Below are 56,443 nucleotides of genomic sequence, written 5' to 3'. Positions count from 1 at the left end.
CGCTGTTCTACGAGCCGACGATCCTGGCCGATGTGACCCCGGAGATGACGTTGTTCGACCACGAGACGTTCGGCCCAGTCGTGTCGATCTACCGCTGTCGGACGGTCGACGAGGCGGTGGCGATGGCCAACGCCACGCGACTGCTCCGCCTCGCCTGCGAGAGGAGCCGACCGTGATTGATGCTCCGACCGAGCGGCAGGTGCAGATCCTTCGGTGCATGCGGGAGGTGATCGCCGAGAGGAGCGAGGCCCCGACTCTGACGGAGATCGCGGCGCGAGTTGGCCTCTCCGGCAAGTCGGCCGTGCACTACCAGCTGGGCCGCCTCCAAAAGCTCGGCATGGTGGCCCGAGACGACCACCGACGCAGGGCATACCGGGGGCCTGAGCGGGTTAACCACAGGCTCGGGCTCGATCTCCCCAGCCTCGACACCGTGACGCCCCCATTGATCACAAGGAGGCGATATGCACTGGGTGACCCTCGCTCGACGAGCTGACGGCGTCCTCGCCGGTTTACCCGTTTAGGCGGACGAGCACGTCCTGGTGCTCACCGATACCGTCGCTGAAGACCCGGAACAGTGTTCGGCGGCAACACCGCACTGATACCGGGCCGCCCCGCCCGCCGACCCCCTAGGCGACGACGCAGAGAGTCACCAGCAATCAAGCAGGCGACAGGGGGAGCGACCTCCTCCGATTGTGGAGATTTCCGGAATGGCAGACGGCTCCGCCTCCTCGTTGCGCGCCATACGCGCGTTGTAGCGCGCTGAGCGCGCAATGCAAAGTCACTTATGCCGTTACGTGGGGCAAGCGGTGACCTTAGGGCGATTTCGGGAAGTGGGCTCTCCGTCTCGACCGCAGGGCATATCGTCGGTTCTGCGATGTCGGACTGTCTGACGCGTGCAACTTCAAGCGCTGGCGCATGAGTTAGTGGCTATGCCACTCAAGCAGCGCATTGGAGGTACACATGGATGACGAGAAGTCTCGCGACAGAAGGAAGGGACCAGCAAAGGTCTTGATCGCCTTCCTGTCAGCGTTGGCCACCCGGGCTGTTGCCGACTGGTTCAACGACTGGAGGAGGCGCCATGGCCTGTAGCCGGTCCCTCTTTACCCTTCACTGACCGCAAAAGCGGTCAATTGGGTGGGTCTCGAGAACCCACCCGCATGGGGCCGGCCTGCCAGGGCGCGGCCCCACTCTCTTGTCGGCAACCGCAAACTATGTTTCTGCGATTTCCCACTCGATGGGAGTGCGTCAAGTTATTAGGATCACCGTCTCCAGCACTGTACTGGCTCCTCCCCGCGCACGCGGGGGTGTTCTCAACTTCTGTGCCAGACGATCTGACAGATGGAGGCTCCTCCCCGCACCCGCGGGGAGGTTCTGTAGGCCACTGCACCACGTGGTGCACTGCTACCCGCTGACGGGGGGGGCGCCGACGAGTGTCCCAATTTTGGGACACTCGCGGCGGTCCATGCCTATGTGGGTGTCGCCAGCTCCACGCAGACACGCCAATCAGTGTCCGAGCGCTCGGACACTTCCTGGAGCTTGACCGATAGATCGGTAGCGCGCGTCGAGCTACTGCCCATCCAGGTGCTGCTCAGTCAACACGTACGTGGGTGACCCGGGCGAGCTCTACCTGAACAATCGCTCCACCGCCCGGCTGGAAGACCGGCAGCTGAAAGCCTGCTTCATGAGACTGGCGATCAGGCATCAGCTCGCACCCCGTCGAGGTACGGATTCTGCGAACGAACCTTCAGGGCCTTCGCGCAGGCCTGCTCGTACGCCCTCCTCACAGCAGCTCTGTTGATGCCGCGAACGTGGGCCTCGGTGTTGCCGTTAGGACGGAACTCAATCCGGTATTCGGCAGCCTTCGTGGTGAAGCTGTCGGGTTCGAATTCCCATGCCCAGCGGCTGCTGACGGGGAGCGGCCCGTACGAAAGGGCGCCGTCTGGCGTGTACGAGGCCAGAGCGGCGTGAGCGAGCTGCCGGTCTGGCATCCGGGTCACACTGGCCCACCTCCGGTCCATCGCTCGCGTTCCTCCGGACCTACGGCTCCATGGGCCGCGACTTTGCTCTCAGGCCATCCTTCGACGCGTATGGCGTCCATCTCGTCTTCGTAGTCGTCGTTCCACTGATCGGCGACGTCTTGAGCGTGCTGACTGTCGTCGAACGGGACTTCGCGGCCTCCAAGTGTGACAACAAAGACCGGTCCCCCTGCCGTACCTTGCTCCGCTATCTCGCTCGCGTCCTTCCACGAGACCTCGTCGAGGGCGGATGCTGGTGCTGGTGCGGCACCGTAGGCAAGTCTTTCGCTGCGTCCGCCAGTCCGGAGTGCGCGAGGAAGCCCGGGAGCGGGGCATTCGGGTTCATGGCCCATTCGATGGCTGTGATGACCTCGTCGTCCAGGGCATCGAGGAGGTGGCCGTAGCGGTCCACGGTCGTGGTGATGCTCTCGTGCCCCAAGCACCTCTGGATGGCGGGCAAAGGCACCTTCGCCGCGATCAGCCAGGATGCGTGGGAGTGACGGACGTCGTGCAGGCGCGGCCGCTTGGCCAGGCCGAACTTCTCGATGGCCAGCTCGATCGCGGGCATCCAGCGCAGTCGACGGAACGTTCCTGGGTCCCATCGATTGCCCTCCGGGCCGGTGAAGAGCAGGTCGTCCTGAGCTTTACCCCTAGCTCTGCGCTTGAGCTTCTGCCAGAACGCCTCGGTGACGACGACCGTGCGCCGGCTCCTCTTCGTCTTTGGGGCGCCCATGTACGCCTTGCCGTTCTCGTCGCACTGGCACGCGCGCTGAATGCTGACAGCAGGGCGGTTGTTCCGGCGGCGGAGGTCTCGCGGCTAGAGAGCGGTGACCTCACCCCAGCGGCCGCCTGTCTCTTCGAAGGCCTCGGTCAGGTCCTTGGCGTCCTCCGCTATGCACTCGAAGATCCACCCGAACTCCTGGCGTTCGAGGAAGGTCATCTCCTCTTCGAGCTCGTGGCCGTCCAGACGGGGAAGCCGGGTGTAGGCGCACGGGTTCGTGGCTCGAGGTGACGGCTCGGCATCGACTGCGGCCTGGAGGATCGCGTGGAGCAGGCCATGCGTGTTCGCGACGGTCTTGGGCTTGAACTTCGTGCGTGGCTTGCGGCCTGCCGGATCGTGCGGGGCCGCCGCTCCCGCCTGCAGGTCATTGATCCACGTCTGGACCATCTCGCGGTTGATCCCGCCTTCTCCGTCCCGGACGGAGAAGCTCTTGAACCACGGAGACATGCTCTGCTCGACCATCCGCCGATACCTGGCCTTGGTGTCGCCCTGGACACCGGTCAGCAGGCGAATCTGCTTCATGGCGAAGGGTTCGAACATCTCGTCCAAGCTCCTGAGGTGCTCGACGAAGCCCCGGCCGCGTCTCCAACCCGGGGCCAGTGCTGGCCGTGCCCGTCCACCAGGTTCTTGAAGCGCTCAGCCGCAGCCTTGTCATCGGCGGAGATCTCCGACTCGTTCTTACCCCTGCGGCTCCCTCCAGCTATCCACCGGACGTCATACGAGACGCCACCGTCCTTGCGCTCTCGCGCCACCACTCGTGCCATGACATGCACGTTGATCGAACTCCGGCGCACATACGGTGTGCACACGAGGCATCAAAAGAGCCCATCTGACCTGCGTTTCCGCAGGTCAGATGGGCTCTCAGAATGTGGCGCTTCGCCGGCCTAGTACCAGTGGTACCAGGCGTACGCCTTGAGGCTCTTCTCTCCGGTGATCCTCTTCTTGAGCGAGCGAACGATCTTCATGTGCATGCCTCCGGTCAATTCCTTTGGTACATGACTGAACGTGGACCCGCGGAGCCTGTCCGTATCCGATCAACACCTGATAAACGGGCAGGTGACACGCGATGGGGGGCATTTCCGTAGTAGTTCTCCTCCCCCCACATCGGACCACCCTGGAAGAGGGAGCCGAGCGGCTTTCCGTTGCGTCCGGGGAGGCGCGAGAGGACGGCGGTCGGGGCACGCGTGCCGATCACTGTGGCGGCGGGCGCGCGTCACAGGTCGGCGAGTGCCCCGTCCACCGTGGCGAGCAGGACGTCGCGGTCGTCCTGCACCCGGCTGAGGACGCGCAGTCCGTAGTACGTGCTCTGCACCCGGCGGGCCACCGTCCGCGCGTCACCGGTGGAGCGGATCTCGCCGGCGCGCCGCCCCGCCTCTACCACCTCGCACAGCTCGTTCTCGACCCGGTCGAAGGTGCGCCGCACCGCGGCCCTGACCTCCGGGTCGGTCCCGGCGACCTCGATGGCCGCGTTGATCGCGAAGCAGCCGCGTTCGTCGCGGACTTCATGCTCGGGCTCCCCCTCGACGGCGAGCAGCATCATGGCGCGCAGTCGTTCCTTGGCGGGGCCCGGGGCGCGCAGGACGGCGACCTGCTCGGCGGTGCTGGTGTCGTAGTAGTGCTGGAGGGCGCGCAGGTACAGCTGGCGCTTGCCGCCGAAGGTGTTGTAGAGGCTGGAGGGGCCGAGGCCCGTGCTGTCGCACAGGTCCCGCGTCGACGTGCCCTCGTACCCGTGGCGCCAGAACGTCTCCATGGCGGCACTGACGACACGGTCCTCGTTGAACTCTCGTGGCCTGGCCATGGCTCCACCGTAAACGTTTTGGAACACGCTTACAAAACGTCACCTCACTCCACGGCGCCGACCGCCTCGATCTCGATCAGCCACGCGGGGTCCGCGAGAGCGGCGACCTGCACGAAGGACTCGGCGGGGAAGGGTGCGACGTAGAACTCGGCGCGCAGCCGGGCGAAGACGTCCTGGTGGGCCATGTCGGTGACGAACACCGTGAGCTTCACGGCCCGGTCGATGCTGGACCCGGCGCGGCCGAGGACCGTGGAGACGTTGGCGAGTGCCTGCCGGGCCTGGGCCTCGAAGTCCCCCGCGCCGACGGTGGCGCCCTGCACGTCGACCGGCGCCTGCCCCGAGGTGAAGACCAGGTCACCGACGCGGATGCCGAGCGAGATGCCCGCCGACTCGTACCAGTCGGGGTCGGCGGTGACACGGGTGCGGCCGGGCCGCTCCTCGGCGCTCACGCCTCCGCCCGCACGGACTCACGGGCGACCCGCGCCACGGGCGTCGGCGCCGACGGACCTCCGCGTTCCGCCCGCTGGAGCCGCGCGGCCCAGAGCACGCCGAGCACCCCCGCCCCGGCCAGCGCGGCGCCGACCCAGGCCACCGACGCGTAACCGAACCCGGCGTCGATGGTCAGGCCGCCGAGCAGCGGGGCCACCGTGTTGCCGACGTTGAACGCGGCCGTGTTCGTGGCGCCGACCAGTGTCGGAGCGCCCGGCGCGAGGGTGAACACCCGTGACTGCAGGGCGGGGTTGGTGACGTAGCCGACGAATCCGAGCAGGAGGACGAGGGCGATCACCACGGCCGTCACCTCGGCCGTCAGGGCGAGGAGTACGGAGAAGAGCACGAGGCCGCCGAGCCCCAGACCGAGCGTGCCGAGCGGACTGGCCTCGGCGGTACGCCCACCGACCACGATTCCCGCCAGTCCACCGACCCCGAACAGCGCGAGGATCGCGGGCACCCAGCCCTCGGAGACTCCGCCGACCTCGGTCAGCAGGGCCGCCAGATAGCTGAAGGTGACGATGACCGCCCCGAAGGCGAAGGCCGTGATGGCGTACGAGAGCCAGAGCTGCGGCCGCGCCATGCCGCGCAACTCGGCCCTGACGGAGGGGCGTTCACCAGCGCCGCGTTCGCCGTTTCCGCCGCGTCCACCGTTTCCGCTACGTACGCCGCGTCCGCCGTTTCCGCCGGGAACGAGGATCAGGGTGCAGACGAGGCTGACCACGGTCGCCGCGGCCACCGCCCAGAACGCGGCGCGCCAGCTGGAGACCTGGCCGAGCAGCGTACCCGCGGGGACGCCGACGATGGTGGCGAGCGTCAGGCCACCGGCGACGACGGCGACCGCCCGCGCCTTGGCCGACGCGGGGACGAGCGCGACCGCGGTGGCCACGGCGACGCCCCAGTACCCGGCGTACGCGAGGGCGCTGATCACGCGCGTCACGAACAGGACGGCGTAGCCGGGCGCGAGGGCGCCGACCACATGGGCCACAACGAAGGCGGCCTGCAAGGAGACGAGCGCCGTACGCCGCGGCCAGCCGAGCGTGGCGACGGCGAGCAGCGGGGCGCCGACGACCATGCCGATCGCGAAGGCCGAGATGAGCAGTCCGGCGTCGGGGATCGAGACCCCGAGGTCGTCGGCCATGCCGGGAAGGAGGCCCGAGAGCATGAACTCCGAGGTCCCTTGGGTGAAGATGCCGAGCCCGACTATGTACACCGCTGGCGGCATTGAGGCGGTCCTCCCTCTCGCGGCGCCCGCCCCGCCCTCTTTTGGAGCGGACGCTTCAGAACTGACGGAGAGGGACGCTAGCACATTTTGGATCGTTCGCTTCAGAATGAGTCGGGCGCGAGTCGCCAGAGCGAGGTGACCTCGGCCGCGCGGGCGGCATGCAGCGGGTCGGCGGCGTCCGCCGCGCGCGGGTGACGCGGCACGGTGTCGAGCCGGTCGACCACCCGCAGCCCCGCCGCCGCGATCTCCCCCAACAACGCCTCGCGCGAGCGGAGTTGCAGGCGCTCGGCCAGATCCGAAAGAACGAGCCAGCCCTCACCGCCCGGCACGAGACGGGCCGCGAGTCCGCCCAGGAAGCCGGACAGCATCGCGCCGCCGGGGTCGTACACACCCTGCTCGACGGCGGAGGTCGGACGCGCGGGCAGCCACGGCGGATTGCACACGACGAGCGCGGCGCACCCCTCGGTGGGGAAGAGCCCTGGCGCCGCCACCTCCACCAGCCCTTGCAGGCCCAGGAGTTGAGCATTCTCCCGGGTGCAGGCGAGGGCGCGCGGGTTGATGTCGGTGGCCACGACGCGGTCGAGTCCGCGGCGGGCAAGTACCGCGGCGAGCACGCCCGTTCCGGTCCCGATGTCGAACGCGGTACGCGGGCGGGGCGCGTCCCGCCCGGCGGCGACCGGCAGCAGGGCCCGCGCCACCAGGTCGACGTACTCCCCTCTGACCGGCGAGAACACTCCGTAATGCGGATGGATCCGCGCCCCGCCGAGGGCGGGCACCGGCACCCCCTTCACGCGCCACTCGTGCGCGCCGACCACGCCCAGCAGTTCGCGCAGGGAGACAGCCGTCGGCCCGCCGGGCGGACCGTACGCCGCGCGACAGGCGGCCCGCACGTCGGGCGCCCTGCGCAGCGCCAGGCCCCGTCCTCCCACCGGGTCGCACTCCCCCACCAGGTCGTACTCCCCGTCGAGGAGCACGAGCAGCATGCCGAGCACCCGGGCGCGGTGGCCCCTGGCGCGGCGATGCTGGTGGAAGGCGTCCGCGGGCGTGCGCCCCGGCGGCGGGGGCTTCCTGTCGACGCGGCGCGCCATGGCGGCGAGCAGGTGCCGGGCGCCGTGGAAGTCCCCGCGCCAGAGCAGGGCGGTGCCCTCGCAGGCGAGGCGGTGGGCGGTGGCGGCCTTGGTCGTGTCATCGGCCACGACGACGCGCCGAGGCGCGGCCGCGCCGCTCTCGGAGTGCCAACGGGCGGAGAAAACAGGGTGGTTGGTGTCGCTGTCGGTCCACTCGATGCGGGCAGGCATCGGCATGGGGACTCCTCGTGATCGCAGGGCTCAGGGGCACGAAGAGCGCTTCGACGAGAGGGGTCTCAGGATTGCCGGAACGACGGCCGGCGCGAAAGCGGGACGACCGTCATCGGAGAAATCGGAGAGGGACGTGCCGGGTGTCCGGCACGTCAGGAGGGCATACGGAACCCCCGCGTCGCGGCGCGCGAGCGGGAGTCAGCCGACGACCATGCCCAGAGTCATGATCGGGACGCTGTCACATCCCCGGCCCACCCTGCAACGACTTTTCCGCCCGGTCGTGGGTGTCCGCCTCGTCGCGGGGGTCCTTCTCGTGGACCTCCCCCGCGACCCATTCCGCCTCGCTGCGCAGCACGCAGAACTCGTTGCCCTCGGGGTCCTGGAAAACGACCCACCCCTTGCCGTCCGGCGTACGCCGATCCGCGAGCACGGTCGCGCCCACGGACTTGAGCCGCTCGACCTCCGCGTCGCGGGGGCCATCGGGCTGGAGGCACAGGTGGAGAGGGTTCTTGGCGGTGTGGGCGCCGTCGGCGGTGTGGGCGCCGTCGGCGCTGTCGGCGGCCCGGCCCGCCTTCACCCTCTCCTTCGCCTCCGGAGTCTCGGCGAAGTACAACCGCACGCCCGTCGGGAGCCGCACGACGGCCGTGGACTCGCCGGGAAAGTCGTCGTCGTTCAAGGGGTGGCCGACCACCTTGCTCCAGAACCGCGCCAGTTCGTACGCGTTCGCGCAGTCGACGGCGACGTTGAAGAGATTCGATCGCATGTGCGGAAGCTATCCCACCTGGGGGCCGTCGGCCGGGCGCGGAACGGATCGGCCAAGATCGACGTGTGCCGCCCGGCCACCCACGTACGAGAAGGGCACCACGATGAAGTTGCACACCCACGAATGGGGCACCGGAAACCGGATCGCCCTCCTGGTCCACGGGATCATGTCGGACCACCGCACCTGGCGGCGGGTGGGACCGGCCATCGCCGAGCGGGGCTACCGGGTGATAGGCGTCGACCTGCGCGGGCACGGGGAGAGCGGGCGCGGCGCGTACGGTGCGGAGATCTTCGCGGACGACCTGGTCGAGACGTTGCCGGTCGGCGCGGACCTCGCGATCGGGCACTCGCTCGGCGGGATGGCGCTGGCCCTCGCGGTCGAGCGCCTCGCGCCCGCGCGGGCCGTCTACTCCGACCCCGCGTGGACGCTCGGGGCCGAAGGGGCCGTGGACCCCGCGGTGTTCGTGGAGTTCCAGCGGGCGACGCGCGGCATCATCACGAACTTCAACCCGCGCTGGGAGGAGGCCGACGTGGACGTCGAACTCGCCACGCTGGCCGCCTGGGACACGGACACCGCACTCGCCCTCTCGGGCGCGAACGCCGTGGACCGCACCCCGGCGGCACCCGCCGTCCCCTCCCTCGTCCAGGTCGCGGACCCCAGCCTCCTCATCGACGAGCCGCTCAAGGCCGAGCTGACGAGGCGCGGTTTCGAGGTGCGTACGGTCAAGGGGGCCGGTCACACGATCCACCGCGATGACTTCGACGGGTTCATGGCGTCGCTCGAGGGATGGCTGTGAGCGCCACGCCCCGGCCTGCGCGCCCCTCAGCGTAGTTAACCGGTTTATCCCATTTATGCATATATCGTCGCCGTGTGATCACTCTCGTACGGAGATGCGCCGCGCTCTGCGCCCTCGGCGTCCTGACCACCGTCCTCGCCGGATGCTCCGGTGACACCGCCGCGCCGGGGCGCCCGGCCCTTCCGGCCAAGCCCCCGGCGACCGCGGCCGCGACCGCGTCCGCCCCGCCCACTCTCACCCCCGGCCCTTCGGGCCTCACCCCCGTGTTCATGAACGGGTCCCGCGCGCACGGCCGCACCGTCGCGCTCACCTTCGACGCCGACATGACCGCCGACCAGGGGCCCCGCGCGGCGGCCGGGGAGCGGTTCGACAACCCCGCGCTCGTCGCCACCCTGCGACGGCTCGACGTGCCGGCGACCTTCTTCATGACGGGACGCTGGGCCGAGGAGTACCCGGCACAGGCCAAGGACATCGGCAAGGACCCGCTCTTCGAGGTCGCCAACCACTCGTACAGCCATCACGCCTTCACCGGCAGCTGCTACGGCCTGCCGACCGTCCCCGCGCCCCGCATGCGCACGGACATGGAGCGCGCCTTCGACGCCTTCCGCAAGGCGGGCGTCGAGCGCGCGGTGCCGTACTTCCGTTTTCCCGGCGGCTGCTACGACCGTCAAGCCCTGCGCGCGCTCGCGCCCGGCGTCACCGCCGTGCAGTGGGACGTGGTGAGCGGCGACGCCTTCGCCACGGACTCGGGCGCGGTCGCCCGGCAGGTGCTCGACGGGGTGCGGCCCGGTTCGGTGGTCGTCATGCACTGCACGCGCAGCGCCGCCCCCGCGACCGAGCGCGCCCTGCGGACGATCGTCCCGAAGCTGCGCGAGCGCGGATTCCGCTTCGTGCGGGTGTCGGAGCAGATCGGCGCGGCGGGCGGCGCGGCGGGGGCGACCGGCGCCGCCGCGACCGCCGGGCCCGTGGAGGCCCGGAGCTAGGCTGGGCCGCATGGGCGATGAGCACTTCATGAGCATGGGTACGGGTACAGGTACGGGTGCGGGTACAGGTGCAGGTACGGGTACCGGCGAAGTCGTGGGTACGGGAAGCGGCGAGCCCCTCGCCGAGTGCGTCCTGTGCCGCGCGCCCACCGAGTACCCGGAGTCCCACAAGGGCATCACCCTCTGCCCCGTCTGCGAGTGGCAGGAAGCCCAGCGCACTGCCTGCTCGGGCTGAGGAGCCCGGGCAGGCCGTCAAGGAACCCGCGCCCCTACCCGCCCCGCCGCGAACTGAGCGCGCACGCCGCCCACAGCGCCGCCACCGCGACGGCACCCGCCCCCGCGAGCGCGCCCACCGGTACCGGTACCACCCCCTCCCGCGAACCCGCCGTCAGATCCGTCAGGACGGACTTCGCGGGCGAACCCGTGGTGACCAGGGCGAGGAGCGCCAGAAGCAGCAGCGCGGGGACGGCGCGCCCCGCCGAGCGCAGCAGCGGCCAGTTGGTGAGCGCGCCGACCGCCGTGCCGATGAGCGCGCTGACCAGCATCGCGAGGAGACCCGCCGCGGCCGAGGGCAGCCGGGGGACCACGTGCCGCGCGTCCGTGCTCGACGCGTCGCTGATGGCCGTCACCACCAGGACCGCGAACGCGCCGAGCGCCACCGTCGCGAGCAGCGCGGCCAGCAGCGAGGCGAGGTGCGCGCGGCCGGGACCCGCCGCGGCGGCGGAGCAAGCGCGCGCCGCGGGCGGCTCGTTGGTGGCACAGATCCGTACCAGCCAGGCGGCCACCGGCAGCAGGGCGGCGGCCGCGTACGCGAGCGAGTCCAGGACGGGCTGGCCGCCCTGCACGCCGACGGCGAGGAAGACCGCGTAGAGGATCACGGGCGGCAGCCACCGCTGGGACCGCGCGAGCAGCGCGAGCTGGTAGTGGAGCAGCGCGTTCATCGAGGCTCACCCCCGTCCACCGACAGGGACGACGACACCGAAGCCGACGCCGATGCCGATGCCGAATCCGACGCCGACGCCGACGCCGACGCCGACGACACCGTCGGCCCCGCGCCGCCCACCGTCACCACGTGCCAGGGCGGCCGCGCCATGAGCAGTTCCTTCAGTACGACGTCGGAACGGCTCTCCGGCACCGAGAGCCGCGTCACTCCCTCCGGAGTCGGCTCGCCGATACCCGTCACCGCCGACGCGACGGACGGCGGCAGCTCCGCGCCCAGCGGCCCCTGCGCCTCGATGACGACGGTGGGTCCTGCGGGCGGCGCCGCGCTGCCGCCGCCTTCCCCCTCACCCCAAGTACCGCTCTCCGTACGGCGGTTGAGCGCCGCGCCCACCACCGCGTACGTCTCGTCCGTCGCCCCGAGGAGCCGCCGCGGATCGTGGTCGACGAAGACCACCGCACCCCCGGCCGCCCGCCGTTCGGCCACGGCGCGGTCGAGTTCGGCGCGGGCCGCCGCGTCCAGGCCCGTCCACGCCTCGTCGAGCACGAGCAGTTCGGGGTCGGCGAGCAGGGCCTGCGCCACGGCGACCTTCTGGCTGCTGCCCTTGGACAGCTCCGCCAGCGGCGTACGCGCGTAACCGCCCGCGCCGAAACGCTCCAGCCACTGTTCGGCGCTCCGCTCAGCGGCGCCCCGCGCGAGGCCGTGCACGCGGCCCAGGTGCGTCAGGTAGCCCACCGCGCTGAACGGCAGCGACGCGGGGAAGCGTTCGGGGACGAACGCCGTGCGCGGGCGCCCTTCCCGACGCCCCTCCGAGGGTGCGTCGATGCCCGCGAGGAGTCTCAACAGGGTCGACTTCCCCGTGCCGTTGGCGCCCTCGATCCGCACCAGGGTGCCCGCGCCGATGCCGAGGTCCACGCCGCGCAGCACCCAGGGACCGCGCAGGGCGTAGCGCCTGCCCACCCCGTCGAGCCGTATCGCGAGATCACGTTCCATGCGGTCATCCTCGCGCACGCCCCTTCGCGCGAGGAGTAATCCCAGGTACGGCCGATCTTCCGCCTGGCAGACTGGACGCGTGAGCAGCGACAAGACCCACCCCGAAGCGTCGCAGGGCCCGGACGCCCCGAGCGCGGCGGACAGCCCCTTCCGGCACGAGAACACCTCGCGCGACGAGGCCCCGCAGTTCGTGCTGCCCCTCGTCGCCCGCATCGAACGCGCCGCTCCCCCGGCCCGCACGGACGCCCTGGAGACCGCGGCCCGCGCCGTCCTCGTGCTGCTGAGCGACGAGCGTTCCGTCGGCGAAGGCGAGTGGGCGCAGGCCGTGCGCGACTGGCAGGACGCCCGGATCCGCAAGGTGGTCAGGCGCGCCCGAGGCGCCGAGTGGCGGCGGGCGGAGACGCTGCCCGGCATCACGGTCACGGGCAAGTCGGCGGAGGTCCGCGTCTTCCCGCCGGTGCCGCTCGACGGCTGGCCCAAGGAGCTGGTCAAGCTCCAGGTCTCGGGCACCGAGCTCGACGACCCGGAGCCGCCGCCCGGCGCGGACAGCGCGCACCCCGTGCTCTGGATGAGCCCCGACGTCGAGATGTCGGCGGGCAAGGCGATGGCCCAGGCGGGTCACGGCGCCCAGCTGGCCTGGTGGGAGCTGTCGGACGCGGACCGGACCGCGTGGCGCGACGCGGGCTTCCCGCTGTCCGTGCGCACGCCGGACGCGGCGCGCTGGCGCGAACTCACCGCGAGCGGGCTGCCGGTGGTGCGCGACGCGGGCTTCACGGAGATCGCCCCCGGTTCCTGCACGGTGGTCGCCGACCACCCCGCCCTGCGTACGGCACGGGCGTGACGGGCGGCACCCGGCTCGACGGCCGGGTCGAGCGCGGCAACCAGACCCGCCGCCTGGTGCTGCGGCGCACGGTCGACGTCGCTTCGGTGGAGGGGCTCGACGCGCTGTCGCTCGGCCGGATCGCCACCGAGCTGAAGCTGAGCAAGAGCGGCGTGTTCGCGCTCTTCGGCTCCAAGGAGGAGTTGCAGCTGGCGACCGTGCGGGCCGCCGGGCGCATCTATCTGGACACGGTGGTGGAACCCGCCCTGCGGACCCCGCCCGGCGTCGCCCGCGTGTGGCGGCTCTGCACGGCGTGGCTCGACTACTCCGAGCAGCGCGTCTTCCCCGGCGGCTGCTTCTTCTACGGGGTGATCGCCGAGTTCGACGCCCGCGAGGGCCCGGTGCACGACGCGCTCGTCCGCGCCAACCGCGACTGGAGCGAGCTGATGGAGCGCTCGCTCGCCGAGGCCGTCGACGCCGCCGAACTGCATGCGGACACGGACCTCCCCCAGCTCGCCTTCGAGTGCATCGCCCTCATGGAGACGGCGAACGCGCACTCGGTGCTGCACGACGAGTCGCGGGCCTACCGCTGGGCGAGCACCGCCATCGCCGCGCGGCTGCGCGCGGCGGCGACGGATCCGGCACTGGTGCCCGCGCCGCACTGAACGCATCGCCTGTCCCTTCCGTATCTCCCGCTACCACGGCGATTCGGGAGGCACCTTGCGACGCGTCAACGGCACGGCTCTGATCATCGCGGCACTCGTGGCCACGCTGGGGGCGATCGCGTTCCCCGTGTGGTCCTACGCCGACCGCTCGGGCACGGGGCCCGCCAACCTGGCCGCGGGGTCCGTGCCCACCCGTTGGGGTCCGCTGTCGGCGGCCGACAGGGACCTGCTCGTGAAGGTGCGGCTCGCCGGTCTGTGGGAGATCCCCGCCGGACAGCAGGCCGTCGAGCGCGCGCCGACCGAGGCGGTCAAGGAGGCGGGGGACCACCTCATCGTCGGCCACACCGATCTCGACCGGCGCGTGCGGTCGGCCGCGGCGCAGCTCGGTGTCGAACTCCCGAGCCAGCCCACCGCACAGCAGCGCGGCTGGCTCCAGGAGCTGACGGACGCGAGCGGCGAGACGTACCAGCGGAAGTTCGCGAACCTGCTGCGGGCCTCGCACGGGAAGGTCTTCGCCGTCATCGCCCAGGTCCGCGACAGCACCCGCAACTCCCTGGTCCGCCAGCTCGCCACGGACTCCAACCAGACCGTCCTCGACCACATCACGATGCTGGAGGCGACCGGGCTCGTCGACTTCGACGGGATCGCGAACGGCGCGGCCACCTCCACGGCGAGCCCCACCGGGCCTCCCCCGCCGTCCGGCGCGACGCCTCCCGCCCCCTCCCCCGCGGGCCCGAGCGGCGACGTGTCCACCACGTCACGCCCCTCGCCCCTGCCTCCCGGCCGGATCGAGACCGGGCGGCCGGAACCTCAAATGTAGCTCTGAACGTCTCCTCCCCGGGGTTCGATCCGCACGGTCGGGGCCATGGTCCTGGCAACGGGGGACGAAGGGGGAGCGACATGAGGCATCTGGGCACCGGAATCGGCTGGCGTCCCGAGATCGCGGACGCCGTGGAGGCGATGCCCGGCATCGACTGGGTGGAGGCCGTGGCGGAGAACGTCTGCCCGGGGCACCTGCCCGATTCGCTGGTGCGGCTGCGCGAGCGCGGGGTGACCGTGGTGCCGCACGGCGTCTCGCTGGGGCTCGGCGGCGCCGACCGCCCCGACGAGGGAAGGCTGCGGGCGCTGGCCGAGCGCGCCGAGGCGCTCGGCTCGCCGCTCGTCACCGAGCACATCGCGTTCGTACGGGCCGGTGGTCCGCTCACCGCGACGCAGCCGCTCGAGGCCGGGCACCTGCTGCCGGTGCCGCGCACCCGTGACGCGCTCGACGTGCTGTGCGAGAACGTCCGCATCGCGCAGGCCGCGCTGCCCGTGCCGCTCGCCGTGGAGAACATCGCGGCGCTGATCTCCTGGCCCTGCGAGGAGATGACGGAGGGGCAGTTCCTGTACGAGCTCGTCGAGCGCACGGGCGTACGGCTGCTCATCGACGTCGCCAACCTCCACACCAACCACGTCAACCGCGGCGAGGACCCGGCCAAGGCCCTCGACGAACTGCCGGTCGAGGCCATCGCGTACGTCCACGTCGCGGGCGGCTTCGAGCGGGACGGCGTCTGGCACGACAGCCACGCGCACCCGGTGCCCGATGCCGTGCTCGCCGTGCTCGCCGACCTCGCGTCCCGGGTGAGCCCGCCCGGTGTCCTCCTGGAGCGCGACGAGAACTTTCCGGCACCCGCCGAGCTGGAGCGCGAACTGACCGCGATCCGGGAGACGCTCACGACCGCGGGCGCACCGGCCGCCGCCACCGGCGCGGAGTCCACCACCGCCGACCCGGCGCCCGCCTCCCCGGACGCGCGCCAGCGCACCGGGCTCGCGCAGGCCGCGCTGCTCTCCGCGCTCGTGGCGGGGACGCCCGCGCCCGAGGGGTTCGACCACGCGCGGCTGCGGGTGCAGAGCCACGCGCTCGCGGCCAAGCGGGCCGACGTCGTGGCGAAGGTGGCGCCCGAGCTGCCGGGGATCCTCGGCGGGGATTACCGCGCGGCGTTCGTCGAGTACGCGAGGTCCCGGCCGATGACCGGTGGCTACCGGCACGACGCGCTGACCTTCGCCGAGCACCTGCTGCTCGCGGGGCGGCCCGAAGAGGCGCAGGCGCGCCGGGAGTTGAGCGACTGGTGGCTGGAGCGTTCGGGCCCCGCGCCGCTGTCCCTGCGGCCCGCCGCACGGCTGCGACGGGCCACCCGGCGCGTACTCCTCGGGCGGTGACGGCATGAGCATCGCGGGTGTGGTGTACACGGTGGTCATCTCGCTGTGCGCCGCGGAACTGATCCGGGGCCTGGCCGCTGCTCGGCGCACCTGGTCGCCGCACCGGACGCGGCCGCCGCTCGATGCCGAGCACGGCGTCTACGTGCGCGGCACCCTGGAGGCCGCGTTCCTCTCCGGCGGCCCGGCGCGCGTGGCCGACGCGCTGATCGCGGGTCTGCACGAGGACGGCCGTCTGGTCGTGGCGGGCCCCGGCGTCGTCGGGATTCCCCGGCCGACGGCGCGCAATGCGGGCGAGCAGGCGGTGATCGACGCGTACGCCGCGGGGCCGAGCGGCGCGCTGCACGGGCTGCGGACGGCCGTCATGCGGAGCCTGCCGGTGCAGGAGACGGGCGAGGCGCTCGCGGGGCGCGGCCTCGTCGTGCGTCCTGGGCGGCAGGACAAGTGGCGGCGCCGGGCCGGTGTACAGGTGCTCCTGAGCGTCTTCGGGTTCGTGGTGGCGGGCATGCTGACGGTGGCGCAGTACGCCGGTGACAGCGCGGCGAGCGGGTCGGCGGACTCGGTGGGCGACGGTATCGCGATGCTGCTGCCCGCCGGGATCTTCGGCGTCGTGAGCGGCCTGATCTGCCTGTCCGTCAGCTCGAAGCAGCTCACGCTCGCCGGGCAGTACGCGCTGCGCGAGTACGTCGGCTCGGCGGGCCATCTCACGGGCGCCGCGCACCTGGTGGCGACCCGCGGCCTGGCCGCGGCCCACCCCGATCTGCGGGCCCAGCTGGTCGCCGCGGCCCGCGTACGGGTCCGGGTCCCCGCGGTGACCGCGGCGGGGACGTACCCCGCTCCGTACCAGGGCACGAATGCGGGGAGCGGCAACAGCGGGACGCCCACGTGGTGCGGGTCGGGCGGCGGTGGCGGGGGCGGCGGGTTCACCTGCTCCGGCGGCGCGGGCTCGGCGTGTTCCGGTGGTGGGGGCTCGTCCTGCGGCGGGGGCGGCGGCTCGTCGTGCGGCGGAGGTGGCGGCTCCTCCTGTGGCGGAGGCGGCGGATCCTCCTGCGGCGGCGGAGGAGGCGGATCCTCCTGCGGTGGGGGCGGATCCTCCTGCGGCGGCGGGTCATGATGAGCAGTCCGGCCTCCCCTCTTCCGAGGGCGCACGCCGGGACCGCCGACCGGTCGCCGCCGTACGGCAGTTGACGTACTCCTGGGCGTAAGGGAACGCACCCCACCCCACGCGCACTAACGTGCGGTGCCGCAACAGGAGGCACCATGCGATCCCGATCCATCAACGGCACCGGTCTCGTCGTCGCGGGGCTCGTCGCGACCCTGGCTGCCCTGCTCTTCCCCCTCTGGTCGTACGAGGACCGCTCGGGCACCACCCTCGACAGGCTCAACGCGGAGACCGTGTCGACCGACTTCGGGCCGCTGTCCGCCCTGGACCGGGAGTTCATCACCAAGGTGCGCCTCGCGGGCCTGTGGGAACTCCCTGCCGGACAGCAGGCCGAGGAGCGCGGCACCACCAAGGCCGTGCGCACGGCGGGTGAGCACCTCGTCGAGGGCCACACCTTCCTCGACGCGCGCGTACGCGAGGTCGCGGCCCGGCTCAGCCTCGAACTGCCGAGCCAGCCCAATCCCCAACAGCGCGGCTGGCTCGCCGAGTTGAGCGCCGCGCACGGCCAGACGTACGACGAGGACTTCGCGAACATCCTGCGCCGCGCCCACGGCAAGGTCTTCTCGGTGGTGGCCGAGGTCCGCGCGAGCACCCGCAACTCGCTGGTCCGCGCCCTCGCCGACGACGCCAACACCACCGTCCTCGACCACATCAAGGTCCTGGAGAAGACCGGCCTCGTCGACTTCGACGGACTCGCGCGCGACGCCGCCACGGGCCAGGCCCCCGCGACCCGCTCCCCCGCCCCACCGGGCCCCACCGCCACACCGTCCCCCGCCGCACCGGTCACCCCGTCACCGACGTTCTCGCTCCCCCCGGCGGCCTCGCGCCCGAAGCCGGACAAGTAGCCCGCTCCCCGTCCCGCCCCCCTCGACGGAAAAACGGAACGTTACCCACCCGTCACCCGCTGTCCACATAGTGAAAACACCGTGGCGCCGCGCAGCGCCTTCGCATAGAAATCCGCCATGTTCTGGCTGCCCCTTCTCCTCCTCGCCTGGGCCGCGACCGGCCTCTCCTGCGGCAGGCTCTGCCTCGCCGCGAGCCGCGCCGCCACCCACGAGAGGGCCGCGCCCCGCGGCCACGAGCTGACCCTCTACGAGACGGCCTTCCTCTCCGGCGGCCCCTCGCGGGTCGCCGATGTGGCGCTCGTCGCGATGGCGGGGGCGCGTCGGCTGCTGATCGCGCACACCGGGTGGGCGACCGTCGTCGACCCGGTCGGCCGCGACGAGGTGGAGCGTTCGGTGCTCGGCGCGATCGGCCCCGACGGCCAGTCGCGGATAGCGCCCATACGCAAGGGCGCGGCCACCGCCGACGCGGTGCGCGCCCTCGGCGAGCGGCTCGTCGCGGCCGGACTCGCTGTGCCGGAGAGCGCGGGCACGGGCGTCGCGGCCGCCGCGCGGCAGGTGCGCGCGGCGACGGTGGCGGTGCTCGCGCTCGGCGCCCTCGCGGTGTGCATGCCGACCCAGGGGCGGGCGGCCTCGGGGCAGGTCCCGGTGGCGATCTGGTTCTCGCTGCCGCTGATGCTCTGCGTGGGGTGCCTCATCATCGCCCGCATCGAGGTCCACCCGTACACGCGGTGGGCCTCCCCCGCGGGGCAGCGGCTCCTCGGCGCGCTGCCCGCGGCCCGCGACGAGCTGACCACCGTCGCCGTACGCGGCGTCCGGGCCCTGCCCGACCCCGGCCTGCGGGCGGCCTTCGGGCACCGGTCCCGGCCTGATACGGCGCAACGGGGTCATTGAGCCGACACGGCGGGCCGGTGCTTTACTTCGCCAACTGCCGCACGAAGTATCCCTTTTGTTCGAGTAGTGCCGCCGAACAAAAGGGGTAAGAAGCGCGATGAGAGCAGCAGCCGCCCGCTACGGAACCGCCGGATCCTTGGTCCTGACCGCCCTCGTCGCCGCCCCCGCGGGTTCCGCGAGCGGCGCTCCGCCGTCGCCCGAGACACGCGGCACCGCCGTCGCCGCCCAGCGCGCGGAGGCCGCCGGGATCCGCTGGGGCACCTGCGCGAAGGCCGAGGGCCTCCCGCCGTCCGTCCGGTGCGGCACGGTCACGGTGCCCCTCGACTACGCGCACCCCGACGGCAAGAAGATCAAGCTGACCGTCAGCCGCACCAAGGCCACGAAGAAGGCGGCGGGCAAGGCGGTCGCGCGCCAGGGCGCGCTCGTCTTCAACCCGGGCGGCCCCGGCGGCTCGGGCATGTACTTCCCGCTGGTGGGCGTGTTGCCCGAGTGGAAGCGCATCGCTGCGGCGTACGACCTGGTCGGCTACGCCCCGCGCGGGGTGGGCCGCTCGGCGCCGCTGACCTGCCAGGACCCCAAGCAGTACGTGAAGGCGCCCACCCAGGCGCCGACCCACCCCGACGCCTCGTACAAGCGGGAGCGCGTCGCGCAGGCGAAGGCGTACGCGCGCGGCTGCGGCACCCGCAATCCGGGCCTGCGGCACTACACGACGCTGAACAACGCCCGTGACCTGGACGTGCTGCGGGCCGCCGTCGGCGAGCGGAAGCTGACGTTCATGGGCGCTTCGTACGGCACCTACTTCGGCGCGGTGTACGCGACGCTCTTCCCCTCGCACGTGCGGCGGATGGTGTTCGACTCGGCGGTCAACCCCGAGCCCTCGCAGATCTGGTACGGCAACAACCTCGAACAGTCGATGGCGTTCGAGGGGCGCTGGGCGGACTTCCGCGCCTGGGTGGCCAAGCACGACAAGGTGTACCACCTGGGCGGGACGCCCGACGAGGTGCTGCGCAGCTACGAGAAGGTCCGCGCGGAGCTGTCCCACAAGCCCGCCGGCGGCAAGGTCGGCCCCGGTCAGCTCCAGGCCGCCTTCCTCAAGGCCGGGTACTACGACGACTACTGGCCGACGCGCGCCTCGGCCCTTTCCGCCTATCTGAAGGGCGATCCGAAGCCGCTGATCGAGCAGGCGGCACCGGAGCCGAAGGGCGCCGCGGAGGAGGAGAACGGCAACGCCGTCTACACCGCCGTCGAGTGCAACGACGCGGCCTGGCCGACGGACTTCCGGGTCTGGGACCGCGACAACTCCGACCTCGCGCGCGTGGCGCCGTTCGAGACCTGGGACAACGCCTGGATGAACCTGCCCTGCGCCTACTGGCCCGCGCCCCGGCAGCAGGCGGTGGACGTGCGCACGGCGAAGGGCGCGCTGCCCCCGACGCTGATCCTGGCCGCCGAGCGGGACGCGGCGACCCCGTACGAGGGCGCGCGGGAACTCAACCGCAGGCTGCGGGACTCGGTCCTGGTGACCGAGGAGGGGGCGGGCACGCACGGCATCGCCGCGGGCCCCAACAAGTGCGTCAACGGCCACCTGGACGCGTATCTCCTGGAGGGCCGCCTCCCGGAACGGCACGCGGAATGCGCACCGCACCGGGAGCCGAAGCCCTTGTCAGGAGAACGGGCCGCCGATCTTCCCAAGGGGGTCTAGCCCCGTCGGCGGCCGCGCGTCCGCTGTGGCTGGTCGCGCAGTTCCCCGCGCCCCTTACAGGGCCCCGAGCCGCTCCAAGGGGAACGGGGCCTGTGCGAGTGGCCGCACCGCAAGACGGGTCAGCGGCAACGCGTTGTCGTCGCCCGCCGTGCGATTCGCGTGCAGGACGCCGCAGTGGACGCAGCGGTGGACGAGGACCCATTCGCCGTCTCCCTTGACGGAGATGGCGAGGGGTTCCATCCGGGCACCGCAGTCGGCCGCCCGGTCGCCCGGGGTGTCGTCGAGGTGACGGCTCCACAGGCAGTTCGGACAGTGATTGCGATGGCTGGTGCCCGGTGCGGTCATCGGGACGTCGAGACCGCAGTGCAGGCAGCGGAAGGACCGGGCGCGTGCTTCAGTGCGCGCCCGCCTGGAAGTGTTGCGGGACATGGTGGAAGGAACTCCTGAGCGATGCGGAATGGGGTGAATTCGAGAGATTCCGCAGGGCCCTGGGCATACAACACCGGCTTTCTGTCCACGCACGAGAGGCCGGGCCCCAGTCGGCCCGACCTCTCGATGAAACCCGCACCGGACGGGCCCGGCAACCGAATTACCGGCTAGGCGAGACCCGCCACCAGCTCCGCCACGTCCTTGCGGCGGCCGGTGTAGAACGGCACCTCTTCGCGCACGTGCATCCGGGCCTCGGAGGCGCGCAGGTGACGCATCAGGTCGACGATGCGGTACAGCTCGTCGGCCTCGAAGGCGAGCAGCCACTCGTAGTCGCCGAGCGAGAACGAGGCGACCGTGTTGGCGCGCACGTCGGGGTAGCCGCGGGCCATCATGCCGTGGTCCTTGAGCATGCGGCGACGGTCCTCGTCGGGCAGCAGGTACCAGTCGTAGGAGCGCACGAAGGGGTAGACCGAGACGTAGTCGCGGGGCGTCTCGTCGGCCAGGAAGGCCGGGATGTGCGACTTGTTGAACTCGGCGGGGCGGTGCAGCGCCATGTTCGACCAGACCGGCTCCAGGGCGCGGCCGAGCTTGGTGCGGCGGAAGAGGTTGTAGGCCGCCTGCAGCTCGTCGGACGTCTCGGCGTGCCACCAGATCATGACGTCCGCGTCGGCGCGGAGCCCCGACACGTCGTACGTGCCGCGGACGGTGATGTCCTTGGCGGCGAGCTGGTCGAACAGCTCCTGGACCTCTTCGGCGTAGCCGCCGCGGTCCTCGGGGAGCACGTCACGCAGCTTGAAGACGGACCACAGGGTGTAGCGGATGACCTCGTTGAGGTCCTTGGCCTTCTTGCCTGCGTTGGGGGTCTTGGCGGGGGCGTCGTCACTCATGGCCCTATTCTCCTCCGCCGCCGTGCAGACTCTGCACCGGGTTGGCGGTGAGCTCCTGCACACCGGCCGGGTCACCGCCCAGCTGGTCGACGGCCGCGTGGGCGCTCGCGACGCAGGCGGGGATGCCCACTCCGTCGTACGCCGCTCCGCAGACCGCGAGCCCCGGCAGCTTGCTCACGTGCTCGCGGACGCGGGCCACGCGCGCGTGGTGGCCGACGGGGTACTGCGGCAGGCCGTCGTGCCAGCGGGTGACGCGGGTGGCGACGGGCGTGGCGGTCAGTCCGGTGGCCTCGCGCAGGTCGTGCCAGGACACGTCGACGAGTCCGGCGTCGTCCCGCTCCAGGATCTTCGTCTCCCCGTACCGCCCGACCGAGGTGCGCAGGACGAGCAGGTCGGGGTCCTCGTCGGCGATCCAGCCCCACTTGCGGGAGGCGAAGGTGGACGCCTTGATGGTGTGCCCGTCGACGGGCGGCACGAGGAAACCGCTGCCTTCGGGGAGGTCGATTTCGCTGCGGCGGTACGCGAGGGTCATCAGTGCCATGGAGGCGTACTCGACGCTCGCGAGCTCGGCGGCCGCGGCGGGCGCCTCGGTGCCGAGCAGCGCGGCGGCCGCGTAGGCGGGCACGGCGACGACCACGGTGTCGGCGTCGATCGCCCGCTCCCCGGTGACGACCTGCCAGCCGTCGGAGGTGCGCCGCAGTTCCGTGACGGGTGTCCCGGTGCGGATCTCGCCGCCCCGCGCGCGTACCGAATCGGCGACGGCGAGCGGGAGTTGGCCGATGCCGCCCTCGATGCCCATGAAGACGGGCCCGGTCTGCTGGTTGCGCGCGGCGCGGGCCTGGATGGCGCGGACGCCCTCCGTGAGGGTGTCGTGGGCGCGGGCGGCCTCGAAGAGCTGCGGGACGGCCGAGCGCATCGAGATGCGGTACGCGTCACCGGCGTACACCCCGCCGAGCAGCGGCTCCACGAGGCGGTCGACGACCTCGCGGCCGAGGCGCTCGGCGACGTACGCGCCGACCGCGACGTCGTCGCCGACCTCGGTGGGCGGCAGCTCGCGGTCCTGCTCGATGCGGCGCAGGCCCTCGTCGGAGAGGACTCCGGAGAGGGCGGACGCGTCGCCGGGCACGCCCATGACGTGGCCCTTGGGCATGGGGCGCAGGGCGCCGCGGGTCCAGATCGACGCGGTCGCGGTGGCGGGCGGCTGAAGGCGGTCGGCGAGGCCCACCGCGCGGGCGAGCGCGACGGCCTCGGGGCGGCGGGCCAGCATGGACTCGGCGCCGAGGTCGACGCGGACGCCCGCGATGTCACCGGCGAGCAGCTTGCCGCCGATCCTGTCGGAGGCTTCGAGGACGGTGACGCGGGTGCCGGGGGCGGTGTCGAGCAGGCGGTGCGCGGCGGCGAGTCCGGCGATCCCGCCCCCGATGACGACGGCGTGGCCGTTCCCCGTACGTGTGTCCGTTTCGCGCATGCCTCCACTCTCTCAGACCGGCGAGTCCCGACCGTGACCGCATCGGGACCGGTCGGCAACCACCCTCACGCCCCCGTGCGGCGTCAAAGGAGCATCACTGGCCACGTCTCTCGGGGGTACGCCGATGCAGCCGACGCACACGCCAAAGAAGTCCCGGAAGTCCCGTCACCGCACGGCCCAGGCGCTCTCCGGCGTCCTGCTCGCCCTCGCCCTCGCGCTCACCGGGTGCAGCGGCGCGGGTTCGGACGACACCGACAGCGGCGGCGGCGACAAAGCGGCGGCCGGGCCGCGCGACGGCGGCGGCCGGGCCGAGGATTCGCGCGGCGGCAAGCAGAAGCCGGTCGCGCCGACCGACACGCACGTCATCCGCACCGCGAGGCTCACCGTCCGCGTCAAGGACGTGCCCGCGGCCCTGGACCGGGCCCGCACGGCGGCCGAGGACGCGGGCGGCATCGTGGGGAGCGAGAACACCTCGCGGGACGGCGCGGGGCGCGAGCGCTCCCGGATCGTCCTGCGGGTGCCCCAGGCCAAGTACGACGACGTGCTCGCCTCGCTCGAAGGCACCGGCAAGCTCGTCGACCGGGAGGCCAAGGCGCAGGACGTCACCGACCAGGTCGTCGACGTGGAGAGCCGCGTGGCCTCGCAGCGGGCGAGCGTGGCGCGGGTGCGGGAGCTGATGGACAAGGCGACCAAGCTGAGCGACGTGGTGAGCCTGGAAGGCGAGTTGAGCACCCGTCAGGCCGATCTGGAGGCGCTGCTCGCGCGCCAGGCGTCGCTGAAGGACCGCACGAGCATGGCGACGATCACGCTGTCGCTGGCCGAGAGCCCGGTGCGGGCGGAGGCGAAGGGCGACGACACGTCGTTCCTCGACGCGCTCTCGGGCGGCTGGGACGCGTTCGTCACGATGCTGCGGTGGATCGGCGTTGCCTTGGCCGCGGTGTTGCCGTTCCTGGCGGTCGCCGCGCTGCTCGTGCTGCTGTGGCTGCGGGTCGTACGGCTCCGGCTGCGGCGTCATCCGGAGGTGACGTCCGCGCAGGGTGACGACGACTGAGGTCGGCTGCGGGAGCGTTGTGGCTGGTCGCGCAGTTCCCCGCGCCCCTACGGGGCACGCCGTAGCGTATGTCCATGAGCAGCACACGTGAGCGACTTGTGGTCATCGGAGGCGACGCGGCGGGCATGTCCGCCGCGTCGCAGGCACGCAGGCTCAGGGGCCCGGACGAACTGGAGATCGTCGCGTTCGAGCGCGGCCACTTCACGTCGTACTCCGCCTGTGGCATCCCCTACTGGGTGGGGGGCGACGTCGAGCAGCGCGACGACCTCGTCGCCCGCACGCCGGAGCAGCACCGCGAGCGCGACATCGATCTGCGGATGCGTACGGAGGTCAGGCGGATCGACGTGGCGAACAGCCGCGTCCTGGCCCGCGACCTCGAAGGGGGCGAGGAGTCCTGGACGACGTACGACAAGCTCGTGATCGCCACCGGCGCGCGGCCCGTCCGCCCCTCGCTGCCCGGCATCGACGCGCCCGGCGTGCACGGCGTGCAGACGCTCGACGACGGACAGGCCCTGCTCGACACGCTGGCCAGGACCGAGGGGCGCAGGGCGGTGGTCATCGGCGCGGGCTACATCGGCGTCGAGATGGCCGAGGCGATGGTCAACCGGGGCTACGAGGTGACGGTCGTCAACCGGGGCAAGGAGCCCATGGCGACCCTGGACCCGGACATGGGCCGCCTGGTGCACGAGGCGATGACCGGCATGGGCATCACGATGGTGAACGACGCCGAGGTCACCAAGATCCGCACCGGCGACGCCGGGCGGGTGCGGGCGGTGGCCACGGAGGACGCCGAGTACCCGGCCGACGTCGTGGTGCTCGGCATCGGCGTACGGCCCGAGACGGCGCTCGCCCGCGAGGCGGGGCTGCCGCTCGGCGAGCACGGCGGGCTCCTCACCGATCTGGCGATGCGGGTGCGCGGGCACGAGAACATCTGGGCGGGCGGCGACTGCGTGGAGGTCCTCGACCTGGTGTCGGGCGCCCACCGGCACATCGCGCTCGGCACCCACGCCAACAAGCACGGCCAGGTCATCGGCTCGAACGCGGGCGGCGGGTACGCCACGTTCCCCGGCGTCGTCGGCACGGCCGTCAGCAAGGTCTGCGACCTGGAAATCGCCCGCACCGGTCTGCGCGAGAAGGAGGCGCGGGCGGCCGGGCTCCAGTTCGTGGCGGTGACCATCGAGTCGACCAGCAGGGCCGGTTACTACCCGGGCGCGGCGCTGATGACGGTGAAGATGCTGGCCGAGCGGCGCACCGGGCGGCTGCTCGGGGTGCAGATCGTGGGCCGCGAGGGCGCGGGCAAGCGCGTGGACGTGGCGGCCGTCGCGCTGACGGCGGGGATGACGGTGGAGCAGATGACGGCGCTCGACCTGGGCTACGCGCCGCCGTTCTCGCCGGTGTGGGACCCGGTCCTGGTGGCGGCGCGCAAGGCGGTGGCGGCGGTACGGGCGGGCTGACGGCTCCGACCGGGTACGAAAAGGACCCCCGCCGCCGATGGCAGGGGCCTTTTTCGGACAAAGTTTCAGACGGCGGTACGTGTGTGCACGTAGTCGACGAGCCTGGTCAGCGCCTCCGGGTCGGTGGTGGGCAGGACGCCGTGACCGAGGTTGAAGATGTGCCCCTCCAGGCCGTTCGCGGCGGCGAGCACCTCGTCCGTCTTGGCCTCGACGGCGTCGCGCGTCGAGAAGAGGACGGCCGGGTCCAGGTTGCCCTGGAGCGCCTTGCCGGGGCCGACGCGGCGCGCGGCCTCGTCCATCGGCACCCGCCAGTCGACGCCGACGACGTCCGCGCCCGCCTCGCCCATGGCACCGAGCAGCTCGCCCGTACCGACGCCGAAGTGGATGCGGGGCACGCCGTACCCGGCGACGGCGTCGAAGACCTTCACCGACGCGGGCATCACCGCGCGCCGGTAGTCGGCGGGCGACAGCGCGCCCACCCACGAGTCGAAGAGCTGCACGGCGCTCGCGCCCGCCTCGATCTGCACCTTCAGGAAGGCGCCGGTGATCTCCGCGAGCCGGTCGAGCAGGTCGGCCCAGAGCTGCGGGTCGCCGTACATCAGGGCCTTGGTGTGCTCGTGGTTGCGGCTCGGACCGCCCTCCACGAGGTAGCTCGCGAGGGTGAAAGGCGCCCCGGCGAAGCCGATGAGCGGCGTCGACCCGAGCTCGGCGGTCAGCATGCCGATGGCCTCGGTCACGTAGTGGATGTCCTCGGGCGTGAGGTCGCGCAGCTGTGCGAGGTCGGCGCGCGTGCGGATGGGGTGGGCGACGACGGGCCCGACGCCGGGCTTGATGTCGAGGTCGATCCCGATCGCCTTCAGCGGTACGACGATGTCGCTGAAGTAGATCGCGGCGTCGACGTTGTGCCGCCGCACCGGCTGCAGGGTGATCTCGGTGACGAGGTCGGGCCGCATGCAGGACTCCAGCATGGCGGTGCCCTCACGGACCTTGCGGTACTCGGGAAGTGAGCGCCCCGCCTGCCGCATGAACCAGACCGGCGTGTGCGGCACGGCCTCGCGCCTGCACGCCTTCATGAAGGGGGAGTCGTACGTCGCTGTGTTCGGCCGGCCCGCGGGGCTCTGGCTCTCGTTGGCACTCACGCGGAAAGTCTCGCACGTTGACCGGGAACCCCCTCACGGGTGTCTCTCCCTGCGCGAAGGCGCCGTTCCCCTTAACCTTCCCCGCATGGCTGCGGCTCAGGGACAACGGTCGGACGGCGCTGGCGAGATGGAGAGTTCGGAGGGGAAGGTGGCGGATTCGGCTCCGTTGCCCTTCCGCGCGGCGGTCGAGGCGCTGCGGGGGGCACGGCTGCGGCCGGAGATCGAGATCGATGCGACGCGGGCGCCGCAGCGGCTCGCGCCGCACGCGTACGCGTTGGAAGCGGCGGTCGTGGACGGCGACGAGGACCTCGCGGACGGGCGTCTGGTGCTGCTGCACGATCCCGCGGGACACGACGCCTGGCAGGGCACCTTCCGTCTGGTGACGCTCGTGCGGGCGGAGCTGGAGCCGGAGATGGCGGCGGATCCCCTTCTTCCCGAGGTCTGCTGGTCCTGGCTGACCGGCGCGCTGCACGCGCGCGGACTCTCGGCGGGCGAGGCGAGCGGCACGGTGACCCGCGCGGGATCCCACTACTTCGGGGGGCTCGCCGAGCGCCAGCCCGCCTCCCAGATCGAGATCCGCGCCTCGTGGACCCCTCGGGAGGGGTCGGGTGGGGTGCCCGACACGGCGGCGCACCTCGCCGCGTGGTGCGACCTGCTCTGTCAGATCGCGGGCCTGCCGCCCGCGGGGCCCGGTGACGGGTCCGTGGTCTCGCTCCCCCAGCGCCGGGGTCCGTCAACTCCTTGACCCGACGTCGACCGTCCGTCCCCGGGCGGATTTCCACCACTCTTCCGAGTGCCCCGCGGCCACGTGCCGCGGGGTTTTCGCATGTCACCCGTAGGGCGGCGTGTTCGGTTCGTTCTTCGGATGATCGAGTACGTGTCTGAATTGCCCGGATTGAGACTCACCAAATCGTGATCATTCCCTAAAGGCGGGCGGGATTGGTGCCGAAGAGGTTTGTGACCTTGAAAAGCACGGTTCGTCCCGGCTTCCTCCCCGAGCCGGTTCCGCCCCGCCATCCCAGGAGGCCTGGTGTCCGTTCTCCTCGAGCAGCCCGCAAGCCTGGTCGCCTACCGCCCGAACAAGCCGACCGCCATGGTCGTCGTGGCCGACCCCCGCGTGCGCTCCACCGTCACCCGCCACCTGTGGGCGCTCGGTGTACGCGATGTCATCGAGGCCTCGTCCATCGCTGAAGCTCGTCCCCGCATCGGCAACCCCCGTGACATCTGCGTCGCAGACGTCCACCTCCCCGACGGCTCCGGCCTGACGCTCCTCTCCGAAACCCGTGCCGCGGGCTGGCCCAACGGCCTCGCCCTCTCCGCCGCCGACGACATCGGTGCCGTGCGCAACGCCCTCGCGGGCGGCGTCAAGGGCTATGTCGTCACCGGTACGCGTACGAACGTCGGACTCCCCACCCGCCCCGGCGCCGCACCGATCGGCTCGGCCGCCGCCCGAATGCACCGCCGCCCGCCGGGCGCCCCCAGCCACCCCGGTGGCTACCGCGAGCTGTCCGGCCGTGAGGTCGAGGTGCTCCGCCTGGTCGCCGAAGGCCAGTCCAACAAGGCCATCGGCGTCTCCATGGGGCTTTCCGCCCTCACCGTGAAGAGCCACCTCGCCCGGATCGCGCGCAAGCTCGGCACGGGTGACAGGGCCGGGATGGTAGCGGTCGCACTGCGCACCGGAATCATCCACTGACTCATTTACCACCCTCTCGCGCCCGTCGACGGAACGTTCCGTCGACGGGCGCAGTGCATGCACAAGTACCCTTGACAGGTGACCGACGCCCAAGAGACCGCAGCAGACAGCTCACTGCGAACCACCGGAGGCGCCCCTCCGGCCGACGACGGCCTCGCTCCTGAAGGGCTGCCGATCCCCCTGCTCGAGCCGCGCGACGGCATTCCGCCGGTGATCGCCGACGAGGAATCCCTCGCCGCGGTGGTCGCCGCGTTCGCCGCGGGCACCGGGCCCGTCGCCGTCGACGCCGAGCGCGCGTCCGGATACCGGTACGGCCAGCGCGCCTATCTCGTCCAGCTGCGCCGCGAGGGCGCGGGCAGCGCGCTCGTCGACCCCGTCGCCTGCCCCGACCTCTCCGGTCTCGGCGAGGCCATCGGGGACACCGAGTGGGTGCTGCACGCGGCGACCCAGGACCTGCCGTGCCTGCGCGAAATAGGCATGATTCCGTCGCGGATCTTCGACACGGAGCTCGCGGGCCGACTCGCCGGATTCCCGCGCGTGGGACTCGGCGCGATGGTCGAGAGCGTCCTCGGCTACGTACTGGAGAAGGGGCACTCCGCCGTCGACTGGTCGACGCGGCCGCTGCCCGAGCCCTGGCTGCGGTACGCGGCGCTCGACGTCGAGCTGCTCGTGGACCTGCGCGACGCCCTGGAGAAGGAGCTCGACCGGCAGGGGAAGCTGGAGTGGGCCCGCGAGGAGTTCGACGCCATCGCCGCCGCGCCGCCCGCGCCGCCCCGCAAGGACCCCTGGCGTCGTACGTCCGGCATGCACAAGGTGCGGCGGCGCCGTCAGATGGCGGTCGTGCGGGAGCTGTGGACCGCGCGCGACAAGGTCGCCCAGCGGCGTGACGTGTCCCCCGGCAAGGTACTCAGCGACGGCGCGATCGTCGAGGCGGCGCTCGCCCTGCCGCCCAACGTGCACGCGCTCGCCGCGCTCACCGGTTTCGGGCACCGCATGGGGCGGCGCCAGCTCGAGCAGTGGCAGGGCGCGGTCGACCGCGCCAAGGCGTTGCCGGACGCGGAGCTTCCGCAGCCCGGGCAGACGGTGAGCGGGCCGCCGCCGCCCCGGTCCTGGGCGGACCGGGACCCGGCGGCCGCGGCGCGGCTCGCCGCGGCGCGGGCGGCGGTCTCGGCGCTCGCCGAGGAGCTGAACATGCCGCAGGAGAATCTGATCACTCCGGACACGGTCCGGCGCATCTGCTGGGAGCCTCCGGCTCAGGTGGACGCGGATTCCGTGGCCTCCGCGCTGGCCGCGCACGGCGCCCGCCAGTGGCAGATCTCGCTGGTCACCCCGGCCCTGGTCGCGGCCCTCGCCACCTGACCCGGGAACGGTCCCCTGTCCCGCCGCTCCGCGGCGGATACGTCCCACCCACCCACCCGTCACTCCGCACCCAGCGGTTGATGGGGTGGGTGGGTGGTCCGCGTTGTGCACCGGTTGCCCCGCTGTGCCCACGGTGCCGAGTTCCGGTACGGGGGCATTCGGAAGTGTGACCTTCGCCTCGCCAGAGCGTCGCCGAGTGGGCCTTGGCCGCGTAGTTACCGGCAAGTAGGGTGGACTCGGAAGCGCGCCTCGCAGGCGCACCGCACCCTGGAGGAGAGCCATCGTGCCTCGTACCGTCAGGGACGTCGTCTTCGTGGACGGCGTCCGCACCCCGTTCGGCAAGGCGGGCCCGAAGGGCATCTACCACGAGACCCGTGCCGATGACCTCATCGTGAAGGCCATCCGGGAGCTGCTGCGCCGCAACCCGGACCTCGACCCCGCCAAGATCGACGAGGTCGCCATCGCCGCGACCACGCAGATCGGCGACCAGGGCCTGACGCTCGGCCGCACCGCCGGGATCCTGGCCGGGCTGCCCCAGTCCGTGCCCGGGTACTCCATCGACCGCATGTGCGCCGGCGCGCTGACCGCCGTGACCTCGGTCGCGGGCAGCGTGGCCTTCGGTGCGTACGATGTCGCCGTCGCCGGTGGCGTCGAGCACATGGGCCGCCACCCCATGGGTGAGGGTGTCGACCCCAACCCGCGGTTCGTGAGCGAGAAGCTCGTGGACGAGTCCGCGCTGTTCATGGGCATGACGGCGGAGAACCTGCACGACCGCTACCCGACCATCACCAAGCAGCGCGCCGACGAATACGCCGTGCGCTCGCAGGAGAAGGCCGCCAAGGCGTACGCCGACGGCAAGATCCAGGCCGACCTGGTGCCGATCTCGGTGCGCCGCACCAACGCCGAGGCCGGTGAGACCGGTTGGGGCCTCGCCACCGCCGACGAGCCGATGCGTCCGGGCACCACCCTGGAGAACCTGGCCGGGCTGAAGACGCCGTTCCGTACGCACGGCCGGGTCACCGCCGGTAACGCGGCCGGGCTCAACGACGGCGCCACCGCCTCCCTCATCGCCTCCGAGGAGTTCGCGCGGGAGAACGGCCTGCCCGTCAAGATGCGCCTCGTGTCGTACGCCTTCGCGGGCGTCGAGCCCGAGGTCATGGGCTACGGACCGATCCCGGCGACGGAGAAGGCGCTCGCCAAGGCGGGGCTGAGCATCTCCGACATCGGCCTCTTCGAGGTCAACGAGGCGTTCGCCGTGCAGGTGCTCGCCTTCCTCGAGCACTACGGCATCGCCGACGACGACGCGCGCGTCAACCAGTACGGCGGCGCCATCGCGTACGGCCACCCGCTCGCCTCCTCCGGCGTACGCCTGATGACGCAGCTGGCGCGGCAGTTCGAGGAGCAGCCCGAGGTCCGCTACGGCCTGACCACGATGTGCGTCGGCTTCGGCATGGGCGCGACGGTCATCTGGGAGAACCCGAACCACAAGGACGCCGGAGGCGACAAGTGAGCACGACCACCGCTGAGCTTCTGAAGGGTGCGGCCGAGCTGTTCCCCGACGAGGTCGTGACGCAGGCGCACGTGCGCCACCTCGACCTGCCGGGGGCCGCCGGGCGCTTCGCGCTCATCACCCTCGACAACGGCTTCGACCACACCAAGCCGACCACCTTCGGCCCTGCCTCGCTCGCGAACCTCAACGCCGCGATCGACCAGGTCGAGAAGGAGGCCGCCGAGGGCGGCATCGTCGGCGTCGGCATCACCGGCAAGCCGTTCATCTTCGCCGTCGGCGCCGACCTCAAGGGCGTGGAGCTCCTCAAGCACCACGAGGACGCGCTGGCCATCGGCAAGGGCGGTCACGAGGTCTTCAAGCGGCTCTCGGGCCTGGCCGTGCCGACCTTCGCGTACTACAACGGTGCCGCGATGGGCGGTGGCGTCGAAGTCGGTCTGCACTGCACCTACCGCACCGTCTCCAAGGCGCTGCCCGCCTTCTCGCTGCCCGAGGTCTTCCTCGGCCTGGTCCCCGGCTGGGGCGGCTGCGCGCTCCTGCCGAACCTGATCGGCGCCGACAAGGCCGTCTCGGTCATCATCGAGAACTCGCTGAACCAGAACCGTCAGCTCAAGGGCAAGCAGGTCTTCGAGCTCGGCATCGCCGACGCGCTCTTCGAGGGCGCGGACTTCCTGGAGCAGTCGCTGATCTGGACGGCCTCCGTCCTGACCGGCTCGCTCACGGTGGAGCGCCCCGAGATCGACCGCGCCGAGGGCTGGGACGCCGCCGTCGCGCGCGGCCGTGCCATCGCCGACTCCAAGGTGCACGGCGCCGCTCCGGCCGCCTACCGCGCCCTGGAGATCATCGCCGCGGCCAAGGACGGGAACCTCCAGCAGGGCTTCGACGCCGAGGACACCGCGCTCGCCGACCTGATCATGGGTGGCGAACTGCGGTCCGGCATCTACTCGTTCAACCTGGTGCAGAAGCGCGCCAAGCGCCCCGCCGGTGCCCCGGACAAGAACCTGGCGCGCCCGGTCACCAAGGTCGGCGTCGTCGGCGCCGGTCTGATGGCCTCCCAGCTCGCGCTGCTCTTCCTGCGCCGCCTCGAGGTGCCGGTCGTCCTGACCGACATCGACCAGGCGCGCGTCGACAAGGGCGTCGGCTACGTCCACGAGGAGATCGACAAGCTCCTCCTGAAGGGCCGCGTCAACCAGGACAAGGCCAACCGCCTCAAGGGCCTGGTCTCCGGTGTCCTGGACAAGGCCGAGGGCTTCTCCGACGCCGACTTCATCATCGAGGCCGTCTTCGAGGAGATCGGCGTCAAGCAGCAGGTGTTCGCCGAGGTCGAGGCCGTCGCCCCGGCGCACGCGATCCTCGCCACCAACACCTCCTCGCTCTCGGTCTCCGAGATGGCGTCGAAGCTGAAGCACCCCGAGCGGGTCGTCGGCTTCCACTTCTTCAACCCGGTCGCGATCCTGCCGCTCCTGGAGATCGTGCGCGGCGAGCAGACCGACGACGCCTCGCTGGCCACGGCGTTCGGTGTCGCCAAGAAGCTGAAGAAGACCGCGGTGCTCGTGAAGGACGCCCCGGCGTTCGTCGTGAACCGCATCCTCACCCGCTTCATGGGCGAGATCCAGAACGTCATCGACGAGGGCACCCCCGTCGAGGTCGCCGAGAAGGGCGTCGAGCCGCTCGGTCTGCCGATGTCGCCGCTGGTCCTTCTGGAGCTCGTCGGCCCCGCCATCGGTCTGCACGTCTCGGAGACCCTGAACCGCGCCTTCCCGGAGCGCTTCACGGTCTCCCCGAACCTCGCCGCCGTCGTCAAGGCGGGCAAGCGCGGCTTCTACGTGTACGACTCCGGCAAGCCGGAGCTCGACCCCGAGGTCGCCGCGCTCCTGAAGCAGGGCGACACCGTCCTGACCGAGGAGCAGGTGCGGGACCGCGTCCTGGACGCCGTCGCCCAGGAGATCGGGCTCATGCTCGACGAGGGCGTCGTCGCCGAGGCGCAGGACATCGACCTCTGCCTGATCACCGGCGCGGGCTGGCCCTTCCACCTGGGCGGCATCACGCCGTACCTGGACCGTGAGGGCATCAGCGAGCGGGTCAACGGCAAGCGGTTCCTGGCGCAGGGCGTGGCGAGCGTCCCGGCGTAACCTTTCGCCGCCCAGCCGTTCGGGTGGCAACGCAGCGGGGCCGTACGGGATCACCTCCCGTACGGCCCCGCTGTCGTGCGCGTCAGGCCCGGACCCACGCGCCGAGCGCGAGCCCCGACTCCTCCTTCTGGCGCGCCAGGCGCAGCGTGCCGTCCAGGCCGATCGCGGCGATGACGATCCTGCCGTGCGCGTCGAGCGCCAACGCCGGGGAGCCCAGGCACGGTTCGCCGGTCTCCGCCCACCACAGCCCCGCGTCCTCGTCCTCCGTGGGGAACGCCGCGATGGCGGGGCGGCCCGAGCGGGACCGGTGGGCGAGGACCGTGCAGTCGTGGCCGTCGACGGTGGCGCGCAGGGCCGCCGTGGGGCCCGGGTCCGGTTCGCCGCCGAGCGGGACGACGGGGCCGCCCGCCGCGGGGCGGTGGGCGAGGACGCCCTTGCCGAGGGCGTCGACCGCGTAGTAGGTGAGCCGGTCCTCGCCGGTCTCCAGGGCCGTGCCCGATCCTGGCGCGGTCGTCAGCGGGATGTCGTCGGCGCGCTGCGGCTGGCTGCCGCGCTTCTCCTGGGCCCAGTGCTCCGTGGCACCTGCGGTGGGCGCGAAGACCTCGATGCGGCCCGTCGACGTGACGACCGCGGCGATGCCGTCGAGGGCCTCGCTGGACTTGAGGTCCTTCCACCCCTCCCACTTGCCGCTCTTGTCCTCGCGGCGCAGCCGGACGCTGCGCACCCCGTCGCGGACGAAGACGTGGACGGTGCCCGCCGTGTCCACCGCGACGGCGGGGTCGCCGAGGTGCGGGGCGCGCTCGACCATCTTGGTGTGCGGGTTGCCCGCGGAGCGCCAGTCCATGAGCGGGCGTCCCGACTGGTACTGCACGGTGTGCATGACGTCGACGAGCTTCTTGCCGTCGCCGTCGCGCCGCTCGCGCCTGCCGATGAAGTGGACGTATCCGTCGGCGCCCTGCGCGAGCGTGAGGTACGTCAGGTCGGGCACCTCGAAGAAGTCGGGCCCCGCCCAGTCGGGGCCGCCGGGGCGCTCCTGCGTCCAGCGCACGAGTCCCCCCTCGGCGCGGGCGTACGCGGACAGCCTGCCGTCCTTGCCCAGGAGCAGCCAGCGGGCGGTATCGGGAGCACCAGTACTGACGGACCTCGATGGCATGACTTGGCGCCACCCTTTCCACATTCACGTTCACGTGCGCACGGCGTTTTGCCGATTAGTTTACGTTTGCCGCATGCGAACTCTCCTCGTCGTCGACGCGGCGAACGTCGTCGGCTCCGTCCCCGACGGCTGGTGGCGCGATCGCCGCGGGGCCGCCGAGCGGCTGCGCGACTCGCTCGTGGGGTACGCGGCCGACGGCATCCCCGGGCACCCCGGGCCGCTGGACGTCGTGCTCGTCGTCGAAGGGGCGGCGCGCGGCGTCGATTCCGTGCCCGGCGTCAGCGTGCGGTCCGCGCCCGGCAGCGGCGACGACCTCATCGTGGAGGTGGCCGCCGCGGCCGAGGACCGGGCGTGCGTGGTGGTCACGGCCGATCGTGAGCTGCGGCGCAGGGTGGGTGAGTCGGGGGCCGTGTGCGTGGGCCCCCGGACCGTACGCCCCTAGATCCCCTGGACCTCAGATCCGCTTCGCGCTGCGCAGCGTGGAGGCGTAGTAGCCGTTGCCGTCCAGGCGCGACGTGCCGCCCTTGTCGCCGATGGTGGGGCCGTTGACCTCTTCGCGGCTCGAGATGAAGATCTTGTGGCCGTCGGCGTCGTGGCCGAGGAAGATGCCGACGTGGTCCAGGCGCTGCTTGGTGCGGGCGTCGAGCTTGAAGAAGACCAGGTCGCCCGGCTGCACCACGTCGATCGACTTGGGCCGGTCCGCCGCGGAGATGCCCTTGAGCGGGATGACGTCCGTGCCGACCTTGCCGCGCGCCATGCCGTTGGCGGTGCGGGGCAGGCCGTCGCCGACCTTGTCGGTGGCCATGAGGGGGAAGCGGGCACGGTAGCCGAAGACCGTGCGGATGAAGCCCGAGCAGTCCATGGAGCGGGCGCGCATCTTCTCCGGCTGCATGGTGGTGCCGTTGCGGAAGGTGTACGGGATGCCGAGGTAGTCGAAGAAGTCGGACTCCTCGAGGCGCAGGTCGTTGCCCGAGCTGCCGTTCGGGTTCAGCGGGCCGAAGTTGGCGTCGCCCGCGTACGCGGTGCCCTCGTCGTCCTTCTTGACCGGCGCCCCCTCGACGTACTGGAACGCCATCGCGAAGATGTCGTCCTCCTCGCTGCCGGAGAACTCCTTGTACCAGTCCTTGAACCACTTCTCCTTGTCCGCGCCCTCGCGCCAGACCTCCGGCATCAGCCGCACCCAGTCGTTGGTGACGACACGGGACTTGGTGTTGGCCGGTTCGGTGAAGGTGCGGCTCGGTCCGGTCAGCGTCGCGGTGCGGGCGCCGTCGGTGAAGGAGGCGAGGACCTTGCCGCCCTCGGTGCGCAGGACGGACCGGTCGGGGTTCTTCAGGCGCTCCCACTTCTGCTTGCCGCTGTCCTGCTGCCCGGTGCCGCTGTGCAGCCCCGGGGTGTCGGTGACGGCCTGCACCTTCGGCGCCTTGGCCTCTTCGTCCTTGCGCAGTTCCACGGTCAGGTAGGCGCTGCCCGCGAGCAGGGCGAGCACGGTCGCCGCGTGCAGGACGGGACGCTTCTTCTTGGGCGGCATGAATGACTCCTGGGAATCAGGCGGACGGCATGAAGCCGAGGAGGATCCCGGCGGTGAGGACGACGTACGCCATGAGCGTCACCGAGCCCGTGGCGAGCAGGGTGGGGCCCTTGGGCTGGCGCACCAGCTGGTAGGCGATCAGGCCCGGCACGATGAAGCCGAGCGTCTGGTTGCTGTACATCAGCGGGAATTCGAGCGAGAGCACGATCATGACGGTCGCCTGGAGCGTCACGCCGAGCAGCACGACCGCGGCGAAGAGGCGCTTGCCGTAGAGGATCACGAAGCGCTGCATGAGCAGGGTGCCGGCGTACGTCAGGACGGTCACGCCGACCACCATGGCCGCGCGCTGGAGGTCCTCGACGAGGGTCAGCGCGAGCCAGCCCGGGGTGATCATGCCGCCGGGCGAGAGGTTGGTCGTCAGATAGCAGACCAGCGAGAAGAGCAGCCCGAGCGCGATGCCGACCGCGGCGATCTCGGGGGTGAGGACGGAGGGAATCAACGGGGCTCTCCTGGGCTGTGCCACTGCTGGTAGTCGTCTGCGGCGGGCGGTACGGGCGGCACCCGCGGCTCGAACAGGCCGCGGGTCCTGGGCGGTTGGGGCTGCGGTTCCTGGGGGACGTACGGCTCCTGGACCGGCTGGAGGGCGTACGGCTCCTGTGGCTGCTGGGGCACGTACGCCTCTGGGGGCGCGTACGCCTCTGTGGACGCGTACGACTCGTGCCGCTGCTCCGGCACGTACACCTGCGCGAGCGGCTCCGTGTACCGCGTCTCGTACGCCTCGGGATAGTGCTGGTAGGGGTCGATGCGCGGCACGTACAGCTGCATCGTCTCCACCGGGTCACCGGTGGCCCGCACGGCCTGCGCGGGCTCCTCGCTCTCGTCGGCGGGCAGTTCGGCGAGGTGCTCCAGGAGCAGCTCGCCCTGGCCGTGGATGTTGCCGATCGCGACGAGCGAGGAGTCGGGACCGAGCTGTCCGAGCAGCTCCCGCATGAACTCCTCGGGGTCGCGCCGGTCGCCGCCGAGGTCGACGGCGCGGGAGCGCCACTGGGCGGGGATCGCGTCGATGGCGGACTTGGCCGGGTGGCCGATGACGAAGACCTTCTCCGGCTGGAGGTCGGGGATGATCTCGCCCATCTGGCCGTTGCGCTCGACGCGGTCGGGGCGGCAGTTGATGACGACGTTCAGCGGGCGGTGGACGGCGCCGAGGTCGAGCAGCTGGTTGATGTTCATCAGCGTCGACTCGGGGTCGTTGGCCGCGAAGACGTTGGCGAAGCGGAGCTTCTTGCCGTCCTCGGTGACGTAGCGCTCGACGGAGAGGACACCGGGGTCCGGTGGGGCGTCGTACATGCCCTGGAGCGCGGTCTCCCGCTCCACGCCGACGAGTTCGGCGACGGTCAGCGCGATGGCCACGTTCTCCTTGAAGGTGAACCAGCTGAAGCCGCGCAGCTCCTCGTCGGTGACCGACTCCGGGTCCGCGTAGATCAGCTTGCAGTCGCGGGCGTCGGCCTCCTCCTTGAGGATCTCGTAGCGGTCCTTCTCCGCGGTGACGCAGATGCCGCCCTCCGGCATGGAGCGCGAGAGCGAGCGCGCCACGTCGTCCAGGGTCGGGCCCATCTCGGCGAGGTGGTCCTCGCGGACGTTGCAGAGCACGCCGATGGTGGAGCGGATCAGCTTGGACTGGTTGATCTCCTGGAGTGCGGGCATGACCGCCATGCACTCGATGACCAGTGCGTCCGGGTCGTACGCCGCGGCGCGCCGCACGATGCCGATCTGCTCGACGACGTTGGCGATGCCGAACTTGCGGTAGACCGGCTCCTCGGTGGCGTCGGGGTGGATGAACCGGGCCGCGGTGCCGGTGGTCTTGGCGACCGTGGTGAGCCCGCCGCCGCGCAGCGCGCCCGCGCACAGGCGGGTGATGGAGGACTTTCCGCGGATGCCGTTGACCAGGACCCGGGTGGGGATGTGCTCCAGGTTGACGAAGTGCCGCCGCTGTTCGATCACTCCGGCGACCAGCAGGATGCCGCAGCACACCACGAGCACGGTGTAGAGGAAGAGCACGGGGTTCAGTTCCTTCCGGCGAGGCCGGCCGTGACGCCGTCCCGCTTGCGCTGGGTGCCCGTCGGCAGCTGCTGCCTGATGAGTTCCAGGCTGCGGGTGACGGCGCCGACCTCGTCGTGGTGGCGCGGGTAGAGGACGGTGCGGCGGTCCCCGTCGGCGAGCGCCTCGGCCTGATCGGCCAGGTGCCGCAGCGGTCGTACGACGACGATGTGCAGCCAGCCGAGGCAGGCCGCCGCCGCGGTGATGCCGAGGAGTCCGGCGAGGACGGTGCGGTTCTGCAGGTTGTACTCGGGGATGGCGAGGCCGGAGGCGGGCTGCCAGCTGAGCACGGTCCAGCCGAGCGAGTGCGCGGCACCGCCGCCGACGAACGGGGCCGCGGCCGCGATCTGGATGTTGTCCCCGTCGCGGTAGAGGACACCGCTGGGGCGCGGGCTGAGACCGACCTTCTGGCCGGTGCCCTCGGCGAGCGCGTTCAGGCGGCCGCTCGGCAGGTCCTCGAACTCGCGGTAGCCGGTGTTGGCGCCGATCACCTTCCGCTCGTCGTCGACGACCCGGACCTCGCCGAGGCCGGGGCGCTTGAGCAGCGAGTTGAGGAAGTCGATGCGGAACTCGCCGACCACGGCGGCCCCTTCGCGGCCCGAGACCTCGGCGGTGCCGATGATCACCGGCTCCTTGCCGCCGTCGTCGACGACCCGGATGGGCTCGTCGGAGGGGCCCTTGCCGGACGGGCTTCGCGGGTCGTCGCCCGCCTCGGCCAGGACCTTGCCCGCCGCGTCGAGGACGTACAGGGACTGGTAGCGGGTGTGCTGGTGCAGGGTGCTCTCGAGGACCTTCTTCATCTCCGGCGCCTCGGTCTTCTCGCCCATCAGCGAGGCGACCGAGGTGAGGTCGGCGTGGCCTTCGTTGAGGGCGCGCCGGACCCGGTCGGTGAGGGTGTCGGTGCGCTCGCGCTGGTCGTTGACCATCTGCTGCGGTACGACGACGGTGTCCCCCGCGCGGTTGAGCAGCAGCATGAGCGGCGCGGACCAGGCGAGCAGGAGCACCGCGCAGACCGCGATCAGGGTGCGGCTGCCGAACCTGCGGCGGCGGGCGGGGCGGTCCTGGCCGGTGGCGGGCTCGCCGATGAGCTGGCGGCGCAGCCGTTCGAGGGCGGCGCCGATGCGGGCGGCCTCGCCGTACTTCGGGACGGAGACCGGCCGGTCCAGGTCGCCGCGGGTCATCCTGCGGCCTTCGAGGAACAGCCGGAGCAGCGGGCGCTGCACCGTGCGCACCAGGAGGTAGACCGTCAGGCCGCCGATGAGCAGCAGGGCGCCCGCGGCGATCAGGCCGAAGGCGGAGTCGCTCGTCGCCGTCGGGTCCTCGGCGACCGGGACCATCGCGACGACGGTGAGGCCGAGCCGGGTGGCCACGGTGGACTCGCCCGCCTCGGGGGCGGCGAGGTTCGCGTATCCGGCGACGGCGCGCTCACCGAGGTAGCGATCGCCGGTGAGGTGGCCGCTGACGCCGAGGAAGCCGCCGGATCCCGGCTCCTTGGACCGCAGCGGATGGACGCGCGCCTTCTTCGCCGCGGTCTCGGCGAACGACTTGAGCTGTTTGTTGGACTGCTTGACCTCGTCGCGCTGCGCGTCGGTGAGGACCTGCTCGGGCTCGGGGATGCCGTCGGTGCTCAGGACGTGGCCGTCCTGGCCGACGACGGCGATGGAGCGGAACTTGCCGAGGCTGATGCCGGGGAAGCGCAGGCTGTTGGAGGCGACGAGGAGTTGCTGCGGCTGCCCCTTCCAGGTGAGCAGCGCGAAGGAGAGCAGCCGGGTCTCGCCGTTCTCCAGGCGCACCATGCGCGGTGCGAGGCCGTCCTCGTCCGCGAGTTTCCCCCGGTCGATGGCGGTCAGCGGCAGGTTCTCGCCGCGGGCGGCCATGAGCTTGCCCGAGGAGATCTCGACGACCGCGGTGCCCATCCACTTCTGGTAGACGCTGCCGATCTTGTCGAGCACGGCGTCGGCGGGCACCGGATCGCCCGCGCTGAACAGTTCGGCGGTCCGGGTCAGGTCGGTGACGGACTCGTCGACGGAGGCGCGCAGCGCGATGGCGCCGTCCTCGGCGAAGTGCTGCTGGGACGTCTTGACCGCTTGGGGAACGGCCTCCTGTCCGACGCGGCCGAGGGTGAGGGCGGTGATGCCCGCGAGGGCGAGGAGCAGGACCGACAGCGCGGCGATGGGGGGACGTATGCCTCCCACCAGCGACATGTCGGTCCTTCGGCGGACCTTGTGCCGCCGCTTCGAACGCGAAGCGGCCAAGGGGTGCTCCTCTCCTGGAGTGACTCGGGGGTACGGAAACGCAGGGTGATGCGTTCCGGAAAGCTTTGACCCGTCACACCCCAGGAGGGATGTGCGAAGTAAGGGAAATGTGAGCTAGATCGCGTCGGTCGGGTGTTTCGGCCACCTCAGTCGTTGGGCAACGACTCCAGCGGTTCGAGGCCGTCCTTGCTCGCGCCCCGGTTCAGGAGCGTGCCCTGGGTGCGCTCGAAGGCCAGGCGGTAGCGGGAGCGCCGCTCCTCGCTGAGGCCCTCGCCGTCCCGCAGCGCGTCGGCCACGTCGATCAGGCGGTGGTCCTTGACCGCGCCCTTGGGCAGCGCGCCGGTCTCGTCCGGGTCCGGCGGGATCTCCGTGAACGTCGGCACGTACTTGGCGTCGACGTCCCACTTACCGCCCCGCTTGACGAACTCGAACCAGCCGATCGCGCCCTCCTCGGTCAGCCCCGTGGGCACGTCGTGCCGGGCGATCTGATTGCCGAGTCCGTACGCGATCCAGGTGCCTTCGACCCTCTCCATCGGCTGGACGACGTGCGCGTGGTGCCCGATGACCAGGTTGATCCCGGTCTCCTTGGCGATCTTGCGGGCCAGCTTCAACTGCGGGCCACTGGCGTTGGGCTGGTTCTCGCGGCCCCAGTGGATGCTCAGGATGACGACCTCGGCGCCCGCGCCACGCGCCTTCTTCTCGGCCGCGGCGATCGCGTCGAAGTCGTTCTGGTTGACGACCCACGGCTTGTTCTTGGGGATCTCGCGGCCGTTGAACCCGAAGGCGAAGGCTATCTGCGCGACCTTCACGCCCTTCACCTCGGTGATGAGCGGCTTGTTCGCCTCCGCCGCGCTGCGCGCCGAACCGGTGTGCCGCAGGCCCGCCTTGTCGAGGGTGTTCAGGGTGCGGGTGACACCGGCGGGGCCGTGGTCGAGGGTGTGGTTGGACGCGGTCGAGCACTGGTCGTAGCCGACGTCCTTGATGGCGGTGGCGATCTGCGGCGGCACCAGGAAGTCGGGGTAGCTCTGGAAGGGCCCCTTGGGCTTGCCCACCACCGGCTCGAAGTGGCAGATGCCCAGGTCGGCCTTGCTGATGACCGGCTTGACCCCGGCCAGCATCGGCCGGAAGTCGAGACCCTGCTCGCCCTTGCCGGTGGCCTTGGCGTCCTTGCGGGCCTGCTCGGTGAGTTGTGGGTGGATCAGGATGTCGCCCGCGGCGGCGACCGTGAACGAAGGGCCGTCGGCGGCGGGCTTGTCGTCACCGCCGAAGGCACCGCAGGCGGTGCCCGCGAGCAGCAGGAGGGCGGAGGCTGCACAGGTCACGAAATGCCTGCGGAAGGGACGTGTCATCACGGGGATATCTTTATACAACCATGAAGCACTCTTGTACCAAGTCGATGGCTACTGCAAACAAACTGGGCGTTCTCGCCCTCGTCACCGCGGCGGTCCTCAGCCTCACCCAGTGCGGATCCGGCTCATCGGGGCGGGACGAGAAGCCGTCGGGCGGCGAGGACCGGCGCCCCTCCGCCACGGCGCCGGGGAACGGCTCCGACGACTCCGCCGACGGTCTTGAGCAGCGCGTCACCGGGTACACGGCGAACTTCGGCGAGGACAGCGGGTACCGCCACCCCTCCCGCACCGACCGCGAGACGCTCGCCGCGGGCGTCGCGCTCCTCCTCGACCACCGGCGCAAGGAGGCCGAACGCCGCCTGGCCGACGTGGACTTCGCGGTGCGCACGGTCACCGACGACACCACGGGGCGGCGGTACGCGGAGGTCGCGGACCGCTCCGAGGGCGGCGCCGCGCCGCGCGGCTGGGGGCGCGTCTACCTCGACCTCGACGCCCCGGTCCGCTGGTCCGTCCAAGTGCCGCACCCGGTGGCCGACCAGAACACCGAACGGCTCGGCGCGGAGCTCATGAGCCGCTCCCGCGGTGGAATCCTGATCGTCGCAGGAGCACATCGCAAAGCGGGGCGCGGCGACGAGGCGGACGTGGCGCACCGCAGGGACAGCGTGTTCCACGCCCTCTGCGCCGAACTGATCAAGCGCGGCCTGCCCGGCATCCAGCTGCACGGGATGGCCGACGACTCGGCACCCGACCACGACGTCGTCGCCTCCACCGGCAAGGGCAGGACGGCCGTCACCGAGGGCCGCGTCCTCGCCGACGCGCTGCGCGAACGGGGCTACGACGTCTGCCGCGCCTGGGCCAGGACCTGCCCGCTCGCGGGCCGCAGCAACATGCAGGGCCGGGCGGCCGCCGCGCACGACGTGCCGTTCCTGCACGTCGAGTTCGGCCCGAAGATCCGCGAGGACCGCGCCCACGGACGCAGGGCGGTCGAGGCCCTGTCGAAGGTGACGGAGACATGGCGGGGCCGGTAGTGGTTCGTCTGCGGGTTGCCCCGTAAGGGGCGCGGGGAACTGCGCGACCAGCCCCCACCGGCCCGCGGACGAGGCCCCTACCCACCCGCCCGCACATAGACCACCGCTCCCCCCACCCGCATCAGCGGCTCGTACCCCGCCTCCAGCGCCCGCCGCAACGTAGGCATCCGCTCCGGCGCGAACGCCCCGCCCCGCGAGTCGTCCACGACGACCTTCGGCGGATGCCGCCTCAACTCCTCGCGAAAGACCGGCCACGAGCCCGCCACGCCGTACTTCTCGCCCACCTGCGGGCCGTTCCTGCCCCCGCTGTAGTTGGTGAGCAGCCCGGCCGTGAGGTAGCGGCTCGCGGGGGCGCGGTCGGCGAGCCAGTACGCCTCGGGGTGCATCCCCCAGAACAGCACCCGGTCGTGCGGGCCCGAACGCGCCCTGACCGTCTCCGCGAGGCGCGTGGCGTGCGCCAGTTCGGGCCGGGGCGCGAGCAGCCCCCAGGCCAGGAACACCGCGCACCCGCACCCCGAGGCGACGATCGCCCGCAGCGTCCGCTCGCGCGGCAGGATCTGGAGCGCCGCCGCGCCCAACAGCGCCAGCGGCGGCATGAGTTGGAGGTAGTAGTGGCCGAAGAAGTGGAAGCCGAGCAGGACCGCGGCGACCGCAGAGGCGAGCCAGAGCCAGAGGTCGGTGGCGCCGGTGCGGGCGATGCGCAGGACGCGTACGACCGGCGGGACGATGCCCGCGCAGGCCGCGGCGAGGATCGCCGCGTTGCCCAACCCGCGCACCAGGACGTGGAGTTCGGAGCCGGTGAAGGAGGCGTACGCGCCCGAGCCCGTCACCGTCCAGAACAGGAAGCCCGCAGGGGTCGTCAGGAGCGCGGCGGCGGCGACAGGGGCGCACAGGCCCGCGGCCAGGCGCAGCACGTCCGCGCGGGGCGCCCCGGCCCGCCACAGCAGCCAGGCGACCGGGAGCAGGACCGCTCCCCCGGTCTGCTTGGCGAGGAAGGCACAGGCGACCGCCGCGCCGGCGGCACCCCATCTGCGGCGGTCCGCGCACCACATGGCGGCGGCCGTGCAGGGCAGCATGAAGATCTCGAAGGTGGCCGCCTGCGCGTCCTCGGGGTTGAGGCCGATGGAGATCAGGAGGTAGAGGACGCCCGCCGTGCGGCCCGCGCGGTCGCCCCAGCGGCGCCGGGCGATCGAGACGAGGAGGACGGCGGTCAGGAGCTGGGCGGCGACCGCGAGGGCCTTCAGCGGCAGCAGCGAGTCGTCGCCGAAGAGGGCGAAGGCGCCCGCGTAGAGCCAGGGGACGAGCGGCGGCTTGCGGTCGACGACCGTCTCGTAGAGCGTGCCGCCGTCGGCGAGGAGCCGCGCCTGGACGGCGAGATAGCCCTCGTCGGGGTTCCACAGGGGCCACCGGAAGGAGGGCGCCCTGGTCACGCACGCCAGCGCGGTGAGGAGCGGGAGCAGCCGCGTCCAGTACGGGTCGCGGCGGTCGGGGACGTACTCCCCGCGCGGGCCGGGCACTCGGATGTTGCGTACGGAGCGTAGCGATGCGGAGGGCGCGGCGAGCATACGACGCACGCTATCCGGCCCCGCAGTCCCTACTGGAACGGGACATACGGGGCCGGAGAAGAAGCCTTGCCGAAAGGCCCCTGACTACTGTGCGTCGTCGGTGTGCGGGTCCCTCACGTGCAGGCGGCTGTGCGAACGTCCGTACACGAAGTAGATGACGACGCCGAGCACCATCCAGACGCCGAACCGCAGCCAGGTCTCCGCGGGCAGGTTGAGCATCAGCCACAGCGACGCGAGGACCGAGAGGATCGGCACGAAGGGCACCAGCGGGGTGCGGAAGGAGCGCGGCAGGTCGGGGCGCTGCTTGCGGAGCACGATGACGCCGAGGGCGACCACGACGAAGGCGAACAGCGTGCCGATGTTGACCAGTTCGGCGAGTTCGTCGATGGAGGTGAAGCCCGCGACGACGGCGACGATCCCGCCGAGCAGCATCGTCGAGCGGTACGGCGTGCCGAACGTGGGGTGCACCTTGGAGAAGGTCTTCGGAAGCAGTCCGTCGCGGCTCATCGCGAAGAAGACCCGGGTCTGGCCGAGCAGCAGGATCATGCAGACCGAGGTGAGCCCGACGGCCGCGCCGAAGCTGATCAGGCCCGCCCAGAAGGGGTGGCCGACCGCCTTGAAGGCGTCGGCGAGCGGCGCGTCCGTGGACAGGTCGCTGTACTTCTGCATGCCGGTGACGACGATGGAGACCGCCACGTACAGGATCGTGCAGATGAGCAGCGAGCCGATGATGCCGCGGGGCACGTCGCGCTGCGGGTTGTGGGTCTCCTCCGCGGCGGTCGCGACGATGTCGAAGCCGATGAAGGCGAAGAAGACGACGGCCGCCGCGGTGAAGATGCCCATCACGCCGAAGTGCGAGGGCGTGAAGCCGAACATCAGCTGCACCAGCGGCGCGGTGATGCCGCCGCCGCCCTCGGCGGGCTCGGACGGCGGGACGAACGGGTCGTAGTTGGCCCCGGTGATGAAGAAGGCGCCGACGATGATGACCAGGAGGACGACGGTGACCTTGACGGCGACGATGACGTTGGTGACCCGCGAGGACAGCTTCATCCCCGCGACCAGGATGGCGGTCAGGACGAGCACCAGGACGCACGCGAGCAGGTCGAAGCCGAACTTCCCCTCGTGGGTGCCGCTCAGCGCCTGCGGCAGGTGCATGCCCGCGGTGTCCAGGAGCGAGCGCATGTACCCGGACCAGCCGACCGCGACCACCGCACAGCCGAGCGCCAGTTCGAGGATCAGGTCCCAGCCGATGATCCAGGCGGGGAACTCCCCCAGCGAGGCGTACGAGAAGGTGTACGCGGACCCGGCCACCGGCACGGTCGACGCGAACTCGGCGTAGCAGAGCGCCGCGAGCGCGCAGACTAGTCCCGCGACGACGAAGGCGAGGGCCACCGCGGGCCCCGCCGTCTCCTTGGCGATCTTTCCGGTCAGGACGAAGATGCCGGTACCGATGATGACGCCGACGCCGAAGACCGTGAGATCGAGGGCTGACAGCGACTTCTTGAGCGCGTGCTCCGGCTCCTCGGTGTCCCTGATGGACTGCTCGACGCTCTTCGTCCTGAAGAGGGTGCTGCTCACGGGCGTACCTCCCACGCTTGTCGTCCCCGACATGATCGAGAGGCCGAGTACCCCGTAAGCCCCGGCGCGGGCCCATTCACGCGAATGGGCCGGTCCCACCACCCGTACAGGGTGCTGAAACCGGCCCGTCGGCGGTGCGGGTTGACGTCAGTCGCGGGCGGGCTCCACGGAGTCCACGGCGGCGGCGGTGCTCCGCTCGAAGCGCCCGTCGAGCTTGGCGACGAGACCCGTCACCTGACGCGCGATGTCCGGAGCCGTCAGACCGATCTCGGCCAGGATCTCCTTGCGCGAGGCGTGGTCCAGGAAGCGCGGCGGGATGCCGAAGTCGCGCAGCGGCACGTCGACGCCCGCGTCGCGCAGGGCCTGCGCGATCGCCGAACCGACGCCGCCCGCACGGGAGTTGTCCTCGACGGTGACCACGACGCGGTGCTGCTCGGCGAGCGGCGCCATCGCCTCGTCGACCGGCTTGACCCAGCGCGGGTCCACGACGGTCGTGGTGATGCCCTGCTTGTCGAGCAGGTCCGCGACCTCCAGGCACATGGGCGCGAGCGCGCCGACGGAGACCAGCAGGACGTCCGCCTTGCCGGTGCCCGCCTTGCGCAGGACGTCCATGCCGCCGACCTTGCCGACGGCCTTGACCGCGGGGCCCACCGCGCCCTTGGAGTAGCGCACGACGGTCGGGGCGTCGTCCACCTCGACGGCCTCGCGCAGCTGGAGGCGGACCTGGTCGGCGTCGCGCGGGGCGGCGATCCTGAGCGTCGGCACGCACTGGAGGATCGACATGTCCCACATGCCGTTGTGCGAGGCGCCGTCGGTGCCGGTGACACCGGCCCTGTCCAGGACGAAGGTGACGCCGCACTTGTGCAGGGCCACGTCCATCAGGAGCTGGTCGAAGGCGCGGTTCAGGAACGTCGCGTACACGGCGAAGACGGGGTGCAGGCCGCCGCTCGCCAGGCCCGCGGCGGAGACCGCCGCGTGCTGCTCGGCGATGCCCACGTCGTAGACCCGGTCGGGGAACGCCTTGGAGAACTTCTCCAGGCCGACCGGCTGGAGCATGGCGGCCGTGATCGCGACGATGTCCTCGCGCTCGTGGCCGAGCTTGACCATCTCCTCGCCGAAGACGGACGTCCAGTCCATGCCGCCCGCCGCGATCGGCAGGCCCGTGTCGGGGTGGATCGGGCCGATGCCGTGGAAGTGGTCGGCCTCGTCCTCCTCGGCGGGCTTGTAGCCGCGGCCCTTCTCGGTGAGGCAGTGCACGATGACCGGGCCGCCGAAGCGCTTGGCGCGCTGGAGGGCGGACTCCAGGGCCTCCATGTCGTGGCCGTCGATCGGGCCGACGTACTTGAGCCCCAGGTCCTCGAACATGCCCTGCGGGGCGATGAAGTCCTTGAGGCCCTTCTTGGCGCCGTGCAGGGTCTCGTAGAGCGGCTTGCCGACGACCGGCGTGCGCTCCAGGAGGTCCTTCCCACGGGCCAGGAACCGCTCGTAGCCGTCCGTCGTGCGCAGGGTCGCCAGGTGGTTGGCGAGCCCGCCGATCGTGGGGGCGTACGAGCGCTCGTTGTCGTTGACGACGATGACGAGCGGGCGGTCCTTGGCGGCGGCGATGTTGTTCAGCGCCTCCCAGGCCATGCCGCCGGTGAGCGCGCCGTCGCCGATGACGGCGACGACGTGGTCGTCCTTGCCGCGCACCTCGTTGGCCTTGGCCAGGCCGTCGGCCCAGCCGAGGACCGTGGAGGCGTGGCTGTTCTCGATCACGTCGTGGTCGGACTCGGCGCGCGAGGGGTAGCCGGACAGACCGCCCTTGCTGCGCAGCTTGCCGAAGTCCTGGCGGCCGGTGAGCAGCTTGTGCACGTAGCTCTGGTGGCCGGTGTCGAAGAGGACCTTGTCCTGGGGCGACTCGAAGACGCGGTGCAGGGCGATGGTGAGCTCGACCACGCCGAGGTTGGGGCCGAGGTGGCCGCCGGTCTTGGAGACTGCGTCGACGAGGAAGGCCCGGATCTCTCCGGCCAGCTGGTTCAGCTCCTCGGCGCTGAGCCGGTCCAGATCGCGCGGTCCCGTGATGCGGGTCAGCAGCGGCACCCGTGCCTCCTTGCAGTAGAGCTGAGATGTGCTGTTCGAGCGTTGCCGGGTCTGTCGAGTCTAATGTTCCGCGACTGACCACCGCGTCCGGGAGGCGTATTCCGAGTCACACGAACAGACGCACGGGGCGAGGAACAGGTGTTCCTCGCCCCGTGCGTCCGGGGCGCCTCGGGGTGGCCCCGTAAGGGGCGCGGGGAACTGCGCGACCAGCCACGACGAGCCCGCGGCCGGGCACCCGCACAGCCCAGAGACCCCCTACGCCCGCCCGGCGGACTTCTGCGTACGCCGGGAGACGGAGTCGATGACCACCGCTGCAAGCAGCACCGCACCCGTGATCATGTACTGAATCTCACTCGCCATGCCGAGCAGGTTCAGCCCCTGCTGGATCGACTGGATCACGAGCATGCCGAGGAGCGCGGACCACACCTTCCCGCGCCCCCCGAAGAGGCTCGTCCCGCCGATGACCGCCGCGGCGATCACCATCATGAGCGTGTTGCCGCCGCCCAGGCTCTTGGTCGCGCCACCGGACAGGCTCGCGATGAAGAGACCGCCGAAGGCCGCGAGCATGCCGGAGATGGCGAAGACGGTGATCCGGACCCGGTCGACGTTGATACCGGCGCGGCGCGCGGCCTCCGCGTTGCCGCCGACCGCGAAGACCTGGCGGCCGAAGGTGGTGCGCCGGGCCACGAAGTCCGCGACGACCAGGACGGCGAGGAAGAGCACCAGGGCCAGCGGCAGGCCGCGGGCGCCCTCGGGCTCGTTCAGCTCGTAGGCCGCGCCGCCCGCGAGGACGGCGACGACGACCGTGCGCAGGACGATCTCGCTGACCGGCCGCGACGGCAGCCCCGCGCCCTTGCGGCGGCGGCTGTCCAGGAGCAGGGACCCCGCGTATGCGATGATCGCGACGGCGGCGAGGCCGTAGGCGGCACCCTTCTCCGCGAAGAAGTGCCCGGTGAGGTCCTCGACGACACTGCCCTCGGGCGTGTTGATGCTGCCCTCGCTGCCCATCAGCCAGATCTGGAGACCGCTCCAGCCGAGGAAGCCCGCGAGGGTGACCACGAAGGCGGGCACGCCGATCTTGGCGAAGAAGAAGCCGTGGGCGGCGCCGATGACCAAGCCTGACGCGATGGCGATGAACACCGCGAGCCAGTCGTTCAGACCGTGCGTGACGCTCAGGACGGCCCAGACGGCGGCGCCCATGCCCGCCACCGAGCCGACCGAGAGGTCGATCTCGCCGAGCAGCAGGACGAAGACGATGCCGACGGCCATGATGCCGAGGCCGGAGGTGAAGACCGCGATGTTCGCGAGGCTGCTCGCGTCCAGGAAGTGGTCGTTCTTCAGCTGGAAGATGATCGCGATGACGATCAGGCCGATGACGACGGGCAGCGAGCCGAGCTCACCGCCGCGCATCTTGCGCTTGAACTCGGTCCAGTACCCGGCCAGGCCCTCCTCGCGGATGAGCAGGCGCGGGTCGACGGCGGGGACGGGGGCGGCCGACGTGTCCACCGCGCCGGGCGCGGCCGTGTCGGTCTTCGGGGTCTTGGCGAGGTCGCTCACTTCGCGTCCTCCTTCGTCACCGTGGCCGTACGCGCCCTGCGGCGGGTCACGGCGTTGTCCGTAGCGCCGGTGATGGCGGCGATGATCTCTTCGTTGGTGGTGTCGGCGACGGAGAACGTGCCGTTGTTGCGGCCGAGCCGCAGCACCGCGACCTTGTCCGCGACGGCCTTCACGTCGGCCATGTTGTGGCTGATGAGGATCACCCCGTGGCCGCGCTCGCGCAGGCGCTCGACCAGGTCGAGGACCTGGGCGGTCTGCTCGACGCCGAGGGCCGCGGTGGGCTCGTCGAGGATGACGACCTTGGGGTCGCCGACCAGGGCGCGGGCGATGGCGACGACCTGGCGCTGACCGCCGGAGAGCGCCGCGACCGGGATGCGGACGCTGGGGATGCGGATGGAGAGGGTGTCCAGGAGTTCCCTGGCGCGCTTCTCCATCTTGATCTCGTCGAGGACCGAGACGCTCTTCAGCTCGCTGCCGAGGAACAGGTTGGCGACGACGTCGAGGTTGTCGCAGAGGGCGAGGTCCTGGTAGACGGTGGCCACGCCGAGGTTCTGGGCGTCGTGCGGCCGTCCGATGCGGACGCTCCTGCCCTCCCACTCGATGGTGCCGTCGTCGATCGGGTGAACGCCCGAGATCGTCTTGACGAGGGTGGACTTTCCGGCGCCGTTGTCGCCGACGAGGGCGACCACCTCACCGGTGCGGATTTCGAGGTCTACGTCCGTGAGCGCCTGGACGGCGCCGAACCGCTTGGAGACCCCGCGCAACGCCAGCACGGGCGTAGCGGACACGTGAATCATCTCCTTCGCCGCCTGACCGGCGGGGATGGTGGTGCAGCAAGGGCAGGTCCGGTGCCCGCCCCCCGTTTGCGGGGCGGTGGAGCGGGGCGGGCACCGGACCGGTACTGGAGGCCGTCGCGTACGGGTCCGTGGAGCGCTCTCCGGCGCCCCGCGAAGCTCGCGCCGAGCCTCGCGTGGAACTCACTTCGTACGAACGGCTTTACCGCAAGCGGGAGTTACTTGATACCCGCGGCGTCGCACGCCTTCTTGTACTGGGCCGTGCAGATCTCGCTGACCTTGTAGACCTTGTCCTTGACGATCGTGTCGGCGACGTCGTCCTTGGTGATCGCCTCGGCGTCGTACAGCTTGGCCGGGATGCCCTTGAAGTCGCCGCTGAGCGAGTCGACCTTGCGGTCGGTGATGTCGTCGATGTCCTTGCCCTTGAGCAGGCGCACGGCGATCTCGGCGGTGGTCTGCGCCTCCGGCTTGATCTGCTTGTAGATCGTGTAGTCCTGGGCGCCGCTCAACAGGCGCTGCACGCCCGCGAGTTCGGCGTCCTGACCACCGACGGGGACCTTGATGCCGCGCTGCTTGAGCGCGGTGATCACACCGCCCGCCATGCCGTCGTTGGCGGCGTAGACGCCCTGGATGCCGTCCTTGCCGAGCTTGTCGATCGCGGAGGACATCTTGCGGTTCGCCTCGTCCGAGGACCACTCGGGGATGTCCTGCTCGTACGCGATCTTCTTGACGGCCTTGTCGAGGACCGAGTGGGCGCCCTTCTTGAAGAAGGGGGCGTTCGGGTCGGTCGGCGAGCCGTTGATCATGACGACGTTGGCGTCCTTGGCCTTGGCGCCGAGCGCCTTGACCATGGCACCGCCCTGGAGGCGGCCGATCTTCTCGTTGTCGTACGACACGTAGGCGGACAGCGGGCCCTCGGCCAGGCGGTCGTAGGCGACGACCTTCACGCCCTGCTTGTCGGCCTGCTTGACCCACGACTTGGTCGACTTGTAGTCGACGGCGTCGAGAATGATCACCTTGATGCCCTGCGTGACGAGGGCGTCGAACTGCTTCTTCTGGGCCTCGATGTCTCCCGAGGCGTTGTTGTACTTGACGTCGCAGTCCGAGCAGAGTTCCTTGATCTTCGCCTCCATGATGGGGCGGTCGAAGGTCTCGTAGCGCGTGGTCTTGTTCTCCGGGAGCAGCAGACCGATGGTCTTGCTGTCGCCGTCGCTGCCCTTGTCGTCGCCGTCTCCGGCCTTGCCGCAAGCGGTCATGGCGAGTGCCATCGAAACCGCTGCCGTACCTATGACGACGCGACGCGTCATTGCGTTCATGGTGGGGTGCCTCCCTGACGAGGCCGCGTCGTTGCGGCCGAGGTGGCTCGAAGTCAACTCGGCCGCCACACCAGCGTCAAGGAGTAAATCCTTAACGAGATGACAACGGTGCCATGCGTTATCTAAGTGAAGGCAGGTGCGCCCGCAGGCAGAGATCCGTCCAAAAGGGTCGAATCTCCCATCTCACTGAGCGCGAGGGCCAGCGCGCCGAGCACCTCGGCGCGGCCGCCAAGTGCCCCGGGAAGCACGGACAGTTGACGCGCGGCGCTCGGGATCGCGTACCGCCCCACCGACTCCCTGATCGGCCCGAGCACCAGCTCACCGGCCTCCGCGAGGTCTCCGCCGAGCACGACACGGGAGGGGTTGAGGAGGTTGCAGAGATTGGCGACGCCGCTGCCGATGTGCCGCCCGACGTCCGCGATCACGCGGCGGCAGCCGGGGTCCCCGTCGCGCGCGAGAGAGACCACGCGCTCCATGGTCAGATCGGTGCCGTGGCTCGACTGGAGCAGCGGCAGGACGTACCGGGCCGCGGCGAAGGTCTCCAGGCAGCCCCGGTTGCCGCAGCGGCAGACGGGGCCCGACTCGTCGAGGGTGATGTGCCCGATCTCGCCCGCGGTGCCTCCGGGCCCCCGGTAGATCCGGCCGCTGATCACCAGGCCCGCGCCGACACCGCTGGCGACCTTGATGTACGCCAGGTCCTTGACGCCCCTGCCGCTCCCCCAGACCAGCTCGCCGAGCGCGCCGAGGTTGGCGTCGTTGTCCACGTGCACCGGCACGCCGAGCCTGCTGGCGAGCTCCTCGGCGGGCTTGGTGCCCGTCCAGCCCGGCAGGATCGACGTCGAGCCGAGCGTGCCCGACTCCACGTCGATGGGTCCCGGCACGCCGAGCCCCACGCCCGCGATCTTCGTACGGTCCACTCCCGTGGCCGTGAGCAGCCTGCTGACCAGCTGCTCGGCCCGGTCGAAGCCCTGCGCGGCGGACGCGTCCACGTCCAGCGGCTCGGCCTCCTCGGCGAGCACCTGGTGGGCGAGGTTGCCGATCGCCACGCGCAGGTGCGTATGGCCGAAATCGACGCCGATGACGATGCCCGCGTCACCGCTCAGCGAGACGCTGCGGGCCCGCCTGCCGCCCGCCGAGGTGGGCGTGACCTCGACCGTGCCGCCGTCCTTCAGCTCCCGGACGATGTTGGAGACCGTCGCCGCCGACAGGCCCGTCGTCCTCGCGATCTCCGCCTGCGTGAGCGACCCGGCGAGCCGCACCGCGCGGACGACCCGTTCGAGATTGGCCCGGTGCAGAGAGGACTGCGACCCCGGAGTCTCCATTGACTCTCACCCTTTGCCCTATTTCGGGCGACCCCGAAGCCACCCGTGACGCCGGCCTCGGAAATGAGCACCGGGCCATGTACAAGTTGTGAACTCCAAACTCTGCTGTAGGAGATGCCGCAGTCAAGTCCTTGACGGAGATCCGGCCTGCGTCGTCCGGCAGTGAGAGGTGTCGGCACGGCGAGCGGCCCCTCCCCCGGGGCCACCGGCCCTCTTGCCCCGGGCTCACGGCACACGAGACGCTGCTTGGTCCGTTGAACGGCTCTGATGATCCGGGGGACTCGGTGGAACGGCTGACGGAGAACGATCCGGCGGAGATCGGGCGTTACCGCTCGATCGCGGAACTGGGCAAGGGCGGCATGGGAAGGGTGCTGCTGAGCAGCGCCCCCGACGGGGGCCTGGTCGCGCTGAAGCAGGTGCGCGCGCAGTTCGTCGAGGATGACGGCTTCCGGGCCCGGTTCCGCCGCGAGGTGGCGGCCTCCCGCAAGGTGTCGGGAGCGCATACGTCGGCGGTGATCGATGCCGATGCGGACGCCGAAGAGCCGTGGCTGACCTCGGAGTTCGTGCCGGGACCCTCCCTCCAGGAGGCCGTGACGGCCGTCGGCGCGCTTCCCGAGGAAGCGGTGCTGCGCATGGCGGCCGGGCTCGCCGCCGCCCTGGTCGACATCCACGGGGCCGGGCTCGTGCACCGGGATCTGAAGCCGTCCAACGTGCTGCTCACCGACGAAGGGCCCCGGGTCATCGACTTCGGCATCGCCCGCGCCACCGAGGGCGGGAGCGGCACCGAACTGACCCGCTCCGGCGGGCTCGTCGGCTCCCCCGGCTTCATGTCGCCCGAGCAGGCCCAGGGACAGCCCATCGGCCCCGCGAGCGACGTCTTCTCCCTGGGGACGGTCCTGTTCATGGCGTGTACCGGCACGTGCCCGTTCAACGGACCCTCGGTGCCGGGGACCCTCTACAACATCGTGTACGCCGAACCCGACCTCGGCGCGCTGCCCGCGAAGGTCAGGCCCCTGGTCGCCCGCTGCCTGGCCAAGGACCCCGCCGCACGCCCGAGCCCCGCCCGGCTGCTCGACGACATCGGCAGGATCGCGCGGACGGCCCGCCCCTGGCCTGCCGAGGTGCACGAGCTGATCGCGGCGCAGCAGGCCGAGATCGCCCGGCTCCAGGAGGAACTGGAGCTTCGTACGCGGGAGTTGGCGGATCTCGCACGGGATGGAGGAGGGGACGGGGACGACGGGGACGCCGTCGTGATCGAGGCACCGTCCGCCGCCCCGGAGCCCGTGTCGGGCCCTGCCCGGCCCCGATTAGCCGTCCTCGCGGGGACGGCCGTCGCGGTCGCCGCGCTGACCGCCGCGGCCGTCATCGCCCTGGACCCCGGGGGCGGCGGCGACACCCGCACCGTCGAGAGGCCGCCCCGGGCGACCGCGCCGGTCGAACCGACGCCCGACCGTACGCCCGAACAGCCGAGCCCGGAGGCGACCACGGAGGCGCCCGTCGAGCAGGCGACGAGGCCCGAGACGGGACCGTCGGCCGTCCGCGAGCCGTCCCGGCGGCCCCCGACGCGGATCGAGACCCGGCCGAGCACGCGGCCCGCGGCGATCGCCGACTGCGAGGGGAAGAGGCTGACCCGGCCGGACTCTCTCCTGCTCGCCTGCGGCGACGGAAAGGCCGGGCTGCTGAACCTGGTGTGGTCGGGCTGGGGCACGCCCGTCGCCCGCGCCACCGGGCTGGGGTGGCACGTGGTCTGCGAGCCCAGCTGCGCGAACGGCAGGGAGGTGCGCTACCAGGTGACGGTGACCGCGACGGGGCCGACGGCCGGGCGCTACACGCTCATGCGGATCAACGCCCCCGGAACGCCCGACCCGGTCCGCCTCTACACGCTCGACGAGAACGGGCCGACCTCGCGCGCCTGACAGCGCCGCCCGCCCGTCGGCCGCTCACATCCCCCACGCCGTGAACGCCCCCCAATGGACCGGCGAGGCGAAGGGCCGCTCGGTCGTCGGCGTCCCGGGGACGGCGTACCGCGCGCTCAGGTCCGCCAGGTGCCGGTGCTCGTCCGCGTACCGCCCGAGCCCGTCCCACGTGAGGCGTCGCAGCCACCCGCGCGCGAGGCGCAGCGCGGGCACGGGCCCGTGCCCCTCGAAGAGGAGTTCGTAGAAGCGCGTCATCAGGAACGCGGTCGCCATGTCGTCCACCTGCCACAGGCTGGTCACCGCGCAGGCGGCGCCCGCCTGGAGGAAGGCGGCGGGCAGTCCGAGGAATTCGTCGGGGGTCTCGATGATGCCGTAGTGGCCCGACTGGCAGGCGCTGGCCACCGTCAGGCGGCAGAGCGGGAGTCGGTGGCGTACGAGCGTGTCCATGTCCAGGTGGCCGTCGGCCAGTGCCAGTGAGCCGCCCTGGCTCTCCGTGCCCGAGCTCCCGTGGCAGCTCAGGTGCAGGTACGACGCCTCGGCGAGGTGATCGAGCACCCAGCTCACGGTCGCGTCGGCCCCGACCGCGTGGCCGGCCTCGCCCCGCGGCCCGAACAGGTCGAGGATCTCCGCCAGTTCGCTGCGGCTGCCGGGCAGCGATCCGTCGGGGTCGGTGACGGCGACCAGGCGCGGGACGGCTTCCGGCGGGCGCGCCGCCCTGGCGCGGGACACGGCGTGGACCGCGGCGGACGGGGCGACGACCAGGGTGCCGATGTCGTCGACGACCCGGTCGGGGTCGGGGCCGAGCGGTACGGCGTGCAGCGGGGCGAGGCCGAGCAGGCCGGTCGGCACGACGACCGCCCCCTTCGCCGGATCCTCCGCGAGGAGTTCGGCGAGCGGGCGCATCAGCGGCGCGAGGGCCGTCAGCCGCTCCAGGGTGGCGGGGAACTCGCGGCGCCGTCTGAGCCGCGTGGCCTGTTGTACGAGCCAGAGGCCGGTGGTGTCGTCCTCCGGGTCCATGACCAGGAGCCGCAGCAGGGTGATGCTGGTGACCTCGGGGACGTGCACGGCCCGCACGGCGGGTTCCGTGCCGGTGACCACCAGGACGTAGCTGCCCCAGGGCGCGTTGACGAGGTACGCGAGCGGCACCCCGGCGGCGGCCCTGGCGATGTCCCGCAGTTCGGTGGTGCGCAGGAAGTCCTCGAAGCCGGGGATCGTCCGGATCTCCTCGACCACCGTGCGCAGGGCGCGTTCCGCGACGGCCTGTTCACGTGCCGTGGGGGCGAGTCCCGCGGGCGTCATCGCGGACGGTTCGGTGACCGAGGCGCCGTAGCGGGCCTGTGCGTCGCGGTAGCGACGGGCCATGACGGGGTCGACCTGGTCGAGTTCCGCCAGGTCCGCGGCGCCCCGCCCCGCGACCACGGAGAGCTC

At 71.6% G+C, this 56,443-nt stretch carries 51 protein-coding genes and 1 pseudogene (2 of these 52 running past the window's edge); 23 read left to right on the top strand and 29 right to left on the bottom strand.

All coding sequences use genetic code 11. The features are described from left to right. Together KY5_RS31630 and KY5_RS31625 are read left to right on the top strand one after the other, a co-directional pair. Nucleotides 1-137: pseudogene (locus KY5_RS31630) on the top strand (aldehyde dehydrogenase family protein) (its annotated part extends 46 nt beyond the left edge of the window); the annotation flags it as partial. A gap of 35 nt (nt 138-172) precedes the next feature. Then, nucleotides 173-493 (top strand): LexA family protein, encoded by a 321-nt coding sequence (locus KY5_RS31625; protein WP_324965399.1) that lies wholly within the window; start codon nt 173-175, stop codon nt 491-493. A 1,201-nt stretch (nt 494-1,694) separates the two neighbouring features. Here KY5_RS31625 and KY5_RS42740 read toward each other — a convergent pair. The 9 genes from KY5_RS42740 to KY5_RS31595 form a co-directional block, all read right to left on the bottom strand. After that, on the bottom strand, nt 1,695-1,988 hold the full coding sequence (locus tag KY5_RS42740; protein ID WP_234362952.1) for a hypothetical protein: 294 nt from the start codon (nt 1,986-1,988) through the stop codon (nt 1,695-1,697). Nucleotides 1,989-2,223: 235 nt separating this feature from the next. Next, a complete protein-coding gene (locus KY5_RS42735) occupies nt 2,224-2,748 on the bottom strand; it encodes a tyrosine-type recombinase/integrase (RefSeq protein WP_234362951.1) in 525 nt (174 codons plus the stop codon). Nucleotides 2,749-2,832: 84 nt separating this feature from the next. Continuing rightward, nucleotides 2,833-3,336 carry a hypothetical protein gene (locus tag KY5_RS42730; protein ID WP_234362950.1) on the bottom strand — a complete coding sequence of 168 codons (504 nt, stop codon included), beginning with the start codon at nt 3,334-3,336 and terminating at the stop codon, nt 2,833-2,835. A gap of 344 nt (nt 3,337-3,680) precedes the next feature. Beyond that, nucleotides 3,681-3,779: a tryptorubin family RiPP precursor gene (locus KY5_RS42725; protein ID WP_234362949.1), complete on the bottom strand. Its 99-nt coding sequence runs from the start codon at nt 3,777-3,779 to the stop codon at nt 3,681-3,683. A gap of 230 nt (nt 3,780-4,009) precedes the next feature. After that, entirely contained in the window at nt 4,010-4,594 is a 585-nt protein-coding gene (locus tag KY5_RS31615) for a TetR/AcrR family transcriptional regulator (protein WP_098245411.1), read from the bottom strand. Nucleotides 4,595-4,638: 44 nt separating this feature from the next. Next, the gene (locus KY5_RS31610) at nt 4,639-5,043 is read right to left on the bottom strand and encodes a RidA family protein (protein ID WP_098245410.1); all 405 of its coding nucleotides are present in this window, start codon (nt 5,041-5,043) and stop codon (nt 4,639-4,641) included. Then, nucleotides 5,040-6,308 carry a Cmx/CmrA family chloramphenicol efflux MFS transporter gene (locus KY5_RS31605; protein WP_098245409.1) on the bottom strand — a complete coding sequence of 423 codons (1,269 nt, stop codon included), beginning with the start codon at nt 6,306-6,308 and terminating at the stop codon, nt 5,040-5,042. The genes KY5_RS31610 and KY5_RS31605 overlap by 4 nt, the downstream gene beginning before the upstream one ends. Nucleotides 6,309-6,409: 101 nt before the next feature. Further along, a complete protein-coding gene (locus KY5_RS31600; protein ID WP_418952830.1) occupies nt 6,410-7,612 on the bottom strand; it encodes a methyltransferase in 1,203 nt (400 codons plus the stop codon). A gap of 232 nt (nt 7,613-7,844) precedes the next feature. After that, nucleotides 7,845-8,369, bottom strand: a complete 525-nt coding sequence (locus KY5_RS31595; protein WP_159072634.1) for a VOC family protein — start codon at nt 8,367-8,369, stop codon at nt 7,845-7,847. Nucleotides 8,370-8,472: 103 nt separating this feature from the next. Here KY5_RS31595 and KY5_RS31590 point away from each other — a divergent pair, with 103 nt between their 5' ends. The 3 genes from KY5_RS31590 (at nt 8,473) to KY5_RS42305 (ending at nt 10,383) form a co-directional block, all read left to right on the top strand. Beyond that, nucleotides 8,473-9,165 (top strand): alpha/beta fold hydrolase, encoded by a 693-nt coding sequence (locus tag KY5_RS31590; protein WP_098245408.1) that lies wholly within the window; start codon nt 8,473-8,475, stop codon nt 9,163-9,165. Nucleotides 9,166-9,239: 74 nt separating this feature from the next. Further along, complete coding sequence (locus KY5_RS31585; protein ID WP_098245407.1) at nt 9,240-10,148, top strand: polysaccharide deacetylase family protein; 909 nt, start codon at nt 9,240-9,242, stop codon at nt 10,146-10,148. A gap of 28 nt (nt 10,149-10,176) precedes the next feature. Beyond that, on the top strand, nt 10,177-10,383 hold the full coding sequence (locus tag KY5_RS42305) for a hypothetical protein (protein ID WP_234363245.1): 207 nt from the start codon (nt 10,177-10,179) through the stop codon (nt 10,381-10,383). 34 nt (nt 10,384-10,417) lie between these two features. Here the strand turns inward: KY5_RS42305 and KY5_RS31580 are convergent, their stop codons facing one another. Both KY5_RS31580 and KY5_RS31575 read right to left on the bottom strand, forming a co-directional pair. Next, nucleotides 10,418-11,089, bottom strand: coding sequence for an ABC transporter (locus tag KY5_RS31580; RefSeq protein ID WP_098245406.1), 672 nt, complete (start codon nt 11,087-11,089; stop codon nt 10,418-10,420). Beyond that, nucleotides 11,086-12,081, bottom strand: a complete 996-nt coding sequence (locus KY5_RS31575) for an ABC transporter ATP-binding protein (protein WP_098245405.1) — start codon at nt 12,079-12,081, stop codon at nt 11,086-11,088. The genes KY5_RS31580 and KY5_RS31575 overlap by 4 nt, the downstream gene beginning before the upstream one ends. Before the next feature lie 79 nt (nt 12,082-12,160). Here KY5_RS31575 and KY5_RS31570 point away from each other — a divergent pair, with 79 nt between their 5' ends. The 8 genes from KY5_RS31570 (at nt 12,161) to KY5_RS31535 (ending at nt 20,359) form a co-directional block, all read left to right on the top strand. Beyond that, the gene (locus KY5_RS31570; RefSeq protein ID WP_234362948.1) at nt 12,161-12,922 is read left to right on the top strand and encodes a peptidyl-tRNA hydrolase; all 762 of its coding nucleotides are present in this window, start codon (nt 12,161-12,163) and stop codon (nt 12,920-12,922) included. Continuing rightward, nucleotides 12,919-13,566, top strand: a complete 648-nt coding sequence (locus KY5_RS31565; protein WP_098245403.1) for a TetR/AcrR family transcriptional regulator — start codon at nt 12,919-12,921, stop codon at nt 13,564-13,566. The genes KY5_RS31570 and KY5_RS31565 overlap by 4 nt, the downstream gene beginning before the upstream one ends. Before the next feature lie 55 nt (nt 13,567-13,621). Then, the gene (locus KY5_RS31560; RefSeq protein WP_098245402.1) at nt 13,622-14,386 is read left to right on the top strand and encodes a DUF4142 domain-containing protein; all 765 of its coding nucleotides are present in this window, start codon (nt 13,622-13,624) and stop codon (nt 14,384-14,386) included. A gap of 80 nt (nt 14,387-14,466) precedes the next feature. Beyond that, the gene (locus KY5_RS31555; RefSeq protein WP_098245401.1) at nt 14,467-15,765 is read left to right on the top strand and encodes a DUF692 domain-containing protein; all 1,299 of its coding nucleotides are present in this window, start codon (nt 14,467-14,469) and stop codon (nt 15,763-15,765) included. Between the two features lie 4 nt (nt 15,766-15,769). Further along, the gene (locus tag KY5_RS31550; RefSeq protein ID WP_098245400.1) at nt 15,770-16,876 is read left to right on the top strand and encodes a TIGR04222 domain-containing membrane protein; all 1,107 of its coding nucleotides are present in this window, start codon (nt 15,770-15,772) and stop codon (nt 16,874-16,876) included. A 146-nt stretch (nt 16,877-17,022) separates the two neighbouring features. Next, the gene (locus KY5_RS31545) at nt 17,023-17,769 is read left to right on the top strand and encodes a DUF4142 domain-containing protein (protein WP_098245399.1); all 747 of its coding nucleotides are present in this window, start codon (nt 17,023-17,025) and stop codon (nt 17,767-17,769) included. Between the two features lie 117 nt (nt 17,770-17,886). Further along, a complete protein-coding gene (locus KY5_RS31540; RefSeq protein WP_098245398.1) occupies nt 17,887-18,660 on the top strand; it encodes a TIGR04222 domain-containing membrane protein in 774 nt (257 codons plus the stop codon). Nucleotides 18,661-18,757: 97 nt separating this feature from the next. Then, nucleotides 18,758-20,359 carry an alpha/beta hydrolase gene (locus KY5_RS31535; RefSeq protein WP_098245397.1) on the top strand — a complete coding sequence of 534 codons (1,602 nt, stop codon included), beginning with the start codon at nt 18,758-18,760 and terminating at the stop codon, nt 20,357-20,359. Nucleotides 20,360-20,413: 54 nt separating this feature from the next. Here KY5_RS31535 and KY5_RS31530 read toward each other — a convergent pair whose 3' ends face one another. The 3 genes from KY5_RS31530 to hemG all read right to left on the bottom strand — a co-directional run bounded on the left by KY5_RS31530 (nt 20,414) and on the right by hemG (nt 23,143). Next, the gene (locus KY5_RS31530; protein ID WP_098245396.1) at nt 20,414-20,788 is read right to left on the bottom strand and encodes an RNHCP domain-containing protein; all 375 of its coding nucleotides are present in this window, start codon (nt 20,786-20,788) and stop codon (nt 20,414-20,416) included. A 167-nt stretch (nt 20,789-20,955) separates the two neighbouring features. Beyond that, on the bottom strand, nt 20,956-21,675 hold the full coding sequence (hemQ, locus tag KY5_RS31525; RefSeq protein WP_098245395.1) for a hydrogen peroxide-dependent heme synthase: 720 nt from the start codon (nt 21,673-21,675) through the stop codon (nt 20,956-20,958). Nucleotides 21,676-21,679: 4 nt separating this feature from the next. After that, nucleotides 21,680-23,143, bottom strand: a complete 1,464-nt coding sequence (gene hemG / locus KY5_RS31520) for a protoporphyrinogen oxidase (RefSeq protein ID WP_098245394.1) — start codon at nt 23,141-23,143, stop codon at nt 21,680-21,682. 124 nt (nt 23,144-23,267) lie between these two features. On the opposite strand from hemG, the gene KY5_RS31515 reads away from it, so the two are divergent. Next, complete coding sequence (locus KY5_RS31515; protein ID WP_098245393.1) at nt 23,268-24,194, top strand: DUF4349 domain-containing protein; 927 nt, start codon at nt 23,268-23,270, stop codon at nt 24,192-24,194. 74 nt (nt 24,195-24,268) lie between these two features. After that, nucleotides 24,269-25,648, top strand: a complete 1,380-nt coding sequence (locus tag KY5_RS31510; protein WP_418952829.1) for an FAD-dependent oxidoreductase — start codon at nt 24,269-24,271, stop codon at nt 25,646-25,648. Nucleotides 25,649-25,713: 65 nt separating this feature from the next. Here the strand turns inward: KY5_RS31510 and hemE are convergent, their stop codons facing one another. Beyond that, entirely contained in the window at nt 25,714-26,787 is a 1,074-nt protein-coding gene (hemE, locus tag KY5_RS31505) for a uroporphyrinogen decarboxylase (RefSeq protein ID WP_098245391.1), read from the bottom strand. A gap of 85 nt (nt 26,788-26,872) precedes the next feature. On the opposite strand from hemE, the gene KY5_RS31500 reads away from it, so the two are divergent. The 5 genes from KY5_RS31500 (at nt 26,873) to KY5_RS31480 (ending at nt 33,478) form a co-directional block, all read left to right on the top strand. Beyond that, nucleotides 26,873-27,532 carry a DUF3000 domain-containing protein gene (locus KY5_RS31500; protein ID WP_098245390.1) on the top strand — a complete coding sequence of 220 codons (660 nt, stop codon included), beginning with the start codon at nt 26,873-26,875 and terminating at the stop codon, nt 27,530-27,532. 285 nt (nt 27,533-27,817) lie between these two features. Beyond that, nucleotides 27,818-28,480 carry a response regulator transcription factor gene (locus KY5_RS31495; protein WP_030687574.1) on the top strand — a complete coding sequence of 221 codons (663 nt, stop codon included), beginning with the start codon at nt 27,818-27,820 and terminating at the stop codon, nt 28,478-28,480. Between the two features lie 78 nt (nt 28,481-28,558). Next, nucleotides 28,559-29,839 (top strand): ribonuclease D, encoded by a 1,281-nt coding sequence (locus KY5_RS31490; RefSeq protein ID WP_098245389.1) that lies wholly within the window; start codon nt 28,559-28,561, stop codon nt 29,837-29,839. A 283-nt stretch (nt 29,840-30,122) separates the two neighbouring features. After that, nucleotides 30,123-31,349, top strand: a complete 1,227-nt coding sequence (locus KY5_RS31485; RefSeq protein WP_098245388.1) for a thiolase family protein — start codon at nt 30,123-30,125, stop codon at nt 31,347-31,349. Then, entirely contained in the window at nt 31,346-33,478 is a 2,133-nt protein-coding gene (locus KY5_RS31480) for a 3-hydroxyacyl-CoA dehydrogenase NAD-binding domain-containing protein (RefSeq protein WP_098245387.1), read from the top strand. Before KY5_RS31485 ends, KY5_RS31480 begins: the two co-directional genes overlap by 4 nt. A gap of 82 nt (nt 33,479-33,560) precedes the next feature. Here KY5_RS31480 and KY5_RS31475 read toward each other — a convergent pair whose 3' ends face one another. Next, the gene (locus KY5_RS31475; protein WP_098245386.1) at nt 33,561-34,631 is read right to left on the bottom strand and encodes a hypothetical protein; all 1,071 of its coding nucleotides are present in this window, start codon (nt 34,629-34,631) and stop codon (nt 33,561-33,563) included. Between the two features lie 73 nt (nt 34,632-34,704). On the opposite strand from KY5_RS31475, the gene KY5_RS31470 reads away from it, so the two are divergent. Beyond that, on the top strand, nt 34,705-35,073 hold the full coding sequence (locus tag KY5_RS31470) for an NTP pyrophosphohydrolase (RefSeq protein WP_098245385.1): 369 nt from the start codon (nt 34,705-34,707) through the stop codon (nt 35,071-35,073). Nucleotides 35,074-35,085: 12 nt separating this feature from the next. Here KY5_RS31470 and KY5_RS31465 read toward each other — a convergent pair whose 3' ends face one another. The 5 genes from KY5_RS31465 to KY5_RS31445 form a co-directional block, all read right to left on the bottom strand. Then, the gene (locus tag KY5_RS31465; protein ID WP_098245384.1) at nt 35,086-36,159 is read right to left on the bottom strand and encodes a C40 family peptidase; all 1,074 of its coding nucleotides are present in this window, start codon (nt 36,157-36,159) and stop codon (nt 35,086-35,088) included. A 16-nt stretch (nt 36,160-36,175) separates the two neighbouring features. Then, nucleotides 36,176-36,658: a poly-gamma-glutamate biosynthesis protein PgsC/CapC gene (locus tag KY5_RS31460; RefSeq protein ID WP_098245383.1), complete on the bottom strand. Its 483-nt coding sequence runs from the start codon at nt 36,656-36,658 to the stop codon at nt 36,176-36,178. Next, complete coding sequence (gene pgsB, locus KY5_RS31455; protein WP_098245382.1) at nt 36,655-38,217, bottom strand: poly-gamma-glutamate synthase PgsB; 1,563 nt, start codon at nt 38,215-38,217, stop codon at nt 36,655-36,657. Before pgsB ends, KY5_RS31460 begins: the two co-directional genes overlap by 4 nt. Nucleotides 38,218-38,222: 5 nt before the next feature. Further along, the gene (locus KY5_RS31450; protein WP_098245381.1) at nt 38,223-40,460 is read right to left on the bottom strand and encodes a cache domain-containing protein; all 2,238 of its coding nucleotides are present in this window, start codon (nt 40,458-40,460) and stop codon (nt 38,223-38,225) included. Between the two features lie 197 nt (nt 40,461-40,657). Beyond that, nucleotides 40,658-41,860: a CapA family protein gene (locus tag KY5_RS31445; RefSeq protein WP_098245380.1), complete on the bottom strand. Its 1,203-nt coding sequence runs from the start codon at nt 41,858-41,860 to the stop codon at nt 40,658-40,660. Between the two features lie 47 nt (nt 41,861-41,907). Here KY5_RS31445 and KY5_RS31440 point away from each other — a divergent pair, with 47 nt between their 5' ends. Further along, entirely contained in the window at nt 41,908-42,888 is a 981-nt protein-coding gene (locus tag KY5_RS31440) for a hypothetical protein (RefSeq protein WP_098245379.1), read from the top strand. 77 nt (nt 42,889-42,965) lie between these two features. Here KY5_RS31440 and KY5_RS31435 read toward each other — a convergent pair whose 3' ends face one another. The 7 genes from KY5_RS31435 to KY5_RS31405 all read right to left on the bottom strand — a co-directional run bounded on the left by KY5_RS31435 (nt 42,966) and on the right by KY5_RS31405 (nt 53,099). Then, on the bottom strand, nt 42,966-44,453 hold the full coding sequence (locus KY5_RS31435) for an ArnT family glycosyltransferase (RefSeq protein ID WP_098245378.1): 1,488 nt from the start codon (nt 44,451-44,453) through the stop codon (nt 42,966-42,968). An 84-nt stretch (nt 44,454-44,537) separates the two neighbouring features. Then, the gene (locus tag KY5_RS31430; RefSeq protein ID WP_098245377.1) at nt 44,538-46,064 is read right to left on the bottom strand and encodes an amino acid permease; all 1,527 of its coding nucleotides are present in this window, start codon (nt 46,062-46,064) and stop codon (nt 44,538-44,540) included. A 114-nt stretch (nt 46,065-46,178) separates the two neighbouring features. Continuing rightward, entirely contained in the window at nt 46,179-48,110 is a 1,932-nt protein-coding gene (gene dxs, locus KY5_RS31425) for a 1-deoxy-D-xylulose-5-phosphate synthase (protein ID WP_098245376.1), read from the bottom strand. Nucleotides 48,111-48,365: 255 nt separating this feature from the next. Continuing rightward, nucleotides 48,366-49,667: a sugar ABC transporter permease gene (locus tag KY5_RS31420; RefSeq protein WP_098245375.1), complete on the bottom strand. Its 1,302-nt coding sequence runs from the start codon at nt 49,665-49,667 to the stop codon at nt 48,366-48,368. Further along, nucleotides 49,664-50,464, bottom strand: a complete 801-nt coding sequence (locus KY5_RS31415; protein ID WP_098245374.1) for an ATP-binding cassette domain-containing protein — start codon at nt 50,462-50,464, stop codon at nt 49,664-49,666. Before KY5_RS31415 ends, KY5_RS31420 begins: the two co-directional genes overlap by 4 nt. Before the next feature lie 215 nt (nt 50,465-50,679). Beyond that, nucleotides 50,680-51,777, bottom strand: a complete 1,098-nt coding sequence (locus KY5_RS31410; protein WP_418952828.1) for a substrate-binding domain-containing protein — start codon at nt 51,775-51,777, stop codon at nt 50,680-50,682. A gap of 122 nt (nt 51,778-51,899) precedes the next feature. Then, nucleotides 51,900-53,099 carry an ROK family transcriptional regulator gene (locus tag KY5_RS31405; protein ID WP_098245372.1) on the bottom strand — a complete coding sequence of 400 codons (1,200 nt, stop codon included), beginning with the start codon at nt 53,097-53,099 and terminating at the stop codon, nt 51,900-51,902. 284 nt (nt 53,100-53,383) lie between these two features. Between KY5_RS31405 and KY5_RS42300 the strand changes: the two genes are divergently transcribed. After that, nucleotides 53,384-55,015, top strand: a complete 1,632-nt coding sequence (locus KY5_RS42300; protein ID WP_234362945.1) for a serine/threonine-protein kinase — start codon at nt 53,384-53,386, stop codon at nt 55,013-55,015. Nucleotides 55,016-55,039: 24 nt separating this feature from the next. Here the strand turns inward: KY5_RS42300 and KY5_RS31395 are convergent, their stop codons facing one another. Further along, nucleotides 55,040-56,443 carry the 3' end of a CHAT domain-containing protein gene (locus KY5_RS31395; RefSeq protein WP_098245371.1) on the bottom strand. It continues 1,908 nt past the right edge of the window, so the window shows 1,404 of its 3,312 coding nt (coding positions 1,909-3,312); the start codon falls outside the window, past its right edge; the stop codon is at nt 55,040-55,042.

Source organism: Streptomyces formicae, assembly GCF_002556545.1.
Classification (GTDB): domain Bacteria; phylum Actinomycetota; class Actinomycetes; order Streptomycetales; family Streptomycetaceae; genus Streptomyces; species Streptomyces formicae_A.
The sequence above is the reverse complement of the archived record's forward strand: the minus strand, read 5'-3'. Positions and strand labels throughout refer to the sequence as shown.

Excerpts from the sequence above, each read along its gene's own strand:
- KY5_RS31575 (WP_098245405.1), bottom strand. The coding sequence starts at position 12,081 with ATGGAACGTGATCTCGCGATACGGCTCGACGGGGTGGGCAGGCGCTAC.
- KY5_RS42305 (WP_234363245.1), top strand. The coding sequence starts at position 10,177 with ATGAGCATGGGTACGGGTACAGGTACGGGTGCGGGTACAGGTGCAGGT.
- KY5_RS31615 (WP_098245411.1), bottom strand. The coding sequence starts at position 4,594 with ATGGCCAGGCCACGAGAGTTCAACGAGGACCGTGTCGTCAGTGCCGCC.
- KY5_RS31535 (WP_098245397.1), top strand. The coding sequence starts at position 18,758 with ATGAGAGCAGCAGCCGCCCGCTACGGAACCGCCGGATCCTTGGTCCTG.
- KY5_RS31595 (WP_159072634.1), bottom strand. The coding sequence starts at position 8,369 with ATGCGATCGAATCTCTTCAACGTCGCCGTCGACTGCGCGAACGCGTAC.
- KY5_RS31430 (WP_098245377.1), bottom strand. The coding sequence starts at position 46,064 with ATGTCGGGGACGACAAGCGTGGGAGGTACGCCCGTGAGCAGCACCCTC.
- KY5_RS31405 (WP_098245372.1), bottom strand. The coding sequence starts at position 53,099 with ATGGAGACTCCGGGGTCGCAGTCCTCTCTGCACCGGGCCAATCTCGAA.
- hemG (WP_098245394.1), bottom strand. The coding sequence starts at position 23,143 with ATGCGCGAAACGGACACACGTACGGGGAACGGCCACGCCGTCGTCATC.
- KY5_RS31500 (WP_098245390.1), top strand. The coding sequence starts at position 26,873 with ATGGCTGCGGCTCAGGGACAACGGTCGGACGGCGCTGGCGAGATGGAG.
- KY5_RS42740 (WP_234362952.1), bottom strand. The coding sequence starts at position 1,988 with ATGCCAGACCGGCAGCTCGCTCACGCCGCTCTGGCCTCGTACACGCCA.
- KY5_RS31475 (WP_098245386.1), bottom strand. The coding sequence starts at position 34,631 with ATGCCATCGAGGTCCGTCAGTACTGGTGCTCCCGATACCGCCCGCTGG.
- KY5_RS31515 (WP_098245393.1), top strand. The coding sequence starts at position 23,268 with ATGCAGCCGACGCACACGCCAAAGAAGTCCCGGAAGTCCCGTCACCGC.
- KY5_RS42735 (WP_234362951.1), bottom strand. The coding sequence starts at position 2,748 with ATGGGCGCCCCAAAGACGAAGAGGAGCCGGCGCACGGTCGTCGTCACC.
- KY5_RS31465 (WP_098245384.1), bottom strand. The coding sequence starts at position 36,159 with ATGCCGCCCAAGAAGAAGCGTCCCGTCCTGCACGCGGCGACCGTGCTC.
- KY5_RS31600 (WP_418952830.1), bottom strand. The coding sequence starts at position 7,612 with ATGCCGATGCCTGCCCGCATCGAGTGGACCGACAGCGACACCAACCAC.
- KY5_RS31580 (WP_098245406.1), bottom strand. The coding sequence starts at position 11,089 with ATGAACGCGCTGCTCCACTACCAGCTCGCGCTGCTCGCGCGGTCCCAG.
- KY5_RS31415 (WP_098245374.1), bottom strand. The coding sequence starts at position 50,464 with ATGATTCACGTGTCCGCTACGCCCGTGCTGGCGTTGCGCGGGGTCTCC.
- KY5_RS31440 (WP_098245379.1), top strand. The coding sequence starts at position 41,908 with ATGGCTACTGCAAACAAACTGGGCGTTCTCGCCCTCGTCACCGCGGCG.
- KY5_RS31445 (WP_098245380.1), bottom strand. The coding sequence starts at position 41,860 with ATGACACGTCCCTTCCGCAGGCATTTCGTGACCTGTGCAGCCTCCGCC.
- KY5_RS31450 (WP_098245381.1), bottom strand. The coding sequence starts at position 40,460 with ATGTCGCTGGTGGGAGGCATACGTCCCCCCATCGCCGCGCTGTCGGTC.
- KY5_RS31555 (WP_098245401.1), top strand. The coding sequence starts at position 14,467 with ATGAGGCATCTGGGCACCGGAATCGGCTGGCGTCCCGAGATCGCGGAC.
- KY5_RS31550 (WP_098245400.1), top strand. The coding sequence starts at position 15,770 with ATGAGCATCGCGGGTGTGGTGTACACGGTGGTCATCTCGCTGTGCGCC.
- KY5_RS31410 (WP_418952828.1), bottom strand. The coding sequence starts at position 51,777 with ATGAACGCAATGACGCGTCGCGTCGTCATAGGTACGGCAGCGGTTTCG.
- KY5_RS31545 (WP_098245399.1), top strand. The coding sequence starts at position 17,023 with ATGCGATCCCGATCCATCAACGGCACCGGTCTCGTCGTCGCGGGGCTC.
- KY5_RS31530 (WP_098245396.1), bottom strand. The coding sequence starts at position 20,788 with ATGTCCCGCAACACTTCCAGGCGGGCGCGCACTGAAGCACGCGCCCGG.
- KY5_RS31435 (WP_098245378.1), bottom strand. The coding sequence starts at position 44,453 with ATGCTCGCCGCGCCCTCCGCATCGCTACGCTCCGTACGCAACATCCGA.
- KY5_RS31470 (WP_098245385.1), top strand. The coding sequence starts at position 34,705 with ATGCGAACTCTCCTCGTCGTCGACGCGGCGAACGTCGTCGGCTCCGTC.
- KY5_RS31510 (WP_418952829.1), top strand. The coding sequence starts at position 24,269 with ATGAGCAGCACACGTGAGCGACTTGTGGTCATCGGAGGCGACGCGGCG.
- KY5_RS42730 (WP_234362950.1), bottom strand. The coding sequence starts at position 3,336 with ATGTTCGAACCCTTCGCCATGAAGCAGATTCGCCTGCTGACCGGTGTC.
- KY5_RS31605 (WP_098245409.1), bottom strand. The coding sequence starts at position 6,308 with ATGCCGCCAGCGGTGTACATAGTCGGGCTCGGCATCTTCACCCAAGGG.
- hemQ (WP_098245395.1), bottom strand. The coding sequence starts at position 21,675 with ATGAGTGACGACGCCCCCGCCAAGACCCCCAACGCAGGCAAGAAGGCC.
- KY5_RS31540 (WP_098245398.1), top strand. The coding sequence starts at position 17,887 with ATGTTCTGGCTGCCCCTTCTCCTCCTCGCCTGGGCCGCGACCGGCCTC.
- KY5_RS31590 (WP_098245408.1), top strand. The coding sequence starts at position 8,473 with ATGAAGTTGCACACCCACGAATGGGGCACCGGAAACCGGATCGCCCTC.